Origin of the sequence: Yinghuangia sp. YIM S10712 (assembly GCF_051388935.1) — a bacterium.
GTDB lineage: Bacteria > Actinomycetota > Actinomycetes > Streptomycetales > Streptomycetaceae > Yinghuangia.
The window spans coordinates 419964-467753 of sequence record NZ_JBPKBI010000001.1 but is presented as its reverse complement, the minus strand read 5'-3'; the positions used below and the strand labels follow the sequence as shown (position 1 = coordinate 467753).

Here is a 47790-nt window from a genome sequence, read left to right as displayed (position 1 = left end):
CCCTCGGCTTGGCACAAGGCTCGCGTCAGCCCCGAGGGGCCGACGCGGGACCGCTGGTCCTGGCGGGATCAGAAGTCCATGCCGCCCATGTCCGGCGCGCCGCCGGCCGGAGCGGCGTTCTTCTCCGGCTTGTCGGCGATGACAGCCTCGGTGGTGAGGAAGAGCGCGGCGATGGAGGCCGCGTTCTGCAGCGCGGAGCGCGTGACCTTGGCCGGGTCGATGATGCCCTCGGCGACCAGGTCGACGTAGTCGCCGGTCGCGGCGTTGAGGCCGTGGCCCGGGGTGAGGTTGCGCACCTTCTCGACCACGACGCCGCCCTCAAGGCCGGCGTTGACCGCGATCTGCTTCAGCGGGGCCTCGACGGCCAGCTTGACGATCGCGGCACCGGTGGCCTCGTCGCCCTCCAGGTCGAACTTCTCGAACGCGGCCTGGGACGCCTGGAGCAGGGCCACGCCACCACCGGCGACGATGCCCTCCTCGACGGCGGCCTTGGCGTTGCGCACCGCGTCCTCGATGCGGTGCTTGCGCTCCTTGAGCTCGACCTCGGTGGCCGCGCCCGCCTTGATGACGGCGACGCCGCCGGCGAGCTTGGCGAGGCGCTCCTGGAGCTTCTCGCGGTCGTAGTCGGAGTCCGACTGCTCGATCTCGGCGCGGATCTGGTTCACGCGGCCCGCGACCTGGTCCGAGTCACCGGCACCGTCGACGATGGTGGTCTCGTCCTTGGTGACGACGACCTTGCGCGCGCGGCCCAGCAGCTCCAGCCCGGCGTTCTCCAGCTTGAGGCCGACCTCCTCGCTGATGACCTGGCCACCGGTGAGGATGGCGATGTCGCCCAGCATGGCCTTGCGGCGGTCGCCGAAGCCGGGGGCCTTGACCGCGACGGACTTGAAGGTGCCGCGGATCTTGTTGACGACGAGGGTGGCCAGGGCCTCGCCCTCGACGTCCTCGGCGATGATCGCGAGCGGCTTGCCGCCCTGCATGACCTTCTCCAGCAGCGGGAGCAGGTCCTTCACCGACGAGATCTTGCTGTTGACGATCAGGATGTACGGGTCGTCGAGGACGGCCTCCATACGCTCCGGGTCGGTGGAGAAGTAGGGCGAGATGTAACCCTTGTCGAAGCGCATGCCCTCGGTGAGCTCCAGCTCCAGACCGAAGGTGTTGCTCTCCTCGACGGTGATGACGCCTTCCTTGCCGACCTTGTCCATCGCCTCGGCGATCATCTCGCCGATCTGCGGGTCGGCGGCGGAGATGGAGGCCGTCGAAGCGATCTGCTCCTTGGTCTCGACGTCCTTCGCAAGGTTGAGAAGCTGCTCCGAGACGGCCTCGACGGCCTTCTCGATGCCGCGCTTGAGGGCCATCGGGTTGGCGCCGGCGGCGACGTTCCGAAGACCCTCGCGTACGAGCGCCTGGGCGAGGACGGTCGCGGTCGTCGTACCGTCACCGGCGACGTCGTCCGTCTTCTTCGCGACCTCCTTGACCAGCTCGGCGCCGATCTTCTCGTACGGGTCCTCCAGCTCGATCTCCTTGGCGATGCTCACACCATCGTTGGTGATGGTGGGCGCACCCCACTTCTTCTCGAGCACGACGTTGCGGCCCTTGGGGCCCAGCGTGACCTTGACGGCGTCGGCGAGCTGGTTCATCCCGCGCTCGAGGCCGCGACGCGCTTCCTCGTCGAACGCGATGATCTTGGCCATGTGGTGAGGTCCTCCCAGAACGGGGTGGATGCTGAAGAACCCGAGCCGACGCCCGCGACGGCCGATCCGGCTCCGCGGGGATCCTTCCCCCACGGCCTCCGGACCTCATCTGCCCGGTCCTTTGTCACTCTCACATCCAGAGTGCTAACGCCAATGATTAGCACTCGGGTAGGTCGAGTGCAAGCGGCCACCCGCGCCACCCCCTCCGACCTGCGGTCGGACACGCCGAGGCCCGGCCTCCCCAACCGGGAGACCGGGCCTCGGCGCACACGCGCAAGAAGAAGAGCAGTCCCAGAAGAGCGGTGAACAGGCTCAGCCGGTCAGAACGCGTCTGAGGCTCAGCCGGTCACTCGGACCATGTCCGCCTGCGGGCCCTTCTGCCCCTGCGAGATCTCGAACTCGACCCGCTGTCCTTCCTCAAGCGTCCGGTACCCGTCCATCTGGATCGCGCTGTAGTGGACGAAAACGTCCGCACCACCGTCGACCGCGATGAAGCCGTACCCCTTCTCCGCGTTGAACCACTTGACGGTGCCCTGAGCCATTCCTAACTCCCCTGTTACTGGCCCTTTCACGGAAACTGCGCGCCGCAGCTCCGGGTCGTTCGCTTACTTCTTGACCCACTGAGTGAAGTCAGCACAGGGCAAGCAGGTTCGCGAGTTGTTGCCGCGCACCAGAGCAGTACGTGGAACCGTCCGACCGCGGCTGAATGTATCCGCATGGGCGGTCGACGCAACAGGTCAAACGGACGAGAAATCCCACGAGAATAAAAGAGACATATAGTCCTATCACGTGAGTAATGGCGCATTACACCACTGGAGGAAAGCAATAAAAGGTACATATCGGATGTGATCTCGACCACGGGATTGTGCGGCTCTTGCCGCGACATCTCCGGTAAATGCGGTTGTAGAGGCCACGCTTCATCCCGCTTCCACGGAATCGGTCCTTCCGATTCATCGCTTCCCGCCCGCGTTCCCGGCCCCCGACTATCGATCATGAAAAAAGTCCGCCGCGCGACTTCGCGCGGCGGACTTCTGCGTTTTCCGGCGACGGACAGCTCTCAACAACCGCCCGCGACGGCCGGGATCACCGAGACGTTCGCGCCGTCCGGGGTGGCCGTCTGGAGGCCGTCCGCGAAACGCACGTCGTCGTCGTTCACATACACGTTCACGAACCGCCGCAGCTTGCCCTGGTCGTCAAGCACACGCGCGGCGATGCCCGGGTAGGACTTCTCCAGCGACTCGATGACCTCGGCGAGCGTGGCGCCGTCGGCCGTCACCTCGGCCTCGCCGCCGGTGTACGTGCGCAGAATCGTCGGGATTCGGACGGAAACACTCATGGTTTGACCCAACCTTTCGGGTGATCCCCCGGCGATCAGCGGCCGGCCGCCGGGTCGGCGGTTCTTGTGGAGACGGCGGGGTTGCGTGGAGCGGATGTACGCCGGTTCAGGCCAGCCCGGCTTCGCGGAACGCGTCGAGACTCGGACGGATGGTCGCGGACACGCCCGTGGTCGACTCGATGGCGTCCAGCGTCTTGAGGCCGTCACCGGTGTTGAGGACGACCGTGGTGGCCTCCGGGTCGAGCTGCCCGGTCTCGACCAGCTTCTGCAGGCAGCCGACCGTCACGCCGCCCGCGGTCTCGCCGAAGATGCCCTCGGTCCGCGCGAGCAGCTTGATCGCCTCGACCACGCGCCCGTCGTCCACGTCCTCGACCGCGCCGCCGGTGCGCTTGCACACGTCCAGCACGTACGGGCCGTCCGCCGGGTTGCCGATCGCCAGCGACTTGGCGATCGTGTTCGGCTTGACGGGGCGGATCACATCGTGCCCGGCCTTCCACGCCGCCGACACCGGCGAGCAGCCCTCGGCCTGCGCGCCGAACACCTTGTACGGGGTGTCCTCGACCAACCCGAGCTTGATCAGCTCACGGAAGCCCTTGTCGATCTTGGTGAGCTGCGATCCCGACGCGATCGGCACGACGATCTGCTCGGGCAGGCGCCACCCCAGCTGCTCGGCGATCTCGAACGCCAGCGTCTTGGAGCCCTCGCCGTAGTACGGCCGCAGGTTCACGTTGACGAAGCCCCAGCCCTCGCCGGCGGTGTCGCCGATGAGCTCCGAGCAGAAGCGGTTGACGTCGTCGTAGGTGCCCTCGATCGCGACCAGGTTGCCGCCGTACGCCGCGGCCGTCAGGACCTTCCCGGCCTCCAGGTCGGCCGGGATGAACACGCACGAGCGCAGCCCCGCCCGCGCGGAAGCCGCGGCCACCGCGCCGGCCAGGTTGCCGGTCGACGAGCACGAGAGGGTCGTGAAGCCGAAGTTGCGGGCCGCCTCGACGGCGATCGCCACGACACGGTCCTTGAAGGAGTGCGTCGGGTTGCCGGAGTCGTCCTTGACGTACAGGTCCTTGATGCCCAGCTCGCGGCCCAGGTTGCGGGCTTCCACGAGCTTGGTGAAGCCGGGGTTCAGGTTGGGCTTGGCCGCGACGTCGGCCGGTACCGGAAGCAGCGGCGCGTACCGCCAGATGTTGTTCGGACCGGCCGCGATCTGCTCGCGCGTGACGCCGCCGGAGAAGTCGTACGCGACCTCCAGCGGCCCGAAACAGACCTCACACGCGAACTTCGGGCCCAGGTCGTACCGCTCGCCGCATTCGCGGCAGGACAAAGCGACAGCGGGGCCGAAGGCGCCGGGCGCGAGGGTCAGGGTTTGTGCGATCACAGCCATGTGAGCGAGGCCTCTCTCCTCATCTTCCCCACGGGGGTCCCCGCAGGCCGGACTTGGCACCAGTCCGTCGGGGGCCCCGCGTGCGACGCACATGGGTGTCCGAAATCGGATGGTTGCCGGGGCTTCAACGGGCCGTTCCCTCTGCCCCTCTGGATGAGCTCTATGGCGGCAGAGCGCCACCGGCCCCCCGAAGGGCAACCCGGCAGCCGCGCCGCGTTTGTCCGAGCCGACATGCGATCGTCGTATCTCGTGACCAAGACTGTAACCGAACCGGTAGCCGGTCGATCATCGGCGTCCGACCCGCGAGACGATGTCCCGCAGAGTCCCGCAGACGCGCACGTCAGAGGCCACGGCACCGCACGTGCACGAAAACACGTACGAAACGTACACATGACACAGTGCACGGCAACTGAACGAGACGACAGGGGAACCCGAAAGTGCTGCCCGAGGTGAGCCGCTGGCTGGACCGCCGGTCCTCGACCGCCGCCGACTGGCCGGTGCCGATGCTGTGGGAGGCCAAACGCGCCGCCCCGGCAAGCCGCGTCAGCGTGGTCCTCCCCGCCCTCGACGAGGAGCGGACCGTGGGCGCCATCGTGCACGCCATCCGCTCCGAGCTCATGGACCGGTACCCCCTGGTCGACGAGCTCGTGGTGGTCGACTCGGGCTCCACCGACCGCACCGCCGAGGCCGCCGCCCGGGCCGGCGCGCGCGTCGTACACCGCGACGACATCCTCCCGCGCGTGCCCGCGCTGCGCGGCAAAGGCGAGGTGCTGTGGCGGTCGCTCCTGGTCACGAGCGGCGACATCGTCTGCTTCATCGACGCCGACCTGCGCGACTTCTCCGCCGCCTTCGTGTCCGGCATCCTCGGCCCGATGCTGACCGACCCGTCCGTGCAGCTCGTCAAGGCCATGTACGACCGGCCGCTGGAGATCGGCGACACCGTCGTCCCGGCCGGCGGCGGCCGGGTGACCGAACTGGTCGCGCGGCCCCTGCTGAACATGTACTGGCCCGAACTCGCCGGCTTCGTCCAGCCCCTCGGCGGCGAATACGCCGCCCGCCGCAGCCTCCTCGAACGCCTGCCGTTCCCGTGCGGCTACGGCGTCGAGACCGCCATGCTCATCGACGCGCTGCATCTGGTCGGCCTCGACGCCATGGCCCAGGTCGACGTAGGGGTGCGCCGCCACAACCACCAGGACGACGCGGGCCTCGGGCGCATGGCCGGCGAGATATGGCAGGCCGTCCTCGAACGCCTGCACCGCGACGGCCGCATCCCCAAGAGCGCCGGCGGGCTCAACACCGTCTTCGCGCAATTCGAACGCGACGCCGCGGGCTTCCAGGTGCGCAGCCACGACGTCGCCGCACACGAGCGCCCGCCGATGATCGGCATCCCCGAGTACCGCACACGCGACGCCCTGGCCGGCTGATCCGCGCCGGGCCGACGGGCGGGCCTTCCGAAAACCGCCCCCTTGCGGAGTCGGTGGCCGCCAGGACATGCGGGGCGCAAAACCGCTCTTCACAGCGCCGCGGTGTTTGTCCCACCGGACCGATGGCTACGGTTGGAACCATGAGCCCCACAGCCGCAGCCGCCCGGGTCCTCGTCGCCTCCAACCGCGGTCCGGTGTCGTTCCGCACCGAAGACGACGGTTCACTCTCCGTCCACCGCGGCGGCGGCGGACTCGTCTCCGGGCTCTCCGCGGCGGGCCAGGGCACCGGCGCCGTATGGGTGTGCGCGGCACTCTCCGAGGCCGACCGCACAGCAGCCCGCGACTCCCCTTCGGGCCGCATCGACCTGGCCGGCCACGACACCGGCGACCTGGCCGTACGCATGCTCGACATCGACCCGGGCACCTTCGCCCGCGCCTACAACGCCATAGCGAACTCGACGCTGTGGTTCATCCACCACCTGCTCTACGACACCCCCGGCAAGCCGGTGTTCGACGGCCGCTTCCGCAAGGAATGGGCGTCGTACGAGGCCTACAACTCGGCGTTCGCCCACGCCCTCGCCGAGGAAGCCGCCGAAGGCGCCCAGGTCGTCGTGCAGGACTACCACCTGACGCTGACCCCCGTACTCCTGCGGCGGCTGCGGCCCGACCTGCGCATCGGCCACTTCTCGCACACTCCGTGGGCGCCGCCGGACTACTTCCGGCTGCTGCCCGACGACATCGCGGCGGCCGTGCTCGAAGGCATCCTCGGCGCCGACCGCGCGGGTTTCCTGACCCGGCGCTGGGCCGGAGCCTTCCTCGACTGCTGCGAGCAGGTGCTCGGCGCCGCCGTCGACCGCACCGCGATGACCGTGACCCACCAGGGCCACACGACGGCGATCGGCGTTCACGGGCTGGGCGCCGACGCCGACTTCCTGCGCGAACGCGCGTCGCGGCCCGACGTCGACGCGCGGCTCGCCGCTCTGCGGGAAGCCGTCGGCGACCGCAAGGTGATCGTGCGCGTGGACCGCACGGAGCTGTCGAAGAACATCGTGCGCGGCCTGCTCGCCTACCGCGACCTGCTGCGCGGACGACCCGAGTGGCACGGCAAGGTCGTGCACATCGCGTTCGCCTACCCGTCGCGGCACGACCTGCCCGAGTACCGCGAATACACCGCGGCCGTGCAGCGCATCGCCAAGGAGATCGACGACGAGTTCGGCACCGACACCTGGCAGCCGCTGATCCTGCACGTCAACGACGACTTCCCACGCTCACTCGCGGCGTACCGGCTCGCCGACGTCGCCCTGGTCAACCCGATCCGCGACGGCATGAACCTGGTCGCCAAGGAGATCCCGGTCGTCTCCGAACGCGGCTGCGCGCTCGTCCTGTCCCGCGAGGCGGGCGCGTACGAGGAGTTGGGCGCGGACGCGATCGTGGTCAACCCGTTCGACGTCAGCGCCACCACCGAGGCCCTGCACGAAGCGCTGTCGATGGACGAGTCCGAACGCGTCGAGCGCACCAAGCGCCTGGCCGCCGCGGCGACCGCGCTGAGCCCGCAGCAGTGGTTCCTCGACCAACTCGACGGCCTGCGCTGACCTTTCGGGACGCCTGCCGGGTGTTCAGCCGCCCAGCGCGTCGGCCAACGCGGCCAGCAGCGCGGCGACTCCGGGCGGCCCCGGCACCACCACGTCGGCCCGCTCGGCGAGTTCGTCCACCTCGGCGGACGCGCTGCACACCGTGAGCCCGGCGACGTCCTCGCCGCGCAGACGCTCGACCGCGTCGAACGCCGCGAGATCGCCCAGGTCGTCGCCGGCGAACAAGACAGAACCGGCGTCGACTTCCGCGACGAAAGTGGTCAGCGCACGACCCTTGTCCATGCCGGGCGGACGCAACTCCAAGACATAGCGCCCCGGTTCGACGACCAGGCCGTGCTCGGCCGCGAGCGCACCCAGCGGCTCGCGCAGCGCGTCGAACGCGCCTTGCGGATCGGGCGCGCGCCTTGTGTGCACGCCGACCGCGCGGCCCTTGTCCTCGACCCAGGCGTCCTCACGCAGCCCGAGCTCGGCAAGCACTCCGGGCAGGGCCCGCCGCACGGCCTCGACCCCCGCGGGCACCTCCGGCGCGCTCACCCGGCCGGTTGCCGCGTCCCAGCGCTCCAAGCCGTACTGGCCGAGCACCACGAGGCGTTCGAGGCCCGGCACGCCACTGAAGCCTCCGTACTCGACGGCGACGGCGGCGGGACGCCCTGTCACGATCGCCACCGCGCCCAAGTGCGGCGCGAGGCGGGCCAGCGCCTCGACGGCGGCGGGTTCGGCGCGGGCCTGCTCGGGGTCGTCGACGATCGGCGCGAGGGTGCCGTCGAAGTCGAGCGCCACCAAGGCACGGCCCGGCTCCCCGAGAAGCGCTGAGAGCCCGGCTTTCCCGGAAGGCGTTGTCGGCTGCGGGATGTCCATACGACCAACCTAGTGCGGTGGCGGGGGAGGTTCCCGGTTTCGGTGACGCCGGGCCCGCACGGGTCGGAGAGCCGGCCCCATCCGGGGCCGCGCGCCCGCGTGGGGGGAACGAGGCATGACCGGGCGGTGAGGCCGGAAACGCGGCCGGTCTCCGCACTAGCGCGGAGGCAGCGGCAGGCCCGGCCCGTCGACGACGATGACCACCAGACGCGCCTGCGTGATACCGGGGAACGACCGCTTCACGCGGCGGATTTCGGGGAACGCCTCGGCGAGTTTGCGGGCCTCGGCCTCGCGTCCCGCCGGGTAATAGACGGTGGTCGCGGGAACCCGGCCGCGCCACACGGCGTTTCCCGTGACCCGCCAACCGCCCGCGGTGAGCTTGTCGGCCAGAGCACGGGCAGCAACGGGAGCGCGGCCCTGATCGAGCACCACGACGTCACCGCGCGACGGTTTCGGCGGCGGCGCGGGGGGTTGCACGGTCACAGGGGCTGCCGGGGGGAGCGGGACCGGCGGGGCCTCGGCTGCCTGCGGAACCGCGGCGGCGACGGGTTCGGTCACGGCCGGGCGCGGATCGCGCGCGCTCGCCGACTCGTCGGCCGAACGGCCGAACCCGGCCACCAGCCCGCCGACGAGCGCGGCCACCAGCGCGACCGCGGTCACCGAGGCACCCACAGGGCCGAGGCGTTCGAGCGGCCCGAGCGGCGCCTCCGCGTCCGGGGCGTCGAGGTGGTCGGGGCGCTTCCACACCGCCTTCGCGCGGCCGACGCCGCCGATGACTTCGAAACCGCCGAAGGTGGCGCCGCCTTCGACGAAGTCCGCGGAGTAACGGCGGCGCGAGCGGTGGCGGCGGTTCGGCATGGACGTACTCCCGGCAGGCGTGGCGTGCGACGGCGGTCGGTCGACCCGGCGTGTCCCCGAAGGCGTGCGTCCGGGCTCGGCCGTCCCGCACCGCCTGTACACAGGTCCGCGGCCCACGCAAACGTGGGAAGGGCGACGCGCGTCATGCCGGCCGGGTGATCGTGGGCGCGGATGCCGGCGGCGGGCATCATGCGGTGCGGAAAGTCACGCGGAACGCGCTGTCGTCCTCGTCCACCGCCCCGCACCACGCGAGTGACGTGCGCGGGAGCCTCGAATTCGGATGACGCAGCGCAGGATCCATCCGGCGGCACCGCGCACCGCCCACTGCCGAATGCGACGACGAGCGCCGAATGCCGACGTGGGACCGGCAGTTGGCCCTGTCACCGAGCACCCGCCGCGCGCAGTCGCGACCTGGCGCCCGCACGCGGATCCGCGCATCGGCCCCGCATCCGTCTGCGGCGGCGCGCCCGCGTCAGCCGCCCGGCCGCCGGACCGCCGAGCGCGCCTGTTGCCGCGCGTCCCGCAGACGGCGCAGGCGTGCGACGAGCACCGGGTCGTGGGCAAGGGCCTCGGGGCGGTCGAGCAACGAATTGAGCGCCTGGTAGTAGCGCGTGGGCGAGCAGCCGAAACGGTCGCGCACCGCCCGCTCCTTGGCGCCCGCGTGCTTCCACCACAGGCGCTCGAAGTCGAGGATGCCGAGGTCGCGTTCGCTCAATCCGTCGGCGGGCCGCGTCGACTCGGCGCCGTCCGCCTCCTGGGATGCCGCGGCGGCGTCGGGCCCGGGTACGCGTGCCACGTCGTCGTTCTCGCCCATGGTCCGCCCTTCCCTCGTCGCACCCGCCCGCCGTCCCGGTCGGCGGCGCCGCAGACCATTGTGCCGGGGCCCGCCGACAACCGGCGTCCGCCTCACAGCTCCAGGATCGCCCGCAGCGCCATCTCGACGCGCTCCATCGTGTCGGCGTCCACGCGTCCGAGCAGCTTGCCGTGGTCGAAGCGGGTCTGGCGGAAACCCGCGACGTCGGGGACCCCGACGACGCCCTGCACCGGCTCGGTGAGCGGCACGGTGACCAGGGATTCGGGGAAGGTCCCCGGTTCGTGGACGACCACGCACAGGGCCTGCCCGTACATCGCCGTCACCTCGTCGGCACCCACCACCAGCACGGTGCGCTCGCGGCCGACCGTCGGAATGCGCCAGACCTGGCCGCGCCTCATCGCAGGTCCGTCTCGGCCGCGTGCAGGACGTCGTCCGGCGGCGGGTCCGGGGGTCCGGCGTCGGCGACTTCGCGCATCGCGTCCATGAGAAGGGCCGAGCGCAGAGCCTTGGCCGCGTACGCCGAGATGTCGCCCCCCGCGGCCTCGTGCACCGCGGCCACCAAATCGTCGGGCAGCGACAGCGTGACCTCGACCAGCGCCATGGGTGCCCCCCTTCCCCGAAGTTCCCCGAATCAGGGGACAAACGTAGCGGGTATCCGCTTGGGACCGAGATGATCCAATGACGGATGATCGTCCCCCACTCGGGTAACAGTCGGGCCATGTTGGGACTGCCGGACTCCATCCACGCCTTTTTGTTCGACCTCGACGGGGTGCTGACCCAGACCGCGAAAGTGCACGCGGCAGCGTGGAAGGACATGTTCGACTCCTTCCTGCGTGCCGAAGCCCAGCGCGAGGGAACACCGTTCGTGCCATTCGACGCCGGCCGCGACTACGACCGGTACGTCGACGGCAGACCCCGCCTCGACGGCACCCGGGCTTTCCTCGCGTCGCGCGGCATCACGCTGCCCGAGGGCGGCCCCGACGACCCGCCGGGGACCCGAAGCGTGTACGGGCTCGGCAACCTCAAAAACCGGACCGTGCTACGCATGATCAAGGAGCAGGGGGTCGAGGCGTACGAGGGGTCGCTCGACTACGTGCGCCGGCTCGCGGAGCACGACGTGCCGCGCGCGGTGGTCTCGTCGAGCGCCAACTGCCGCGACGTCCTGCGGGCGGCCGGCTACGAGGGATTGTTCGAGGTCATCGTCGACGGCCTCGTCGCGATCGAGGAACACCTGCCGGGCAAGCCCGCGCCGGACACCTTCGTGGCCGCCGCGCGCAAGCTGGGGTACGCGCCCGAGCAGGCGGTCGTGTTCGAGGACGCGCTCGCCGGCGTGGCGGCCGGGCACGCGGGCGGCTTCGGACGCGTTGTCGGGGTGGACCGGGTCGGACAGGCGGAAGCGCTGCGGCAGCACGGCGCCGACGTGGTCGTCGAGGACCTGGCGGAACTCCTGACGGAAAAGCACGAGGAGCGTGGCACGGCATGACAGCGCACGAGGCCTACACGATCGATCCCTGGGGGCTGACCGAGCAGTCGCTGGACCTGGACGTGCTGGCCCGCGCGGAATCCGTGTTCGCGCTGTCCAACGGCCACGTGGGTCTGCGCGCCAACCTCGACGAAGGGGAACCGCACGGGCTCCCGGGCACCTATCTCAACGGCGTGTTCGAGCTTCGGCCGCTGCCGTACGCCGAAGCGGCCTACGGGCAGCCGGAGTCGGGGCAGAGCGTCATCAACGTGACGAACGGCAAGATCATCCGGCTCCTGGTCGACGACGAGCCCTTCGACCTGCGCTACGGCGACCTCGTCGAGCACCAACGCCGCCTGGACTTCCGCGACGGCCTGCTGCGGCGCCGCGCGGTGTGGACCTCGCCGGCGGGCCGCACGATCCGGGTCACCTCGACGCGCCTGGTCTCGCTCACCCAGCGCGCGGTCGCGGCGATCGAGTACGAAGTCGAACCGGTCGACGGCGCGGCACGCATCGTCCTGCAGTCCGAACTCGTCGCCAACGAGCAACTGCCGTCCGCCGACGGCGATCCGCGCGCGGCGGCGGTGCTGGAGGCTCCGCTGGTCGCCGAACACCACTCGTGCACCGACGCCAAGGCCGTGCTGGTGCACCAAACGCGGTTCAGCGGCCTGCGCGTCGCGGCCATGATGGACCACGAGATCGACTACACCGGGCACTTCGAGGCCGCCACGGAGACCGAGGAGGACCAGGCGCGCTTCAGCGTCACCACGGTCCTGAAAAAGGGCGAGAAGCTGCGGCTGGTGAAGTACCTCGCGTACGGCTGGTCCGCGGCCCGCTCACTGCCCGCGGTGCGCGACCAGGTGGCCGCCGCGCTCACTGCCGCGCGGTTCACCGGATGGGACGGGCTGGTCGCCGAACAGCGTTCGTACCTCGACGCGTTCTGGAGCCACTCGGACATCGAGGTCGACGGCGACGTGGAGCTCCAGCAGGCGATCCGCTTCGCGGTGTTCCACGTGCTGCAAGCAGGGGCGCGCACGGAGGAGCGGGCCATCCCCGCGAAGGGCCTGACCGGGCCGGGCTACGACGGGCACTGCTTCTGGGACACCGAGACGTTCGTGCTGCCGGTGCTGACGTACTCCCTGCCCGACGCCGTCGCGCAGGCGCTGCGCTGGCGGTACTCCACGCTGCCGCTGGCCCGCGAGCGAGCCGCGCAACTCGGCCTGGCGGGCGCGGTGTTCCCGTGGCGGACGATCCGCGGCGAGGAGTGCTCCGGCTACTGGCCGGCCGGTACCGCCGCGTTCCACATCGGGGCGGACATCGCGCGCGCGGTCGAACGCTACGTGCGCGCCACCGGCGACATCGACTTCGAACGCGACTACGGCATGGAGATCCTGGTCGAGACCGCGCGCATGTGGCGCTCGCTCGGCCACCACGACGCCGAGGGCCGCTTCCGCATCGACGGCGTCACCGGGCCCGACGAGTACAGCTCGATCGCGGACAACAACGTCTACACCAACCTCATGGCGCAGGCGAACCTCCGCGCGGCGGCCGACGCGGCCGGGCGCCACCTGCACGAAGCCGCGGCGCTGGGCGTGAACACCGAGGAAATGGCCGGGTGGCGGGACGCCGCCGCGGTGATGTACATCCCGTACGACGAGAAGCTGGGCGTACACCCGCAGGCGGAGGGCTTCACCAACCACGAGATGTGGGACTTCGACAACACGCCGCAGGACAAGTACCCCCTGCTCCTGCACTTCCCGTACTACGACCTGTATCGCAAGCAAGTGGTCAAGCAGGCCGACCTCGTGCTCGCGATGCAGGTGCGCGGGGACGCCTTCTCCGCGGAGCAGAAGGCCCGCAACTTCTCCTACTACGAGCGCCTGACCGTGCGCGACTCGTCGCTGTCGGCGTGCACCCAGGCGGTGATCGCCGCCGAGGTCGGGCATCTGGACCTCGCGTACGACTACCTCGCCGAGGCCGCTCTCATGGACCTGCACGACCTCGGCGGCAACACCCGCGACGGCCTGCACATGGCCTCGCTCGCGGGTGCCTGCATCGCCCTCGTCGCGGGCTTCGGCGGGCTGCGCGACCACAACGAGCGGCTGATGTTCCGGCCGAGGCTGCCGTCGGGCCTCTCACGGGTCGCGTTCTCGATGCGGCTGCGGAAGAACATCGTGCTGCACATCGAGATCACGAACGCCGAGGCGACGTACTCGCTGCGGGAGGGCGACAGGCTGAGGCTCGTGCACGACGAACAGGAAGTGCTGGTCACCTCCCAGAAGCCGGTGAGCCTTCCGATCCCCCGGCCCGTCCCGCTCGAACGCCTGACGCAGCCCGCCGGCCGGGAACCCGCACGCCGGCAGGCCCAGTCCGGGCCGACGATCGCCTCGGGCGACGCGCTGGGAGTGGGGCAGGACGAATAGGTCCGCCTCCGGGCCGAAAGGGCCTCACCCCACCGGCGCCTACCGCGGTGGCGGACCGCCGCGGCAGGCGCCACCAAAGCTGAGGGAAGCCCCGCAAAGTGCCGGAGCCGACCGGGCGCCCCCTCCGCCAGGCCGCGGCGGCCACTACGCTGACGCTCGATCTCCGTCGGCCGCTTCTCGGCGGAGGGTGTCGTCGACGCGGGGAACAAGGTGGCAATGGAAGCGCTTCGTCCGGGTGATCCGCCGCGGCTCGGACCCTACCGGCTGCGCGGACGACTCGGCGAAGGCGGCATGGGCGAGGTCTTCCTCGGTGTGTCCCCGTCGGGGCTGCGTGCGGCGGTGAAGACCGTGCGGCCCGAGTACGCACACGACCCTGGCTTCCGCGAGCGCTTCCGCCACGAGGTGGCCGCCGCGCGCCGGGTGGACAGCGCGTGGACCGCACCGATCGCCGAAGCGGACCCCGACTCCGACCCGCCGTGGCTCGCGACCGAGTACCTGACCGGCATCTCGTTGCAGGACGCGGTCGCGACGTACGGGCCGCTGCCGGAGCGGGCCGTACGCGTGCTCGCCGCGCAGTTGGTGGAAGCACTCATGGCGATCCACCGGGCCGGACTCGTCCACCGCGACCTGAAGCCGTCCAACGTCATCCTCGGCCGGGACCGGCCGCGCGTGATCGACTTCGGCATATCCCGGGCGATGGACTTCGCGACCCGCACGCTGACCACGCCCGGCAGCGCGATCGGCTCGCCGGGCTACATGGCGCCCGAGCAGGCGACCAGCGGCGACGTGGACCAGCGCACGGACATCTTCGCTCTGGGCGGCGTGCTCGTGTACGCGGCGACCGGGCACACGCCGTTCGGCGCGACACCGCAGAACGCGATGCAACTGCTGTACCAGATCATCCAGGGCGAACCCCGGCTCGACGACGTCCCCGCCGGGCTGCGAGACCTGCTCGCGCAGTGCCTCGCGAAGAAACCCGAGGAGCGGCCGGCGCTCGCCGACATCCTCCACAGCACGATCGGCGACGCGGACGCCGCCGACGCGGCGGGCGGCACGTGGCTGCCGGCCCCGCTGGCCGAGGAACTGACACGGCGTCACAATGCGGACCCCGTGGGGGCGTTGCCACCGCCTTCCGGCGAACACGCACACGCCATACCGCCTCCTCCCGGGGCTGGAGCCCCCGGCCCGGCCGGGACTTCGGCCGACGCACCGCGCGGAGGCCCGGAAGGGGTCACCGAAGTCCTCGCCGCCGACCGGGACGGGGTGACGACGCCGCTGCCCGGCCCCCGTTCGGCGCCGATGCCGCGGACGCAAGTCCTGCACGACGGCGGGGAACCGACGTCCGACGGCGCCGCCGCGTCGCCCGCGGGCACACACGTTCTCGACGCCGAGGGCGACGACGCCGCGACCACGCCGGAACCCACCGGCCGGCGCGGCCTCAGTCGGCGCGGCTTCCTGATCGGCGGCGCGGTCGCGGGCGTCGGGGCGATCGGCGGGGCCGCCGGATGGCTGCTGACGCGCCGCGACGACGCCGCACCGACGCCGCCCGGCACGTGGACGCTCTCCGTGGGCCAGGTCACCACGACGAATGCCCTGGTCGTCGGCAAGACCCTCATCGTCGTCGGCGAGAACGACACCGGCGATGACGACGAGTCGCCTGTCATGGGAACGGTCACCGCGATGGACGCGGTGACCGGGCGCTTCCTGTGGCAGGGCAGGACCGCGGCCCCACACGTCTCGAAGCCGATCGCCAACGACACCACTGTCTTCGTCCTCACCTGGACCGACGCGGACGGATCGAAGTACGACAGCCGGGAATGCGCGGTGCACGCGTTCGACGCCGCGAGCGGACGGGAGCTGTGGAAGCACGAGTTCCCGTCGACCCAGGCCTACCTGCCGCAACAGGTCGCCGACGTCCTGGTGACGGCCATCGGCCCCAAGAGCGAGTCGTCAGCGGACCTGGACACCGCCAGAGTCGTCGCGTTCGACGCCGCCACGGGTGTCGCGCGATGGGAGTACGCGCTGCCGTCGACGGCGCCCTACCCCACATCCGCCTCGCTGTACAACCAACGCGTCCTGATCTCGTGTCAGCCGCCGCCGTCCAGCCAGGACTTGGCGGTCGTACGTGGGTTCGACCTCTACGGCGACGGGCGGGAACAGTGGTCGTGGACGGCACCCGCGGAACGGTGGTGCTGGCCCGCCGTGTCCGCTCTGGACACCGTGATCGTCCGATCCGGCTCGTCGTCCGTGGGCGAGTCGTACGACAAATACCGCACGCTGGTGGCCTTGTCCGCCACCGCACCCGGCCCGACCGTGCCGCTGCTGTGGCGCACGGACGCCCTGCCTCCCGGCTGGGGGCCCGATCCCGTCGTGGATCCCGCGACGAAGACGGTCGTCGTCCTGACCGAAGGAGACGACGGCGGCTTTGATCCGACAGGCCCGTGGATCCAGGCATTCGACGCGACAACCGGCCTCCCGCGCTGGGAGAAGCAGCCCAAGGAGTTCAAGCTCTCCGCTCCCACGATCCACGAGTCCACGCTCTATGTCGCCTGTCGGCCCTCGGACAAGCAGTCCGCCGCGGCCCGCGCGACGGCGACCCCCAGCCCCACGGCCACACCGTCCCCGCCTCCCGGAGGATTCCTCGGCAGCGGGACGATCTACGCCTACGACACCGCCGACGGCACCCTGCGGTGGGAGTACAGCGTCCCGCGCCCCGGCTACATCACGCAGCCGCTGGTGGTGGGCGACGTCGTGTGCGTCGGCGTCTCCGGACTCGACGGACAAAAGGCCGTCGCCATCGGCATCGACGCGGTCTCGGGCGAACACCGCTGGTCGGCGGAAGGCGTGTCGCAGCACGCGTCCGGCCCCGCGCTCCTCGGCGACCTCTTCCACATGGTGACGTCACCCGACCCGGATTCGGCCACCACGGGGGCCATGGCGGCGGCGTTCCGCACCAAGGCACGGACGGAACCGGTCATCTGACGACCCGGAACGTAACGGCCCGTCAAGTGCGGCTTGTGGCAGGGGACTACCCGCGGACGAGCGCTGTGGTTCGGCCGCCACGAGCCCCGTGCGCGACACCGTGAGCCGCACCCCGAGCGGACCGGCGCCGAGGAAAACCGGCGTCACCGCAAGCCATCGCCCTGCCCGGCGGCGAACAACCCGTACCGTGGCGCCCATGAGCGCGCCCATTTCGTTTCTGACCGACTACGGGACCTCGGACGGCTTCGTCGCCGCGTGCCACGGAGTCATCGCGCGAATCGCGCCGGACGCACGGATTTTCGACATCACGCACGAGGTCCCGCCCGGGGACGTGCGCCGGGGCGCGCTCGTGCTGGCCCAGACCGTGCCGTACCTGCCGGCGGGCGTGCACATCGCGGTGGTCGACCCGGGAGTGGGGACCGCACGGCGCGGGGTGGTCGTACAGGCCGGTGGGCAACTGCTCGTGGGGCCCGACAACGGGGTGCTGATGTGGGCGGCGGACGCGTTGGGAGGGGCGGTGGGGGCGCGGGAATTGACCAATCGTGATCTGATGCTCCCCCTTGTGTCCTCAACGTTTCACGGGAGGGATGTGTTCGCGCCGGTCGCCGCGTACTTGGCGGCTCGGTCGGCACAGCTCGCAGAGGGCGCGGCTGCATCGGCGACCGGGTCACCGGATCCGGCGGGGGAAGCGGACGCCGGGTCCGCCATCGACGCCGTCGGCCCCGCCGTCGACCCCGCGACCCTCGTACGACTCCCGGAGCCCGTCGCCTACATCAGCGACGGCACCGCGCACGGCGAAGTCCTCACCATCGACCGCTTCGGCAACGTCCAGACCTCGCTGACCCGCGAGCAGCTCGCCGAACTCCCCGCGACGCTCGGCGACATCCTCACCGTCCGGACCGCCGACGTCGCGTGGGACGCCGTCCTCGCCCGCACGTTCGGCGACGTCACCCCGAGCACACTCGTCGCCTACGTCGACTCCGCCGGCCACCTCGCGCTCGCGGTGCACGGCGGCGACGCGGCGGCACTGACACACGTACGGTCCGGCGAACTCATGACCGTCACGCGACGAGCAAGAACCTGACCGGAAACCGTCCTCGGTCACCGAACCGCGCCGGCCGGCCCCGAGACGTCAGTTCTGTTTCTCGGCGACCCACATCTTGTCGACGGTCACATTGCAGGTGTCGCCCGCCTGACAAGCGAGCGAGACCGTGTTCTCGCCCTTCTTCAACTCGACCGTGCGGTAGGTGGTCCACCACTTGTCCACGCCACCGGTCCCGTACATGTTGAGCTGGCCGTACTTCGCCTCACCGTTGGCCAGGACCGTCATCATCTGCTTGGGCCGGTCCTTCGCGTCCGAACTCGGCTCGGGGTTGGCGTACCGGACGTACAGCGAGTACGTCCCCTTCTCCGGCGCGTCGAACGTCACCGTGATCGCCGCCCCCGGGCTGTTCAACCCGCCGACGTAACCGGCACCGCTGAAGTTCCCCGCGGTGGCCTCCATGCGCGCGCCGCCCTGCAACTGCGCTTCCTCCGCCTCCGTTTCGCCGAACGTCGTCGGCTTCGCCGACGACGGCGGAGCGGAACTCGGCGGAGCGGAACTCGGCGGGGCCGAACTGGCCGGTGCCGTCGGCGTCGGCGACTCCGCCGTGTCCTTCTTGTCGTCGCCGCTGCCGTTCATCGCGACCACCGCCGCGATCACACCGATCACCACCACCAGCGCGACGACCGCGCCGACGACCGGCCCCCGGCTGCCGCGCGACCCCCCGCGCGAACCGCCTCCCCCGCGGCGCGGCGGCGGCACGTCACCAGGCGGCGGACCGCCCGGGACGGGTCCCGGTATGGCCTGGGTCTGCGCGTCCGAACCCGGCGGCGGCGCATACTGCGGCGGTGGCGGGCCGTAACGCGTCTGGCCCACCTGGACGTACGGCGACGTACCGAATCCCGCGGGCGCGGCCTGGCCACTGCCCTGCGCCTCACCCGGGCCGGGGCGGTAGAGGTAGCCGTACGGGTCCTCCGGCTCTCCCTCGGTACCCACCGTCATCGGGTTCGCCCTTCCTGTGAGTCCCTGCGCGTCCTTGTGCGCGGCTGCTCGGCCGACGCCCGCCGCCGAGGCGACACCGCGGGCACACAGTGCACACAGCATCGATTCGAGTCGACAGACTGGTGCATCACACTAACGGGCTATCGGCTCCGGGATGGCCACAGTCCATCGCCCGGACGGCAAATCGCCGCCGGAGGAACCCGGCACGCCACGCCAAATCACCGCCGGCAACCGCCCGTTCGGGGCCCCGGGACGGACCGCTTCAGCCCGCGCGGCGCTGGGCGCGCTCTCGTCCGCGCTTCTGCCGATACATGCGCTCGTCGGCGATACGCAGCAGGTCTTCCGGTTTTTCCGCCGAATCGGCCCACGCGATACCGAAACTCGCGCCGTCCAGCGGGACCGACTCGCCCTCCGCGCGAATGGGCACGGACAGCGCCCGGCGCAGGCGTACCGCGAGATCGTGGGCTTCGTCACGTCCGATGCCGTCGGCCAGCACGACGAACTCGTCGCCGCCGAGCCGCGCGACCGTATCGCCCTCGCGGACCGCGGCGGTCAGGCGGCGGGCGACCTCGACCAGGACCGCGTCGCCGACATGGTGGCCATAGTCGTCGTTGATGCGCTTGAAGCCGTCCAGGTCGCAGAACAGCAGCGCCAGCCCCCGGCCGTCGCCCGCGGCCGCGCCCACGTGCGGCAGCTCCGGCGCGACCCCCGCCAGACGCGGCACGCGCGTGAACGTCGCGTCCAACCGCGCCCGCAACTCGCGACCGTTGGGCAGCCCGGTCAGCGGATCGTGGCTGGCCTGGTGGACGAGCGCCTGCTCACGGAGCCGGCGGTCCTCGACGTCCTCGACGTGGGTGAGCAGAAACCGCGCGCCGCCGTCGCCGTCGCCCACGTGCGACGTCCGCAGCGAGACCCAGCGGTACGTCCCGTCGCTGCGGGCGAGCCGCAGCTCGGTACACCCCTCCACCGGCGCGCTGCCACCCAAGTGGCCGGCCAGCAGCTCGCGGTCCTCCTCGTGCACGACCGCGGCCAGCCCCAGCCTGCGCAACACCGGCGCGGGATAGCCGAGCATGCGGCACAGCGCGTCGTTCGCCCGCAACAGGCGCCCTCGCTCGGGACCGCGCACACCCGTCATCACCATGCCGCTCGGGGCGTACTCGAAGGCGTGCCGGAAGCTCTCCTCGCTCGCCCGCAGCGCGTGCTGTTCGTCCTGAAGGCGCGCGACCGCGCGCAGCATCTCGAAACGCAACCGCGCGTTGTCGACGGCGATCGCGGCCTGCGCGGCGAACATGCCCAGCACCTCGCAGCGCCACGGGCCCGGCAGGCGGCCGTCGACCGGCAGGTCCACCGACAAGACCCCGACGAGCTCCCCCTCGGGCGTGGTCAGCGGTGCGAGCAGCGCGTCGTGCGGATGCCACGCGTCGGGATGGTCGCTCACCGGGATGTCCGGCACCCAGCTGGGTACGCGGCCCGGGTCGGCAGGGCCCTGACGGTGACTCAGGAAGCGCAGAGGGCCCCAGTGTTCGGCGGACTCCAGCAGGCGGTCCCAGTCGGTGCGCGGGCCGACCTGGCCGGCCATCGCCGCCGCCAACTCCTCACTGCCGGCGACGGCGGCGACTTCGAGGTCGCCGTCGTCGCGGACGAGGTTGACCGCGGCCGCGCCGAAGCCGAGCCCGGCCACGACGCCGTCCGCCACGGCCTGCAACGTGTCGTGCAGGTCGCGGGTCGCGTTGAGGTCCGCGACGACCCGGTACAGAAGGCGCAGGGTCGCCAACCGGACGTGGGTTTCCGTCTCGGCGGTCATCGGTCTCCCCGAGCGTCGGCGACAGTGCTTCTGGGGTGGTTCTCGTTCGTCCGTGGCTCGTTCGCGAGCGTCTTCTGAACAGATATCGTCCGATTGCCAGGGAAACTGAATCACAGCGGGCTCAGAAACGGCGACGTTCCGTCATCGATTGAGCCCGTTCTGTGAGCTACCTCACGCACGACACCGGATAGCCCTCACAAACCGTTCCGATGGGCGGAGCGATGGCCGACCTGCGGCCTGACTACCCGTCAGGGAGCGGTGATGCCCAAGCCCTTGCACACAAAGCGCACCAAGTGATCGGTCTCTTCACGACTTGGTGCGGTACGCGAACGCAAGTGATCGCTCACGCACGCGAGCGTGAGCCTGGAGAGCGTCAGGGCATCGGCGGAAACATCGCGCGGGACGCCGTCCGAATCACTCTCCGGAAGGTCGGCGTACGCCGCACGGAGCACCTCCTCCAGCGGGGCCATCAGCGCCTCGCCCGAACTGCGGTGCTCGGCCGGGAACAACTCGGCCAGGCGGTCCTGGTGGGCCAGGAAGGGCCGGGTGCGCGCGGCGATCGCCGGATCGGCCGCCTGCACGAGCACACCCTCGACCCACGCGCGGATCTTGCCGGGAACATCCGGGGCCGCAGCGATGCGCCGCTCCAGGTAGTGCCCCATGCGGCGGCGGCCGTCGTCCAGCAGCGCCACCAGCAGTTCGTCCTTGGACCGGAAGTGCCGGTAGAACGCCTGATTGGACAGGCCCGACTCGCGCAGAATCTCCCGGACGGTCGGGTCGAAAGTGCCGGTGCGCTCGACGACGCGGTACGTCGCGTCGACAAGGCGGTTCACCTCGTCCGCATACACGGCCCACCGGGCGGCCAACGGACGGCGAACAGCCTCGCGCACCAGCCCCCTGGCCCGGCCGGCCGCCTCCGCCCCGGCAACCTCGTCGACACCGGGGAAGGCCTCCGGATCGGTGCCCGTGCCGGCGTCCGCACCGGACGGCACGGCGGCCGGGCGCCCGTTGCCGCGGGCGTCGGCGGCGTCCCGGCCGGCGTCGTTGCCCGCGCCCGACCGCAGTTCGTCCGCGCCGACCGGCGTCTGCTCGCTCATGTGCCCCCGCTCCCTGTTCCGGCTTCCACTCCGCACCGACCGGCCCGCCGCCGGGCCCGGCGCACCGCCCCGGAGCCCCGCACTGCCGCGGGCTCGGGTTCTGCCGCCCGAAGTTGTGCGGGCCGACCCCCGCGACCGGCCGCCCGAGCCACGGTTCCATGACCCGGAACAAGGAACGCTATCGTCCGGAACAGTGTTCTCATAGTTATTGTCGATGTTCTCGCGCTTTCCCCGCGGAGAGCGCTACTCGGACAGGAAGCCACCGAAGGCCTGCTCGACCAAGGCGACCAGTTCCGCGCGCGGCACGGTGGTGAGCTCGGGGAAGAAGCCGGTCGAGCGAGTCACGGCGACACCGATGAGCGAGGCCACGGCGATCTCGACACGGCGCCGGGCGTCGTCCGGGTCGCCGCCGATGCGTTCGACCATGGGGTCGACCATCGCGCGCCGCACCGCGGCGGCACCTTCGGCGCGTGCCGTGTCGTCGCCTTCCTCGCCGAGCGCGAGACGGAAGATCGCCCCTGGACCGCCCAAGTCGTCGATGCGGGCCACGAGGAAATCGGCCAGCGCACCGATGCGGGCCAGATCGCGGCGGGCGGCGACGGCGTCGGCGCCGTCCTCCTCGATCGCGGCCAGATAGAGCCCGGCCTTGTTGCCGTAGTAGCGCGCGACCAGCGCGGCGTCGACGCCCGCCCGCTCACCGATGTCGCGCAGCGTCGTACGGTCGTAGCCGCGCTCGCCGAACAGCGCGCGGGCGGCGTCGAGCAGCGCCTTGCGGCTCGCGGCGGCGTCGCGTCTGCGCGGGCGTTGGGCCATCGCGTGTTCGGTGGCCGAGCTGTCCACGGTGAATCCTTCGCCTGGATCATTGAGGGCTCACGAAGTTACCGGGTCGACGTTTCGCGCGGGAACGGAATCGACCGATTGTTTTCAGCCACCGTTCCCCGAGGCCCGCCCTGGGATCCGAGCCGGGTCCACGGCTGACCACCAGCACGTGGACCGCTCAAGCCCACCCGGCGACGCCACCACCATCCCAGGCCGAAAACCGCGCACGCACGGCGACCCCTCGACGCCCGGGCGCATCCGCGGCAGCCGAACGCTCCAGCGCGGCCATGCGGCTTCGCCGGACGGGGCCGCACGTCCGCCGCAGCCGTGCCGGACGGGAGGCGGCCAGGCAGGCGCCGCCACAAGCCCTCCCACCCCACGTGACCGTCCCGGCCGGCAACGAAGACGGAAACGACAAGCGGACCGCCCGGCAGGCGACCATCGCGTTTCCCGGACGCGTCGTCCGCGACGGCGAGCCGGCACACGAGTTCGGGAAGGCGTCGACGCCCTGCCACAGCGGCACGATCCCGAAAAGGCACGCCGTCGCGTCCCCGACACATCGCCTATGACAGCCGGCCGGCACACGACCCCAAGAGGCGTCGACGCCCCGCCACAGCGGCACGGTGCCGAAAAGGAGCAGGCCTCGGTGTCGCCGGCCGAAGGTCTTCAGCGTTCGGGGAGCGGTCGTCGCCTTGGCACAGATCGGGAGGCCGAGGGCCTGCACGTATGCCTGGGTGGCGGACTGGCGGACTCCCCACGACGCGCTCAGGACGCGTGTCCCGCCCCGGCTCTTAGGCTGGAGCCCGTGGAAACACCCGAGCCCGCCGCGCGACCCGTCCGACCGAACACCGCACCCCCTGACCCGGAGGCCGAAGCCGCCGACGCGTCCGAACCACCGCCGACCGCGGATCCGGCCGTTCCCGGTGCGCTCGTCGGCGACGGGGGACCGGCGACCGCGCCCGTCCTCGGCCACGTCGACCCGGACGCCTTCAAGGCCGCGCTGTCCCGGTTCACCGCGGGAGTCGTCGTCGTCACGGCGCGCGAGACCGACGAAAGCAGCGACACCGCGAGCGGCGACGACGTCGGCATGACCGCCACCGCGTTCCTGTCGGTCTCCCTCGAACCGCCCCTCGTCCTGGTGAGCATTCGCCACCAGGCCCGCATGCGCGAAGTCCTCGACAACCAACCGCTGTGGGCGGTCTCGCTGCTGTCGCAGAGCCAGCGGCACATCGCCGGCCGCTTCGCGATCCCCGGCCGCGTCAGCGACCGCCTGATGTTCGCCGACATCCCCCACCGGGCCGGGCCGCTGACCGGCGCCCCCCTCGTCGGGGGCGCCCTGGCGACCCTGGAATGCCGTACGCACCAAATCGTCGAGGCAGGCGACCACTGCCTCGTCATCGGCGAAGTCCTCGCCGCGAACCTGCCGAGCCCCGACGGGCTCCCGCTGCTGCACTTCCGCGGCCGGTACCGCTCGCTTGCCTGAATGCAGCCCGCCGCACGACACAAAGAAGTGAGGGACGGAACCCTCAGGCTCCGCCCCTCACTTGCCGCCGCGCCCGGCTAAACGCGCGCGTTCCCCCGTTTCCCCATGAACGCCGCCACCAACGACACCAGTGCCGCCGCGATCGCGATACTGATGATCCAGCGGATCCAGTCCACACCGGCGGTCTCCTTGACCCCGATCGCCGCCGCGATGCCGTATCCCGCCAGCGTGCCCACGATGCCGACGCCGATGGTCGCAAGCATGCCGATCGACTGCTTGCCGGGCAGGAACAGCCGGGCCAAGGCACCGATGATGATCCCCGCGAAGATGAGACCGATGACGTCCCAGAACCCCATGTGTCGCCTCCAGACCGGCGCGCCGGTCGTGCCAAAGCGGACTTTTTGCTACAAATTGAGCTTCCCACGTTTGGAGTACACCCGCCACACCGCCGCGCCGCCGGGACAATCCCTTGGCCTCGACCGACCGGTGCCTTGTAGCGTGTCGGCCAACGTGCACAATGGATTCGCCGCACCGGCAGCGCCCCGATAGCTCAGATGGCCAGAGCGTCGCTCTTGTAAAGCGAAAGTCGTCGGTTCGAACCCGACTCGGGGCTCCGCAAAACCCCAGGCAGACACGGTCTGACCTGGGGTTTTCCCGTGAAACGACTGATTTGCACGCCGGTGGTGGCAGCCGCGGCCGCGAAGTGCCCGCGCAGCGTGTGGGTAACTTTCGGATCCGGGCCGGCCGCTCGCCGTCCTTCGCGGTGTGGACGGCCGACTCCGCCCGCGAAGACGGAATGTCGACCTCCGCGGTCGGCATCCGGGTCTTGGTAGAGTCGCCGCGCTTCGGCACAGCCGCGATTCGGGGAGAACCGTGAGTACTCAGAACCAGCCGCGATGGGCCTGGTGGGTCGTCGGGATCCTGATTCCGCTCCTCGGCATCGGCGTCTCGATCTGGGTCGCCGGCAAGTCGGATTCCGACGACAAGGCGGATGTGTCGGCCACCGCGCCCGCCGACACGACGGGGGGAGCCGGCGGGAGCGCAGGCGCCCCGACCTCCGCGCCCCCGGCGGCCCAGAACAACGCGCCCGCGAAAGTCTTGTACGGCCCGGGTGAGCTGACCGTGGACCCGGACAGCCAATACGTGGTCCTGGACGCCGAGGCTCCGATCGCGCAGTCCGGCGAGCAAGGCGCGGAACTGAACGTCCTGTTCAACGTCCCGCCCGTCAGCATGATCACGACGGACCACGCCGAGACGATCGCGGCACTGCCCGCCGGAGGTGCGGACCCCACCGCGGCCGAGTGCGCGGAGGCCGTGTCCAAGCGGGGCAGCGACAGCGGTGAACTGGCTCCGGGCAACCGCTACTGCGTCAAGACCACCGGCGGCCGCACCGCATATGTGGAGCCGACCCGCGTCAGCTTCAAGGCGGTCACGTTCCGGATCATCATCTGGGGATGACAGCGGCGTCCACCGCTGCCGACCGGTCGAGCCGCGATCGCGGCGACGTCGGACCGCGGACCACGGGACCCGCCCGTCGGATCCGGCGCGGACCGTCGCTCCGCGCCCGGCCGTCGGCTCTGCCGATCCCCAGGTCGGCTCCCCGCCTGACCTGGGGATCTTCTCCGTCCTCGGGGCCGGGCCTTCAGGCCTTCTGCTCCTGAGAGATTTTGACCATGTTGCCCGACGGGTCCCGGAAGCCGCAGTCACGCGGGCCCCAGGGCTGGTCGATCGGCTCCTGGAGCACCTCGGCGCCGGAGGCGCGCACCTTCTCGAAGGTGGCGTCGAGGTCGTCGGTGCGGAAGACGATCATCGGCAGGACGCCCTTGGTCAGGAGCTCCTGAAGGGCGTCGCCGTCGGCCTGGGAACGGCCGGCGTGCGGTTCGGACAGCACGATCTCCAGGCCCGGCTGCGTCGCGCTGCCGAGCGTGACCCAGCGGAATTCGCCGGAGGCGACGTCGTTGCGTACCTCCAGGCCTAGGGCGTCCCGGTAGAAGCCGAGCGCCTCGTCCACGTCGTTGACGGTGATGTGGCAGTACTGAAGTGCGATGGTCATGCCGTCAACGCTAGGAGGCCACCCGGCCGGCCGCTTCTCGAAGCCTGCTCGGCGTCTCCCGGCTGGGCCGGGTGCGCAGTTTGGCCACGCACGGGGGCATCGCCGCCAGCGCCTCGTGCTCCCGGGCGCGGTAGGCGCTCGGCGTCTCGCCGACCAGCTCGGTGAAGCGCGAGCTGAACGAGCCGAGCGAGGTACAGCCGACGGCCATGCACGCGTCCGTCACACTGACGCCTGCGCGCAGCAGCGCCATCGCCCGCTCGATGCGGCGGGTCATGAGGTAGCTGTACGGCGTCTCGCCGTACGCCGCGCGGAACTGCCGGGAGAAATGCGCCGGCGACATGAGCGCGCGGGCGGCCATCGTCGGAACGTCGAGCGGACGTGCGTACTCGCGGTCGATCAAATCCCGCGCCCGCCGCAGGTGCGCGAGGTTGGCGAGGTCTTGCGGGGTCATGAGGGCAGGTTATAGGGGCGCGGTGACACGCGCCGCCGGGCCGGTCGCACCGACCAAACACATGGCTGATCTCCGCCCCTGGGGCCGACCGCTCGCGGGATGCGTCCAAAGCGTGCCCGATCGCGCCGACCCGGTAGTGCTTTTGGGGTGTGACCTGGGACGATCTGCGGGTGTCTGAATCACTGTTGAGTGCCGACCAGGAGATGCGGCTGCGGCGCGCCATCGCCCTCGCGCACCTGTGTCCGCCTTCGAGCACAGCGTTTTCGGTCGGAGCCACCATCGTCGCCGCCGATGGGACTCTGCTCGCGGAGGGCTTCTCCCGCGAGGAGCATCCGCAGGAGCACGCCGAGGAAGCGGCATTGCGCAAGGTCGACCCCCACGATCCGCGGCTGGCGACGGCCGTGCTGTACAGCTCGCTCGAACCGTGCTCGAAACGGGCGTCGCGGCCGGTGAGTTGTACGGAGTGGATCCTGCGCGCCGGAATCGGCACCGTGGTGTTCGCATGGCGCGAGCCCACGTTGTTCGTGGACTGCGAGGGCGCCGAGCTGCTGCGCGCGGCGGGGGTGCAGGTCATCGAGGCGCCGCAATACGCGGATCTGGCCAAACGCACCAACGCGCACCTCCTGGGAGGCGGTTGAGCGCCGGAAGCGGCATGCGGAATCCGCTTTGTTGGGGCCCGGAATCTCGCGTCGTGTGCAACCCTTTCGCCGTTCTGCCGGTCCAACCAAGACCACACGCGACCTTTGGGAGCTCCTGTGCGACGCGTTTATCTCGGCACGACAGCGGCGGTCGCCGCCGTACTCCTCACCGCGGCCTGCGGCAGCGAAAGCGCGGAATCCGATCCGGCTGCGGGCGGATCCGCATCCGCTCCGCAGTATCAGGTGATCAACGAGGAAAGCTATCTCGGCGGCGGCAGCGTGGACCTGCTCATTGCCAATGCCACCACCGAACAGGCACGCCTTGCCATAAGCAATTACGCCGAGACTCTGAAGGCCGAAGTGCGGGACTTCACAATCAGAGTCGTCCTCACCCCCGACGCCAAAACCTATGTGTGCACCGGGCATTGGCTGCGGGACGCGGACGCGGCGAAGCGGACCACAAGTGTCGTCAAGACGGACACGTGGCCGTATCTCGAAATGAACTGCCCCGAGGAAGAGTAAGGAAAATCCGAAAAGAAGGGCCCGACCGGATGCCGGTCGGGCCCTTCTCGTGCGGTCGGTCGGTCACAGGCGGCGGTCGGCCACCGTCGTCATCGGGCGGCTCGGCTGCGGCAGCCGTACCCGGACCGCGCGCTTCACGGGCGTCGTGAGGCGCCGTGCCTGCGCGCGGAGGGCGTCGGCCAGGTCGAGGTTGTCGCCGTGGTCGACGGCGTGCAACAACTCGGCGGTGACGACGATTTCGGCGATCCGGCCGTCCGGCGAGTCGAGCACCGGGAACTCCGCGCGGATGCGGGCGGCGACGTCGGGGGTGCGGAGGCTGTGGGCGTGCAGCGTGGCCGCGTCGTAGCCGAGCGGGGCCCGGCCCCAGCGCTCCCAGTCCATGAGGTACGGCGTCTCCCGGGTGATGTTGGCCCAGTGCAGGTCGCCGTGCGCGGGGACCATCGTGCGCAGGGTCGGTGCCGGAACTCCGAGATGTTCGGGGACGATCCGGTCGACGACGTCCTGGCGGACGGCGAAGCGCTGGGTGCGCGCCTCGGCCACCGTGTCGAGGCCCGCGTGCAGGCCGTCCCACCACGCGTCGGGCAGGTCGAGAGGCTCATGGAGGACAGGAGTGGGCGAGCAGACCAGGTCGCCCACGTATTCGGTGAGTTCGGCACGGTAGGCGACCGCGTCGGGTTCGTCGGCGGTCGGCGGCTCAGGGTCGGTCCAGTCCAAAAGCCCCAGCAGCCGCGGCCGGTGGCCGCGAAGCGCGCCGAACGCGAACTCGGCGGTCTTGTTGCCCTGCCACTGCTCGCCGCCCGCCTCCGCGACCGGACTGGCCTGGAGGCGCAGCCACGCGCGGCCCCCGTCGGCGCGGTCGGTCAGGCGCCCGACCGTGCGATCGCCGGCGCCCCAGGCGACCGGGCCCGCCGCTGCCGCGTTCATGCGCTCGGTGGCAAGTTCGAGGGCGGCCAGCATGCGCGCCCGGCGCGGGTTCTCCGGCGCTCGGGTAGGGGCGCCGCGCGGGGCGCCGTCGGATTTGCCCGCGCCCGCCGCACGGTCGCGTCTGCGCGCCGAAGCCGCCCGGGACTGCCCGGTCTTCGCCGCACTCATCGTCCGGCCCGCCGAAAGCCGAGCGGCACGGGGCTCTTTCCGCCGCCTTCGTCGAGGGATCGCACGCCCGGTCGGGCCGGCGACGGGGTGGCGAGCGTCGCGTGGCTGAGGGTTGTGCCGTGCATGCCGAGAACCTCCGGTTCCGGTACGTGATGTCGACTCCGCCGGTCGGTTCGGCGAAGAGTTCGGCGATGAGGACGCCGACGTGTGCCGTGGTTCCGGGCGGACGGCCCCGGTCTGCGGAGCCGTCCACCCTGCGCGCCTGCCCCGATGAATCCAGGTGAGGGGACCGAAACCGGGCGCCGGGCGGACAACGCGCCGCCCGGCGCTCGGGGCGCCGCGGCGGTGGCCGATGCGACGGGCGATACGAAGCGGCGCGCAGGGTCACTGANAATCCGGTTGAGGGGACCGGACCCGGGCGCCGGGCGGACAACGCGCCGCCCGGCGCTCGGGGCGCCGCGGCGGTGGCCGATGCGACGGGCGATACGAAGCGGCGCGCAGGGTCACTGAGTTGCGGGGACGGACGCGGCGTCGTTGGCGCGTCCGTCCGGTCGCTCGCGTACCACTGCTCGGCACCACACGTGCGGCGACCGGGGTACCGGCCGCTCCTCGCCGTCACGGTTGCCACCTCCTGGGCACCGCCTTCGGTGCCTGGTTCCGAGCGTCCGTCGAGGGCGGCACGCCTGGATAGCGTCGTCGCCACGTCATCCTTCCGTCATGGCACCGACGCCGGCGTCATCCGGACTTTCCGGTAGCCGTTTTCCGCGCATCGCGGACTGTCGCCGACAGGTTTCACGACTACTGTCGGGAAGGAACGAGCTGCACCGCCCATGCGGGGGTTCGATGACTGCGATGACAGACGCGACAGAGACCACGGCGACGACCGAGCCGACGGCACCCACCTTGCTCCGCGTCCTGGTGGCCCGGCGGCACTGGCAGGTGTACGAGACCTTCCGGCACCACTATGAGCGCGCCGCGGCAACGCTCGCCGAGCGCGAACGCGACCAGCGGATCAGCAAACTCACCGTCTCCAAACGGCAGTTCGAGCGCTGGTACGGCGGCGAGCTGAAAACCCGCCCGTATCCCGACCAATGCCGGGTCCTGGAAACGATGTTCGGCATACCCGTCGACGAACTCCTCGGCCCCGCACCGCTGTCCGTGGAGGAGCCCCGGTCGTCGGTGTTCACCGGCGTCGACGGGCCGTGGGCCGACCTCGGCGTGGGTGAACGCGAGCGGCAGGTGGCGATGGCCGCACGCCGGGCGTTCCGCTTCAGCAGCAGCATCGAGGGCAGTTCGGTCGGCGCCGAGACCCTCGACCAACTCGGCGACGAGGTACGCCGGATCGCGGCCGTCTACCCGCAGCTCCCGCTGCCCACCCTGCTCGGCGACCTGGTCGAACTCCAGGACACGTCCTTCCGGTTCCTCGAACAAGGCCGGATACGACCCATACAGGCACGCGAGTTGTACATGCTGGCGGGCATGGCGTCGGGCATGCTGGCCAAGGCCAGCCACGACCTGGGCGACCCGAGGTCCGCGATGACACAGGCACGCACCGCGTACGTCTGTGCGGAGAACGCGGACCACCCGGCACTCCGGGCATGGGCGCGCGGCCTCCAGTCGCTCATCACCTACTGGTCCGGCCAACCCCACGAAGCCGCCCGCTACGCGGCGCTCGGCACCGCGACGGCGCAAGGGCTGCGCGGCACCACGACCGTGTGGCTCGCCTGCCTCGCGGCACGCGCACACGCCATCCTCGGCGACGTGGAAGCCGCGAAGGCCGCCGCCGCGCGGGCCGAGGACGCCCGATCGGCACTGCGGCTCGACGACCTGGACGCGTACGGCGGCATCATGACCTTCCCCACGCCCCGCCAGCTCTACTACACCGCCGAGGCATCCGTGCACCTCGGCGACGACCACCGGGCCGCCGAGACGCAGGCGCTCGCCGCCGTGCGGGCGTACCGCGAAGCGCAGCCGGAGGAATGGGCGTTCAGCGACGAGGCGGGCGCGCACACCAACCTCGCGCTGGCCCGGGTCGCGAGCGACGAGGTCGACGGTGCCGCGGACGCGGTCCGGCCCGTACTCGATCTGCCCGTCGAGCAGCGGAACTTCGGGATCGTCACCAGCGCCCGGCGGGTACACGACGCGCTGTGCGCGCCACGGTTCCGCGGCGCGCGTGCGGCGCTCGAAGTGCGTTCGGAGATCCAGGAGTTCTCCGCGTTCTCGACGGCCGCCGTGCTGCGCTGAACCGCCGCCCGGGGAAGGCTTTCCAGGCCCCGGCGGCCAGATCGACCAGAACCGTGCGCCGGACCGAGCCCGCCCACGCCTCGTCCGCGCGGTGATGGGCGATCCCAGACACGCCCAAATCTGCACCATGCGTGGTCGTGTGCGCCGTCGTGTGCATGATCGTGCGGCATCGCGCCGAACCCCCGCCTGCCTTCGTCGCCTGCGCTGACGGCACGACATTGGCGCCACCTCGGCGCGCCCGTTTTCCGGCCGGCGGCACCCCCGGCCGGCGATCCCGGCACCGGCAAAGCACTATCCCGAGGGGATCGGTTCCGACCGGGGCGGAGCGGATTCACCCGCGGTCGGTGGCGGCACGACACCGGGCGCCACGGCTCGCGCGTCGTCCCCCGACGCCGCCTTCGCCGGTCCCGTCGAGCCGCGCACCACCAGCTCCGGGCGGTAGACGAGTTCGGTGCGCGGCGCCCGCCCGCCGCCGATCTCGTCCAGCAACGCCCGCACCGCCGCGGCCCCCATCGGTGCGACCGCCTGACGCACCGTGGTCAGCGGCGGGTCCGTGAAGGCCACCAGCGGCGAGTCGTCGTACCCCACCACGGACACGTCCCCCGGCACCCCCAAACCGCGCTCGCGGACCGCGCGGATGACACCAAGCGCCATGAGGTCGCTCCCGCACACGATCGCGGTGGCACCGCGAGCCAGCAGCGTGCCCGCCGCGGCCTGGCCGCCTTCCACCGAGAACAGCGACCGTTCGATCCACGGCTCCGCGTCCTCGACGCCGAACGCCGCCGCGAGCCCCCGCCGGAAACCGGCGATCTTCCGCGCGGTCGGGACGTAACGCTCCGGTCCGACCGCGAGCCCGATGTGGCGATGCCGCAGCGACGCCAGGTGGCCTATCGCCAACTCCACCGCCACCGACTCGTCGCTGGAGATGAACGGTGCGTCGATGCCCTCGGCGTACCCGTTGACGAAGACGACCGGCAGGCCCCGCTCCACCAATCTCACGTAACGCGACATGTCGGCGCCCGAGTCGGAGTGCAGCCCCGAGACGAAGATGATCCCCGACACCCCCCGCTCCAGGAGCAGTTCGGTGTAGTCGTCCTCGGTCGCCCCGCCCGGCGTCCCCGTACACAGCACGGGGGTGTAGCCGTGGTGTGCCAGCGCCCGCTCGATGACCTGGGCGAACGCCGGGAAAATCGGATTGTCGAGCTCCGGCAGCATGAGCCCGACCAGCCCCGCGCTGCGCCGCCGCAACCGGGCGGGGCGCTCGTAGCCGAGAACGTCCAGCGCGGTGAGCACCGCGCGCCGGGTGTCCTCGGCGACTCCGGGGCGACTGTTGAGCACGCGACTGACGGTCGCCTCGCTGACTCCCGCCTGGGCGGCGATGTCCGCCAACCTCGTCTTCATGGCCGACCAGCGTAGTTGACGCTTTCTGAAGGATTCGGTACGGGCTTGCACCGGATGCAAAGTCTTGCACCGGACCGACCATATTCACGGTCCGCGCGGGACCGCCGAGCGGGACTCTGGGCAAGACCCGTCACCGCCGGATAGCGTGCCGCCCAGTCCCCGAAGGAAATCCGGGGACCGCGCACCCTCCACTCGGATCGTCCGGCACGTTCCTGCCGGTGAAGGGGAGTACCGACCATGGCTTCGGTCACGTACCACCAGGCGACCTGCACCTACAAAGGCGCCTCCCGTCCCAGCGTCGACGCCCTGGACCTGGAGATCGCCGACGGCGAATTCCTCGTCCTCGTGGGCCCGTCCGGCTGCGGCAAAACCACCTCGCTGCGCATGGTCGCCGGCCTCGAAGAGGTCACCGGCGGCTCGATCAGCATCGGCGACCGCGACGTGACGTTCCTCGAACCCAAGGAACGCGACATCGCGATGGTCTTCCAGAACTACGGGCTCTACCCGAACATGACCGTCGCCGAGAACATGGGCTTCGCGCTCAAGATCGCCGGCGTCGACAAGGCCACCATCCGCGCGAAGGTCGAGGAGACGGCGAAAATGCTCGACCTCGACGCCTACCTCGACCGCAAGCCGAAGGCGCTGTCCGGCGGCCAGCGCCAGCGCGTCGCGATGGGCCGCGCGATCGTCCGCGAACCGAGGGTCTTCCTCATGGACGAGCCGCTGTCCAACCTCGACGCGAAACTGCGGGTGCAGACGCGCACCCAGATCGCGTCGCTCCAGCGCCGTCTCGGCATCACCACGGTGTACGTCACCCACGACCAGGTCGAGGCCATGACCATGGGCGACCGCGTCGCCGTTCTGCGGGACGGCGTCCTCCAGCAGGTCGACACTCCGCGCACCATGTACGACCGGCCGGCCAACGTCTTCGTCGCGGGTTTCATCGGCTCGCCCGCGATGAACCTCGTCGACACCGAACTCACCGCGGACGGCGTGCGGTTCGGCGACACCGTCCTGCCCGTCCCGCGCGAGGCCCGGGAACGCGCGTCCGCCGAAGGCGCGGCCAAGGTGACGCTCGGGGTGCGCCCGGAGCACCTGGAGGTCCGGGCGCCCGACGCGCTCGCGAAGACGGAGAGCGGACTGCCGATCGTGGTGGACGTCGTCGAGGAACTCGGCGCGGACGCTTACGTCTACGGCACCGCGCAGGTCGACCACGAACCGACGCCGATCGTGGTGCGCGTCCCCGGCCGCAAGGTGCCGGGCAAAGGCGAGACCGTCCACGTCGTCGCACGGACCGACGAGACGCACCTGTTCTCGACGCGAACCGGCGAGCGCCTGACCGACTGACCCGGCCGACCGAACCGGCAAGATACCGAGTCGGCGTCAAAAACACCGCGGCGTACGGCTCCACCGGACATCCGCCGATGGAGCCGTACGCACGCGACCGATCCGAACCTGTATTCCGCGGCCTGCCCCTTCCGGGCTCCGGCCGCTTCTCAGCCACCCTGTCCGCCTCCGATCACCCCCCCAACAGCCCACCGAGCGGTGTGCCGGCGGATCGGGTCGGTGCCGAGTCATTCGTCTTCGGCGACGAAGCGGCCTCGGTCTTGGCCGCCTTCGTCGCCGTCGCCTCCGCGGACGGCTTGTCGTCGTTCCCCGCGTTCGCCGGCTTGCGGGTCGAGGCCGTCGTCTTCGAAGAACTCTTCGACGTGGAATCCGACTTCGGCGTCGACGAGGCGGAGTCGCCGTTCCCGGCCCGCGTCGAGCTCGGCTCCGCCGCGCCGGTGTCCGACGCGCTCGGCCCCGCGGACGCGGGCGCCCCCGCCGGGGGAGGGGCCGCAGGGGCGTCGGCCGCCGGTGGGCCGCTCACCGCGCTCTCCGGCGCCTCGACCTTCGGCTCCGGCGCGTCCGGCGACGCCGGGTTACCGAACAGCGCGCCCGCCAGCAGTGTCAGACCGACGGCCGAGCCCGCGATGATGGAGCCGTACCCGAGCTTGCGCCGCCGCGCCCGCACCGGAATCGTCAGCGGGCCACGCCAGTTGCGCATCGACAGCCAGCAGTCCACCGAATACATCGGGGCACCCGCGAGCGCGAGCGGGCTCCACGCAGCCAGGAACACGACGTACGCCGCGTGGTACGGCGACGAACTGCTCCCGACCGCCATCAGCACGCCCAGCGACAGGAGCATGCCGACCATGCCCATCGCCCGCGTCCACAGCCCGAGCAGCGCGCCGACGCCGACGACCACCTGCCCCAACGCGAACAACAGCCCGGTGGTGATCGCGAACTGCGCCGCGAGGTCCAGCACCGAGGGCGCGAAGCTGTTCGCCTGCAACACGTCGATGCGGTGGGCGAAGGAACCCGGCGAGTCGGCGTCGAGGAACGCCGGGTCGTAGAGCTTGCGCAGGCCCTCCAGCAGGAACGCCACGCCGAGGAACAACCGCAGCGGCAGCAGGATCACCCCGGACTGGACCACCCCGCCCCGGCGGGTCGACCCCGACTCCGTGCGCGCCGCAGCCGCGGTCGAGCCCGGCGAAGCAGTCGGCCCCGCACCGGTCTTGCCACGGACGACGGGCCGGGCCGCCGTCCGCCGCACCGGACGCGTGGCGGAACCGGAGTGCGCCGCGGACTCCGGAACGCGCGGCATCACCCGCGTCGGCGGATCCGCGGCCGCGACGCGCGGAAGCTCCGTGGTCTCGTCGGTCGGCCCGGCCCGCTCCCCTCCCCGCGGCGCCCGCTGGCCGGGCACCTGCGCATCCCGGGGCTTGCCGGGCGGGCCGATCACCACACGGAGGCTGCGCGTGGGTGCCGCCACCGCGGCCGGGTCCACGGGGTCCCACAGCAGCGTCGGAACCGCCCCGGAACCCCCCGGGTCCCCTCCGGTCGGCCGGTCCTGATCACGCGGGCCACCGAAGTAGCCGTCAGATCTGGTCTCCACGCATGACTAACCGCGGATACCCCCGGAAGGATGCGGCCAAATGGTCAAATATATTCGCGCGCCCCGATTATCCGACTTCGGCGGACGAAGAAAGCGCCTTGCCGAGCGCCCGAGAACGGCCTTCGCCAGTCGCGACGAGCAGCACGAAGCGGCCCGCGGAAACGAAGCGGACCAACCGGGGCGGGCGGCCGTCGCACCGACGCCACACGGGCCGCGACGCGATGAACGGCCGAACTCCCGCCATTCACCGGGGCATTCGCCAAAGGCATCACCGCGCGACGGGAGGAGGCTATCCCCGATCGGCGCGTGCGGTACCGCAAAGCCCCGAAAATCCCGGGCTGTTGCGCCGTGCGGCATTCCCGGTGCGGCAGGCCGCGCCCGTCCGCGCGTCGGCCCCCGGCAGGCAAAAGAAACGAAAATCGGAAGTGCGCCCATGGGTGCCCCGGTGCGAGGAGCTGCGCCTTTCGCACCACCGCACACCGCGCCGGGGCAGGCGCCTGCGCCCGCCCCGGATCACGGACGACGACGCGCCGCGACCTCGTACAAGACAATCCCGGCGGCCACCCCGGCGTTCAGCGACTCGTTCCCGACGGCCATCGGAATGGCCACCGTCTGGTCGCACGTCTCCGTCACCAGACGCGACAGGCCCTTGCCCTCCGACCCGAGCACGATCACCAAAGGCTCGTCCGCCGTGGCGAGTTCACCGAGCTCCACATCGCCGTCGGCGGCGAGCCCGACCACGAACAGCCCCTGCTTCCGGTACGCCTCCAGCACCTGGCGCAAGTTGGACGCACGTGCCACCGGCACCCGTGCCGCCGCTCCCGCCGACGTCTTCCACGCCCCCGCCGTCATGCCCGCCGCCCGCCGCTCCGGCACCACGACACCGTGCGCGCCGAACGCCGCCGCCGAGCGGATGACCGCGCCGAGATTGCGCGGATCGGTGATGCCGTCCAGCACGACGATCAACGGCACCTCGCCGTCCTCGTTCGCGGCCACCACCAGGTCGTCGGGGTGGGCGTACTCGTACGGCGGGATCTGGAGCGCGAGCCCTTGGTGGTGGCCGCCTTCCGCGAGCCGGTCCAATTCGGGGCGCGGCGCCTCCAGCAGCGGGATGGCCATGTCGTTCGCGAGCTTGAGCGCCTCACGCACGCGGTCGTCGGCGTCGATGAACTGCGCGACGTACATCGCACTCGCCGGGATGCCCGCGCGCAGCGCCTCGACCACCGAGTTGCGGCCGTACACCAGCTCGGCGGTGCCCTTTCCGCCGCGCCCGCGCGCGACTCCCGGGCGCCCGCCGGCGCGCGCCGCGCGTTTCGCGGCGGCGTTCGCGGCCCGCTGCTTCGGGTGCCCCTTGCGCATCTCCGCCGGCGGCGTCGGGCCCTTGCCGCGCAGCGCACGGCGGCTGTGCCCGCCCGTGCCGACCTGGGGCCCCTTCTTGCTCCCCGGGTTGCGCTTGTTGCGGCGCTGGCTGTTGCCGGCCATGACGGTGTCCCTTCGGTGTTCTCGTCCGGCACGTACAACCGTACGGCCGGGCGCTCGGCCCGGCCGCATGCGACGGTCGTACGCGAACCGCCCTCGGGCGGCGACTTGTCGGTGCTCTCTGACTCGGATTACTGGTCGGCGTGCCGCTCCAGGGTCCACCGCGGCCCCTGCGGCGTGTCCTCCACGACGACGCCCGCGGCGGTGAGCTGGTCCCGGACCGCGTCGGCCGCCGGGTAGTCCTTGCGGGCCCGGGCGGCCTGGCGTTGTTCGAGGGCCAGGTGGACGAGCGAGTCGACCACGTGCCGCAGGTCCCCCGACCGGTCCGACGCGCCCCCGGACGCCCACGGCTCCGCGGTCGGGTCGAGCCCCAGCACGCCGAGCATCGCACGCAGCGCGCCGAGGTGCGCCGCCACCCCGTCCTTGTCGCCCGCGGCCAGCGCGGTGTTGCCCTCGCGCACGGTGTTGTGCACGACCGCCATGGCCTGCGGCACGCCCAAGTCGTCGTCCATCGCCTCGGCGAACGCGGCGGGCACCGCGGCGTCCGGCTCGACCGGCCCCGTCAGTTCGAGGGCGCGTTCGATGAAGCCCTCGATGCGGCCGAACGAGACTGCGGCCTCCTGGAGCGCGGCCTCGCTGTACTCGATCATCGACCGGTAGTGCGGCGAGGCCAGGTAGTAGCGCAGCACGATCGGCGGCCACCGCTTGACCATCTCGGACACGAGCACCGAGTTGCCGAGCGACTTGCTCATCTTCTCGCCGCTCATGGTGACCCACGCGTTGTGCATCCAGTAGTTGGCGAAACCGTCTCCGGCCGCCTTGGACTGCGCGATCTCGTTCTCGTGGTGCGGGAAGACCAGGTCGAGTCCGCCGCCGTGGATGTCGAAGCGCTCGCCGAGATAGCGGTGGGCCATCGCCGAGCACTCCAGGTGCCAGCCCGGCCGCCCGCGGCCCCACGGCGTCTCCCACGACGGCTCGCCGGGCTTGGCCGCCTTCCACAGCGCGAAGTCCCGGACGTCGCGCTTGGCGCCGCGCCCCGCGTCACCCTGGTCGCGCATGGAGTCGAGCCGCTGGCCGCTGAGCGCGCCGTACTCCGGATACGAGTGCACGTCGAAGTAGACGTCGCCGTCAGACGGGTACGCGTGGCCCGTGGTGATCAGCCGCTGCATCAGCTCGATCATCTCCGGCACATGCCCGGTCGCCCTCGGCTCCACGGTCGGGGGAAGGCAGCCGAGCGCGTCGTACGCCGCGTTGAAGGCCCGCTCGTTGGGATAGCCGATGCGCCACCACGGCACACCGGCCTTCGTCGCCTTGTCGATGATCTTGTCGTCGATGTCGGTGACGTTGCGGCAGAAGACGACGTCGTTGCCCCGGTACGCGAGCCAGCGCCGCAGCACGTCGAAGTTCAACCCGGACCGGATGTGGCCGATGTGCGGCGGCGCCTGGACCGTGGCACCACACAGGTAGATCGACACAGTGCCCTCGACGAGCGGCACGAAGTCGCGGACCGTGCGGGTGCTGGTGTCGTATAGGCGCATGCTCACTCTGCGAGTTTAGGGGTTCTCACGCCGGGGAAGCCCGCGGATTCGCCCGGGGCGCCCGATCCGGACGCGCCTACCGCGCCTCGGCACGGACGACGAGGGCCGTCGCGATCGCCGCGAGACCCTCCGCGCGCCCGGTGAGACCGAGGCCGTCGGTCGTCGTCGCCGAGACCGACACCGGCGCGCCCGCGGCCTCGGACAACACCTTCTCGGCTTCGGCGCGGCGCGGGCCGACCTTCGGACGGACGCCGACCACCTGCACCGCGACGTTGCCGATCGCGAAACCCGCCTCGCGCACCAGCCGGGCGGCCTCGCCGAGCAGCGCCGTCCCGGACGCCCCGGCCCACTCCGGGCGGGACGTGCCGAAGTGCGCGCCCAAGTCACCGATTCCGGCCGCCGAGAACAGCGCGTCGCAGGCCGCGTGCGCCGCCACGTCGCCGTCGGAGTGGCCGGCGAGCCCCGTCTCCCCCGGCCACAGCAGTCCGGCGACCCACAGCTCCCGCCCGTCCTCGAACGGATGTACGTCGATCCCGATCCCGGTACGCGGCAGGGGAATTGACAACGACTCAGACACCAGACAGCTCCATCGGCGACAACGGCGCACAGACACGGAACAAACAGCGCGGCAGGCGGCTCACCCCGGCTCCTCCGCCGAACCCGCCTCGGCGCGGCGGCGGTTCAGCAGCGCCTCGGCGAGCAGCAGGTCGAACGGCCGGGTCACCTTGAAGGCGTCCTCGGAACCGGGCACGACGGCAACGGTCACGCCCATGCGTTCCACCATCCCGGCGTCGTCGGTGGTGTCGCCGCCCGGGGACGCGGCGTGCGCGGCGGCCAGCACCTCGCGGCGAAAGCCCTGCGGCGTCTGGACCGCACGCAGGGACGCGCGGTCGACCGTGCGCACGACGCGTTCCTTCGTCCCGTCGGGCGCGCCTTCCGCCGTGACCTCTTTGACGGTGTCGACCACCGGCAGCGCCGGGACGACCGCGTCGGCACCGGCCTCGACCGCCGCCACGACCGACTCCACCACGTCGACGGGCACGAACGGCCGGGCGGCGTCGTGCACCAGGACCACCGGGAACGGTGCCCCCAGGCCGTCCAAGGCGCACCGCACCGACTCCTGCCGCGTCGCGCCGCCCGGCACCACCGTGACGGGTGCCTCCGGCCCCAACTCGCGGGCCAGAAGAGCGCGTACGTCCTCGACCCCATCGGCGGGCGCCGCCACCACCGCGGCCGTCACACTCGGCGCCGCGAGCACCGAGCGCAGCGCGTGCACCAGCATGGGCACGTCGCCCAGCTCCCGCAGCGCTTTGGGCAGGCCGCCGCCCAGCCGAACCCCGAGGCCGGCCGCGGGCACCAGAACAGCAGCTCTCACCGAACTCCCCACCACGTCGCGCACGAATACCAGGACGTGTCTGCAAACCCCCGGCGACGCCTCGGCGGGTCTCCGGGCGCCGACGAACGCGGCACTCGCCCAGGACGAACCCGCACGCGCGAACGCCGGGACGAGCCCGAGCTCGGCCTGATCCGATGAGGTTTTCGGACACGCTCCGACGAAGGTACCGGGGCCGGGTGTACGCGTGGGACTGCTGGGGAAGGCCCTCAGCGAGCCGAGAACGTCACCCTTCCGTGGACGCGGGCAACGCCATATAGCCCGTCGGGTGCCGATCCGTCTGATGTCGGCGGGCATGCCTCGGCTCGGCGTGCGCGGAGCGGGGCCGCCGCGCGGGTGGGGCATCCGAGCCCGAGCCGCGTGCAACCGTCACCGCGCACGCCGGGCAAAGCCCGGCGCACGCCGACGGACCGGGTCGCGTGAACCCGGAAGCAGCCGCAGGGAAACCTGTCGGCGTGCCGACGGGATGCGCCGGAACGCACCGACAGGTCCTACGAACGCCAAACGCCGGTACAGACGGGGTGGCGGATCACCCGGGCGCGTGCGATGCCGCACATTCCACGGGAAACGCCGCCGGACACCCCGTTCCGCCCGGCATCACGCGGTCAGGAGGCGAGAACCTCGTCGAGGATCGCCTCTGCCTTGTCTTCATTGGTGTTCTCCGCGAGCGCCAGCTCACTCACCAGGATCTGCCGCGCCTTCGCGAGCATCCGCTTCTCGCCGGCCGACAGGCCGCGGTCACGCTCCCGGCGCCACAGGTCGCGCACGACCTCGGCAACCTTGATAACGTCACCGGAAGCGAGCTTCTCCAGGTTCGCCTTGTAGCGTCGCGACCAGTTTGTCGGCTCCTCGGTGTGCGGAGCCCGCAGCACCTCGAAGACGCGATCGAGGCCGTCCTGACCCACCACGTCGCGCACACCGACGAACTCCGCGTTGTCAGCGGGGACTCGTACCGTGAGGTCGCCCTGGGCTACCTTCAGCACCAGGTAGATCTTGTCCTCGCCCTTGATGGTGCGAGTCTCGATCGCCTCGATGAGCGCGGCCCCGTGATGGGGGTAGACCACCGTGTCGCCAACCTTGAACGTCATGTGACAGGTACCCCTTCCGTGGCTTTCTAGGGTAACACGGCTCACGTCTCGCCTGAATGGCGTTTCCGCAGGTCAGAGCCTTAGTCAGGGCTTGACAAGGGCTATCCGGGCATGCATGTCCCCCGGTTGCGACATGCCTGGAGTGATCCATAAACCGGGCAAAACGGCCAAGTTGTCCCGCAGTTGCATCGAACGCCGTTGCGACTATTGGCGTTCGCGGACACACCGCCCGCAGCCATCTGTTTTTGGACAGCAGCGCGAATCGGCCGAATCAGCCCCGCATACGGCTTGCCGCGGCCGGAATCCCGCGCGTGTCGCCTGGGCCGTCCGACCCGCTCGTGTGTACGGGTTCCTCCCGCGTTTCGCTTACGCGCGGCACGCGGATTCCGCTCGTTTTCGCCCGGACTTCGCTCGTCCTGATGGCGATGCCCAAGCCGCGTACAAGCCGCGGAACACGCCTGGATAGGCTGTCGCCGGTCCCCACGACCGGGAACCGCCGAGACCTGTCAAGGACCCAAGGAGAATCGCCCGCCGTGAGCCGCAGCATCAGCAGCGTTCGACGGGGAGCCGTCGCCGCAACCCTCGTCCTCGCGCTGGCCCCTCTTGCCGCCGCCTGCTCCAGCGGCACGGACGCCGCGACCGGCCAACTGAAGCCCGACACCCCGCACACGCAGCTCGGCGCCGTGCAGGTGCAGAACCTGACGCTGGTGACCGGCGACGACGGTACCGACCTGGTCGCCCTCGGCGGCGCCTTCGTCAACGAGGGCGACAAGCCCGAGACGCTGACCAAGGTGACACTCGAAGGCGTTTCGGCGCCGGCCGAGCTGCACAGTGCCGCCGGCGGCGACGGCCCGATCACCATCCCGGCGGGCGGCGCGGTCTACCTCACCGGCGGCGTCGACAAGGCGGTGTTCGAGGACGCCGATGTGGAGCATGGCGCGTACGTGAAGGTCACCCTCACGTTCAGCTCGGTCGGCGAGACCACGATCGGCGTTCCGGTCCACGAGCCCGAGGACTACTACGCGCCGCTCAAGCCGACCCCCGAGGCGACTGCGGCACCGGCCCCGGCGGCTCTCGCGGCCACGACGCCGGCCGCGAGCCCGAGCGCGCCGCCCGCCACCGCCACGCCGCCCGCCCCGGGGCAGACGGCCTCCGGGCAGCCGAGCGGGCAGCCTTCCTCGACACCCGCCTCGGGCAACGCGACCGCCACCGCCACGGCAACCGGGGAGGCTTCGGGCGCGCCCGCATCGGGCACCCCCGAAGCGAGCTGACCGCCCGCATACGCGAAACGGTCGTCCGCGAACTCTCGGTTCACGGACGACCGTTCGACGTGCGGGGCGCGGCGCGGCAGCCGCGCGGGCCGGTCAGGGCTCGAACTTGTAGCCGAGGCCGCGCACGGTCACCAGGTAGCGGGGCGCACCCGGGTCCGGCTCGATCTTCGCGCGCAGGCGCTTGACGTGGACGTCGAGCGTCTTGGTGTCGCCGACGTACCCGGCGCCCCAGACGCGGTCTATCAGCTGCATCCGTGTGAGTACCCGGCCCGCGTTGCGCAGCAGGAGCTCCAGCAGGTCGAACTCCTTCAGCGGCAGCTCGACCTTGACGCCGTCGACGGTCACGCGGTGCCGGTCGACGTCCATGCGCACAGGGCCCGCCTCCAACGCGGTCGGCTCGACCTCGGTCGGCTCGGACTGGCGGCGCAGGACCGCGCGGATGCGGGCGACGAGCTCGCGCGACGAGAACGGCTTGGTGACGTAGTCGTCGGCGCCGATCTCCAGGCCCACGACCTTGTCGACCTCGCTGTCCTTCGCGGTCACCATGATGACGGGCACGTTCGACTTCGCCCGCAGACGACGGCACACCTCGGTGCCGGGCAGGCCCGGCAGCATGAGGTCGAGCAGCACGAGGTCGGCGCCGCCCTGGTCGAACTGGTCCAGCGCGTCGGGTCCGTTGACCGCGACGGCGACCTCGAACCCCTCCTTGCGCAGCAGAAACGCCAGTGGGTCGCTGAAGGACTCCTCGTCCTCGACGACGAGCACTCGGGTCATCGGGAACCCTCCCGGGAGTTGTACGACGGGGCCAAATCACTCGATCCGCTCGGCGCGGACGATGCACCGGGCCGCATGGACGCCGCGTCGGGAGCGTCGCCCCGTTCGTCGGCGGGCTGAAGAGGCAGCACGAGGGTGAACGTGGTGCCGGCGCCCTCCATACTGCGCACGGTGACCTCGCCCCCGTGACCGGCCACGATGTGCTTCACGATCGACAATCCGAGCCCGGTCCCGCCGGTGGCCCGGGAACGCGCCGGGTCCACCCGGTAGAAGCGTTCGAAGATGCGGTCGAGTTCGCGACTGGGGATGCCGATGCCCTGGTCGGAGACGGCGATCACGGCCTTGCGCCCGGTAGCGCGCACGTCGATGTCGACGCGGGTGCGCTCGGGGCTGTAGTTGACGGCGTTCTCGACCAGGTTGCCGATCGCCATGACCAGCTGATTGTGGTCGCCGGGGATCACCAGCCCGGGGTCGCCGCCGACCGCGAGGGCGATCTGCTTGTTCTGGGCCAGCTGGCGGCACCGGTCGACCGCCTCGGCGACGAGCTCGTCCACCGGAACGGGGGACATGTCCTGGAGCGGGTGGTCGTTCTGCACCCTCGACAGGTCGATGAGCTCTTGGACGAGGCTGGTCAGACGCGCGGACTCGACCTGCATGCGGCCGGAGAAGCGGCGTACCGCCTCCGGGTCGTCGCTCGCGTCGAGGACGGCTTCGGCCAGCAGCGAGAGGGCGCCGACGGGGGTCTTGAGCTCGTGGCTGACGTTGGCGACGAAGTCGCGGCGCACGGCGTCGACTCGGCGGGCCTCGGTGCGGTCCTCGACGAGGAGCAGGACCAGGCGGGAGCCGAGGGGGGCGACGCGGGCGGAAACCTCCAGCTCCTGCCCGTCGCGGCGGGTCAGGAGCAGGTCGCGCTGGCGTATCTCCCCGTCGCGGCGCGTCTCGCGGGCCATCCGGAGCAGTTGGTCGGGGACGAGTTGGTCGCCCCTCACCAGGCCGAATGTGTACGCGGCGGAGCTGGCCTTGACGACCGCGTCGCGCTCGTCGAGCACGACGGCGGAGGAGCGCAGCACCGACAGGACAATGGCCACGCCGGGCGGCAACTGCACCGCGCCTTCGGACGCAGCCTGGGCCGTACCGGCCGCCTGGGCTCGCTCGCTCCAACGGAACGCCAGGACCCCGGTAACGCCGACAGCCAACCCGGAGAGGGCGGCTACGGCCGCCGCGGCCACGTTCACGTCCACAGGACCCAGGGTAAAGCTGCCCCGAACGAGTGAACCCCTCGCGGGTGCCGGCAAGCGCATGACTTCATCGACTGTTCACCGTTCGACCATGTGCGGTTCAGACCGCACGGGTGTTCCGGGTCGCGGGTGTTTGCAGTGATTCGCGCATGGGCGGGACTTGCGGTTTCCACAGCCTTAACAGGCTTTGCAGGGTTTGCCGGATCCGCCCGTTGACGCGTGGATGCGTTATGGGTTGACTCGTATGCGGACAGTGCGCACTCAGCGCTGCCGGGCACGGCTTGAGCACGGTTGAACACCAAGTGCACGCAGGTGAACGGAGGTCGCCCATGAACGATCCGCACACCCTCACCCCGACCGGCCGACGCACGATGATCGAGATCACCCCGGTTCGCGCCGCCGACAGTCGGCGGCCCTCCCCCGCTCCCCTTCCCGGGTGCAGTTGCCCGTCGAGTTGCGGCTGCGGCTGCAAGTCCGGGTCGTCGTGCAGTTGCGGGGGCAACTGCCGCGGCTGATCGCCGCAAGTCCGGAAACGCGCGGGGGCGCCCATCCTGTGGTGATGGGCGCCCTCTTCGGCGGTGGTCCGGCTACGTGCGAGTGCCATGCGCAGGATCCGGCCACCGGACGGGCGGCTCGGACAGCCGGCCCGGGGACCGGACCGGTGGCCGGGTCTTTGGTTCGGCTACTTGCGGCCCTGGTTCTTGACCGCCTCGATCGCCGCGGCGGCGGCTTCGGGGTCGAGGTAGCGGCCGCCGGGGGTCACCGGCCGCAGGTCGGCGTCGAGTTCGTACAGCAGCGGGATGCCGGTGGGGATGTTCAGGCCGGCGATGTCGTCGTCCGAGATGCCGTCGAGGTGCTTGACCAGGGCGCGCAGCGAGTTCCCGTGCGCGGCGATGAGCGTGGTGCGCCCGGCCTCCAGGTCCGGCACGATCGCGTCATACCAGTAGGGGAGCATGCGGGCGACGACGTCTTTGAGGCATTCGGTGCGCGGCCGGATCTCGTCCGGCAGACCGGCGTAGCGCGCATCGTTGACCTGCGAGAACTCGTCGTCGTCGGCGAGCGGCGGGGGCGGGGTGTCGTACGACCGGCGCCACAGCATGAACTGCTCCTCGCCGAACTCGGCGAGCGTGGCGGCCTTGTCCTTGCCCTGGAGCGCACCGTAGTGCCGCTCGTTGAGCCGCCACGTGCGGCGGACCGGGATCCAGTGCCGGTCGGCGGCGTCGAGGGCGAGCTGCGCGGTGCGGATCGCGCGGCGCTGGAGCGAGGTGTGCAGGACGTCGGGCAGCACGCCGGCGTCGGTCAGCAGCCGGCCGCCGCGCGCGGCCTCCTCCTCGCCGGTCGGGGTGAGGTCGACGTCCACCCAACCGGTGAAGAGACCTTTGAGGTTCCAATCGCTCTCGCCGTGGCGGAGCAGCACAAGCTTGTACGGGGTGTCGGCCATGGGCCCGAGCGTAGTGGAGGTGTCAGGGCCCTTCGGGCGCACCCTTGCCGGTGCCGTCGTCCTCGATCAGGTGTTTGAACGCGGCGAGGTTGCGGGTGGATTCGCCGCGCTCGGTACGCCACCGCCACTCCCGCCGGATCGACGAGGCGAACCCCAGTTCGAGCAGCGTGTTGAAACTCTCGTCGGCGGCTTCGAGCACGACGCCGAGGATCCGGTCGACCTCGTCGGCGGTGACCGCCCGCAGCGGCAGGCGTCCGGTGAGGTAGACGTCGCCGAGTTTGTCGAGCGAGAACGCGACGCCGTACATGCGCACGTTGCGGGTGAGCAGCCAGCGGTAGAACGCCTCGTGGTTCTCGTCGGGCCGCCGCACGACGAACGCGGTGACGGTGAGCGAGTGGCGGCCGAGCCCCAGCGCGCAGGTGGTCTTGAGTTTGCGCACGCCAGGCAGGGTGACGACGAACGTCGCGTCGTCCGGGCGCTCCCAGGTCACCTCGGCGTCGTCGAGGGCACGCCGTATGGTCTCGGCGACCTCGGCCCGGGTCTGCTCCACGGTTCACCTCGGCATCGGCGGTCGGGGGGTGCGGGTCGGGGACAACGTTAGAGCCTCGCGTTCGGGAGGCCGGGACTGGCGCAGGACGGGTGCTCGGCGTGCGAGGCCGGCCCGGCCGGGCGCGGCGATGACGCGCCCCGGCGGGCACGAACATCCTGCGCGCACGGCCTCCGCGCGCCCGCGCGGCGGTGGGCCGCAGGGCTCAGGGGCCCGTTCCCGTCCCCACGCGGGCCGCGGCCAGGGTCGGGACCCGCGCGGCGGTGTCGGCGAGGGTCTGGGCGTAGACGTCGGCCATGCCCGCGGCGGCGGCGGCCCAGCCGAAGTTGGCGGCGTGCCGTACGGCCCCGCCCGCGTAGCGCTCGCGCAGGCCCGGCGAGCGGACCAGGCGGCCGATGGCGTCGGCGTAGTCGAGCGGGTCGTGGCCGTCGACCAGGATTCCGGACACGCCGTCGCGCACCGCCGTGGGCAGCCCGCCCACCGCCGCGGCCACGACGGGTGTGCCGCACGCCTGGGCTTCGATGGCGACCAGCCCGAAGGACTCGTTGTGGGACGGCACAACGGCGACGGTCGCCGCGCGGTACCAGTCGGCGAGCACGTCCTGGGGAACGGGGCGGCGGAAGCGCACGACGTCCTGCACGCCCAGTGCAGAGGCCAGCTTGTGCAGGTGCTCGGGCGCCGCGAGACCGGTGCCGCTGGGCCCGCCCACGACCGCTACGACCAGCTTCTCGCGCAGTGAGGGATGGCCGCGCAGCAGGTGGGCGGTGGCGTGCAGCAGCACGTCGGGCGCCTTCAGCGGCTGGATGCGGCCGGCGAAGAGGACGACGGTCGCGTCCTCGGGCAGGCCCACGCGGCGGCGTGCCTCGGCGGCGTCGCCGGGCCGGAAGGTGTCCAGGTCCACTCCGGGGTTGACGACCGCGACCTGGTCGGGGGCCGCGTCGTAGAGGGCGACGAGTTGTTCGGCCTCCTCGGCGGTGTTGGCGACGAGGCGGTCGGCGGCCTCGACGACCTGGCTCTCACCGATCACGCGTGCGGACGGCTCGGGGCTGTCGCCGCCGGCGAGTGAGGCGTTCTTGACCTTGGCCATGGTGTGCATGGTGTGGATCAGCGGGACGCCCCAGCGCTCCTTGGCCAGCCATCCGACCTGGCCGGAGAGCCAGTAGTGGGAGTGGACGAGGTCGTAATAGCCGGGCTCGCGCATGGCCTCTGTGCGCAGGACGCCCGAGGTGAACGCGCACAACTGGGCGGGGAGGTCTTCCTTGGACAGGCCCTCGAAGGGGCCCGCGGTCACGTGTCGGACGAGGACACCGGGAGCCATCTCGACCACGGGCGGCAGATCGCGCCCGGTGGCCCTGGTGAATATCTCCACCTCGACGCCGAGCGCGGCGAGCCGCTTGGACATCTCGACGATGTACACGTTCATCCCGCCCGCATCGCCCGTCCCGGGCTGGTGCAGGGGGGATGTGTGGACGCTGAGCGTCGCGATACGGCGTGGTGCCCCCCGGCGGCCTGCCAGGGTGTGCTTGCGCACGGCGGGCACGGCCGTTCGCGACACGTGATGGCTCACGCGAAGACCTCCTCAGCCCGTTTCCGCCGCACGCCCAAGGCGTGCGG

General features: G+C 71.3%; 42 protein-coding genes, 1 tRNA gene and 1 riboswitch. Of the genes, 14 read left to right on the top strand and 29 right to left on the bottom strand.

Annotated elements, in window-relative coordinates; genetic code table 11:
• Positions 1–68: 68 nt before the first annotated feature.
• From groL to thrC, 4 genes are all read right to left on the bottom strand, one after another.
• Positions 69–1694 (bottom strand): chaperonin GroEL, encoded by a 1626-nt coding sequence (gene groL, locus ACRX5W_RS02225; protein WP_436786160.1) that lies wholly within the window; start codon positions 1692–1694, stop codon positions 69–71.
• 338 nt (positions 1695–2032) lie between these two features.
• Entirely contained in the window at positions 2033–2236 is a 204-nt protein-coding gene (locus ACRX5W_RS02220) for a cold-shock protein (protein WP_018386095.1), read from the bottom strand.
• Between the two features lie 515 nt (positions 2237–2751).
• Positions 2752–3030: a ubiquitin-like small modifier protein 1 gene (locus tag ACRX5W_RS02215; RefSeq protein WP_436786159.1), complete on the bottom strand. Its 279-nt coding sequence runs from the start codon at positions 3028–3030 to the stop codon at positions 2752–2754.
• 106 nt (positions 3031–3136) lie between these two features.
• Positions 3137–4408, bottom strand: a complete 1272-nt coding sequence (gene thrC / locus ACRX5W_RS02210) for a threonine synthase (RefSeq protein WP_436786158.1) — start codon at positions 4406–4408, stop codon at positions 3137–3139.
• A gap of 16 nt (positions 4409–4424) precedes the next feature.
• Positions 4425–4568, bottom strand: a riboswitch (SAM riboswitch).
• Positions 4569–4845: 277 nt separating this feature from the next.
• Here thrC and ACRX5W_RS02205 point away from each other — a divergent pair.
• Positions 4846–5832, top strand: coding sequence for a glucosyl-3-phosphoglycerate synthase (locus ACRX5W_RS02205; RefSeq protein ID WP_436786157.1), 987 nt, complete (start codon positions 4846–4848; stop codon positions 5830–5832).
• A 140-nt stretch (positions 5833–5972) separates the two neighbouring features.
• Entirely contained in the window at positions 5973–7424 is a 1452-nt protein-coding gene (locus tag ACRX5W_RS02200) for an alpha,alpha-trehalose-phosphate synthase (UDP-forming) (protein ID WP_436786156.1), read from the top strand.
• Between the two features lie 24 nt (positions 7425–7448).
• Here ACRX5W_RS02200 and otsB read toward each other — a convergent pair whose 3' ends face one another.
• The 5 genes from otsB to ACRX5W_RS02175 all read right to left on the bottom strand — a co-directional run bounded on the left by otsB (position 7449) and on the right by ACRX5W_RS02175 (position 10555).
• The gene (otsB, locus tag ACRX5W_RS02195; RefSeq protein ID WP_436786155.1) at positions 7449–8282 is read right to left on the bottom strand and encodes a trehalose-phosphatase; all 834 of its coding nucleotides are present in this window, start codon (positions 8280–8282) and stop codon (positions 7449–7451) included.
• Positions 8283–8438: 156 nt separating this feature from the next.
• Positions 8439–9140 (bottom strand): LytR C-terminal domain-containing protein, encoded by a 702-nt coding sequence (locus tag ACRX5W_RS02190; protein WP_436786154.1) that lies wholly within the window; start codon positions 9138–9140, stop codon positions 8439–8441.
• Between the two features lie 472 nt (positions 9141–9612).
• Positions 9613–9954, bottom strand: a complete 342-nt coding sequence (locus ACRX5W_RS02185; RefSeq protein WP_436786153.1) for a DUF3263 domain-containing protein — start codon at positions 9952–9954, stop codon at positions 9613–9615.
• A 92-nt stretch (positions 9955–10046) separates the two neighbouring features.
• The gene (locus ACRX5W_RS02180; protein WP_436786152.1) at positions 10047–10352 is read right to left on the bottom strand and encodes a hypothetical protein; all 306 of its coding nucleotides are present in this window, start codon (positions 10350–10352) and stop codon (positions 10047–10049) included.
• Entirely contained in the window at positions 10349–10555 is a 207-nt protein-coding gene (locus ACRX5W_RS02175; protein WP_436786151.1) for a hypothetical protein, read from the bottom strand. Before ACRX5W_RS02175 ends, ACRX5W_RS02180 begins: the two co-directional genes overlap by 4 nt.
• 117 nt (positions 10556–10672) lie before the next feature.
• On the opposite strand from ACRX5W_RS02175, the gene ACRX5W_RS02170 reads away from it, so the two are divergent.
• The 4 genes from ACRX5W_RS02170 to ACRX5W_RS02155 all read left to right on the top strand — a co-directional run bounded on the left by ACRX5W_RS02170 (position 10673) and on the right by ACRX5W_RS02155 (position 17905).
• Entirely contained in the window at positions 10673–11437 is a 765-nt protein-coding gene (locus tag ACRX5W_RS02170) for an HAD family hydrolase (protein WP_436786150.1), read from the top strand.
• Entirely contained in the window at positions 11434–13839 is a 2406-nt protein-coding gene (locus ACRX5W_RS02165; RefSeq protein WP_436786149.1) for a glycoside hydrolase family 65 protein, read from the top strand. The genes ACRX5W_RS02170 and ACRX5W_RS02165 overlap by 4 nt, the downstream gene beginning before the upstream one ends.
• A gap of 216 nt (positions 13840–14055) precedes the next feature.
• Positions 14056–16821: a protein kinase domain-containing protein gene (locus tag ACRX5W_RS02160; RefSeq protein ID WP_436786148.1), complete on the top strand. Its 2766-nt coding sequence runs from the start codon at positions 14056–14058 to the stop codon at positions 16819–16821.
• 196 nt (positions 16822–17017) lie between these two features.
• Positions 17018–17905: an SAM hydrolase/SAM-dependent halogenase family protein gene (locus ACRX5W_RS02155; RefSeq protein ID WP_436786147.1), complete on the top strand. Its 888-nt coding sequence runs from the start codon at positions 17018–17020 to the stop codon at positions 17903–17905.
• A gap of 48 nt (positions 17906–17953) precedes the next feature.
• Here ACRX5W_RS02155 and ACRX5W_RS02150 read toward each other — a convergent pair whose 3' ends face one another.
• The 4 genes from ACRX5W_RS02150 to ACRX5W_RS02135 all read right to left on the bottom strand — a co-directional run bounded on the left by ACRX5W_RS02150 (position 17954) and on the right by ACRX5W_RS02135 (position 22606).
• Positions 17954–18865, bottom strand: coding sequence for a CBM35 domain-containing protein (locus ACRX5W_RS02150; RefSeq protein ID WP_436786146.1), 912 nt, complete (start codon positions 18863–18865; stop codon positions 17954–17956).
• A gap of 262 nt (positions 18866–19127) precedes the next feature.
• Positions 19128–20669: a diguanylate cyclase domain-containing protein gene (locus ACRX5W_RS02145; RefSeq protein WP_436786145.1), complete on the bottom strand. Its 1542-nt coding sequence runs from the start codon at positions 20667–20669 to the stop codon at positions 19128–19130.
• 248 nt (positions 20670–20917) lie between these two features.
• Positions 20918–21766, bottom strand: coding sequence for a TetR/AcrR family transcriptional regulator (locus ACRX5W_RS02140; RefSeq protein WP_436786144.1), 849 nt, complete (start codon positions 21764–21766; stop codon positions 20918–20920).
• A gap of 243 nt (positions 21767–22009) precedes the next feature.
• Positions 22010–22606, bottom strand: a complete 597-nt coding sequence (locus tag ACRX5W_RS02135) for a TetR/AcrR family transcriptional regulator (RefSeq protein WP_436786143.1) — start codon at positions 22604–22606, stop codon at positions 22010–22012.
• A 979-nt stretch (positions 22607–23585) separates the two neighbouring features.
• Here ACRX5W_RS02135 and ACRX5W_RS02130 point away from each other — a divergent pair.
• On the top strand, positions 23586–24068 hold the full coding sequence (locus tag ACRX5W_RS02130; protein ID WP_436786759.1) for a flavin reductase family protein: 483 nt from the start codon (positions 23586–23588) through the stop codon (positions 24066–24068).
• Positions 24069–24145: 77 nt separating this feature from the next.
• On the opposite strand, the gene ACRX5W_RS02125 is transcribed toward ACRX5W_RS02130, so the two are convergent.
• Positions 24146–24424 carry a GlsB/YeaQ/YmgE family stress response membrane protein gene (locus ACRX5W_RS02125; RefSeq protein WP_436786142.1) on the bottom strand — a complete coding sequence of 93 codons (279 nt, stop codon included), beginning with the start codon at positions 24422–24424 and terminating at the stop codon, positions 24146–24148.
• A gap of 183 nt (positions 24425–24607) precedes the next feature.
• On the opposite strand from ACRX5W_RS02125, the gene ACRX5W_RS02120 reads away from it, so the two are divergent.
• Together ACRX5W_RS02120 and ACRX5W_RS02115 are read left to right on the top strand one after the other, a co-directional pair.
• A tRNA-Thr gene (locus tag ACRX5W_RS02120) sits at positions 24608–24681 on the top strand.
• A gap of 260 nt (positions 24682–24941) precedes the next feature.
• A complete protein-coding gene (locus ACRX5W_RS02115; RefSeq protein ID WP_436786141.1) occupies positions 24942–25526 on the top strand; it encodes a hypothetical protein in 585 nt (194 codons plus the stop codon).
• Between the two features lie 184 nt (positions 25527–25710).
• Here ACRX5W_RS02115 and ACRX5W_RS02110 read toward each other — a convergent pair whose 3' ends face one another.
• Complete coding sequence (locus tag ACRX5W_RS02110; RefSeq protein WP_436786140.1) at positions 25711–26121, bottom strand: VOC family protein; 411 nt, start codon at positions 26119–26121, stop codon at positions 25711–25713.
• Between the two features lie 10 nt (positions 26122–26131).
• Positions 26132–26572, bottom strand: a complete 441-nt coding sequence (locus tag ACRX5W_RS02105; RefSeq protein WP_436786139.1) for a helix-turn-helix transcriptional regulator — start codon at positions 26570–26572, stop codon at positions 26132–26134.
• A 170-nt stretch (positions 26573–26742) separates the two neighbouring features.
• On the opposite strand from ACRX5W_RS02105, the gene ACRX5W_RS02100 reads away from it, so the two are divergent.
• Positions 26743–27210, top strand: coding sequence for a dCMP deaminase (locus ACRX5W_RS02100; protein WP_436786138.1), 468 nt, complete (start codon positions 26743–26745; stop codon positions 27208–27210).
• A gap of 117 nt (positions 27211–27327) precedes the next feature.
• Entirely contained in the window at positions 27328–27732 is a 405-nt protein-coding gene (locus ACRX5W_RS02095; protein WP_436786137.1) for a hypothetical protein, read from the top strand.
• Positions 27733–27795: 63 nt separating this feature from the next.
• On the opposite strand, the gene ACRX5W_RS02090 is transcribed toward ACRX5W_RS02095, so the two are convergent.
• On the bottom strand, positions 27796–28824 hold the full coding sequence (locus tag ACRX5W_RS02090) for a hypothetical protein (protein ID WP_436786136.1): 1029 nt from the start codon (positions 28822–28824) through the stop codon (positions 27796–27798).
• Between the two features lie 852 nt (positions 28825–29676).
• Here ACRX5W_RS02090 and ACRX5W_RS02085 point away from each other — a divergent pair.
• Positions 29677–31068, top strand: a complete 1392-nt coding sequence (locus ACRX5W_RS02085) for a hypothetical protein (RefSeq protein ID WP_436786135.1) — start codon at positions 29677–29679, stop codon at positions 31066–31068.
• A gap of 291 nt (positions 31069–31359) precedes the next feature.
• On the opposite strand, the gene ACRX5W_RS02080 is transcribed toward ACRX5W_RS02085, so the two are convergent.
• Complete coding sequence (locus tag ACRX5W_RS02080) at positions 31360–32469, bottom strand: LacI family DNA-binding transcriptional regulator (RefSeq protein ID WP_436786134.1); 1110 nt, start codon at positions 32467–32469, stop codon at positions 31360–31362.
• Positions 32470–32706: 237 nt separating this feature from the next.
• Between ACRX5W_RS02080 and ACRX5W_RS02075 the strand changes: the two genes are divergently transcribed.
• Positions 32707–33816, top strand: a complete 1110-nt coding sequence (locus tag ACRX5W_RS02075; protein ID WP_436786133.1) for an ABC transporter ATP-binding protein — start codon at positions 32707–32709, stop codon at positions 33814–33816.
• 172 nt (positions 33817–33988) lie between these two features.
• Here the strand turns inward: ACRX5W_RS02075 and ACRX5W_RS02070 are convergent, their stop codons facing one another.
• The 6 genes from ACRX5W_RS02070 to ACRX5W_RS02045 form a co-directional block, all read right to left on the bottom strand.
• Positions 33989–35407, bottom strand: coding sequence for a TQO small subunit DoxD (locus tag ACRX5W_RS02070; RefSeq protein ID WP_436786132.1), 1419 nt, complete (start codon positions 35405–35407; stop codon positions 33989–33991).
• Between the two features lie 513 nt (positions 35408–35920).
• A complete protein-coding gene (rlmB, locus tag ACRX5W_RS02065; protein ID WP_436786131.1) occupies positions 35921–36889 on the bottom strand; it encodes a 23S rRNA (guanosine(2251)-2'-O)-methyltransferase RlmB in 969 nt (322 codons plus the stop codon).
• A 128-nt stretch (positions 36890–37017) separates the two neighbouring features.
• Positions 37018–38430 carry a cysteine--tRNA ligase gene (cysS, locus tag ACRX5W_RS02060; protein ID WP_436786130.1) on the bottom strand — a complete coding sequence of 471 codons (1413 nt, stop codon included), beginning with the start codon at positions 38428–38430 and terminating at the stop codon, positions 37018–37020.
• 70 nt (positions 38431–38500) lie between these two features.
• Positions 38501–38989 (bottom strand): 2-C-methyl-D-erythritol 2,4-cyclodiphosphate synthase, encoded by a 489-nt coding sequence (gene ispF / locus ACRX5W_RS02055; protein WP_436786129.1) that lies wholly within the window; start codon positions 38987–38989, stop codon positions 38501–38503.
• 72 nt (positions 38990–39061) lie between these two features.
• Positions 39062–39799 carry a 2-C-methyl-D-erythritol 4-phosphate cytidylyltransferase gene (ispD, locus tag ACRX5W_RS02050; RefSeq protein ID WP_436786128.1) on the bottom strand — a complete coding sequence of 246 codons (738 nt, stop codon included), beginning with the start codon at positions 39797–39799 and terminating at the stop codon, positions 39062–39064.
• Between the two features lie 623 nt (positions 39800–40422).
• Positions 40423–40905 (bottom strand): CarD family transcriptional regulator, encoded by a 483-nt coding sequence (locus ACRX5W_RS02045; RefSeq protein ID WP_231779029.1) that lies wholly within the window; start codon positions 40903–40905, stop codon positions 40423–40425.
• A 533-nt stretch (positions 40906–41438) separates the two neighbouring features.
• Between ACRX5W_RS02045 and ACRX5W_RS02040 the strand changes: the two genes are divergently transcribed.
• A complete protein-coding gene (locus tag ACRX5W_RS02040; protein ID WP_436786127.1) occupies positions 41439–42176 on the top strand; it encodes a hypothetical protein in 738 nt (245 codons plus the stop codon).
• A gap of 93 nt (positions 42177–42269) precedes the next feature.
• Here the strand turns inward: ACRX5W_RS02040 and ACRX5W_RS02035 are convergent, their stop codons facing one another.
• The 5 genes from ACRX5W_RS02035 to mshA form a co-directional block, all read right to left on the bottom strand.
• On the bottom strand, positions 42270–42950 hold the full coding sequence (locus tag ACRX5W_RS02035; RefSeq protein ID WP_436786126.1) for a response regulator: 681 nt from the start codon (positions 42948–42950) through the stop codon (positions 42270–42272).
• On the bottom strand, positions 42947–44191 hold the full coding sequence (locus ACRX5W_RS02030; RefSeq protein ID WP_436786125.1) for a sensor histidine kinase: 1245 nt from the start codon (positions 44189–44191) through the stop codon (positions 42947–42949). Before ACRX5W_RS02030 ends, ACRX5W_RS02035 begins: the two co-directional genes overlap by 4 nt.
• Positions 44192–44870: 679 nt before the next feature.
• Positions 44871–45629, bottom strand: a complete 759-nt coding sequence (locus ACRX5W_RS02025) for a phosphoglyceromutase (RefSeq protein ID WP_436786124.1) — start codon at positions 45627–45629, stop codon at positions 44871–44873.
• A gap of 22 nt (positions 45630–45651) precedes the next feature.
• Positions 45652–46179, bottom strand: a complete 528-nt coding sequence (locus ACRX5W_RS02020; RefSeq protein ID WP_436786123.1) for a YbjN domain-containing protein — start codon at positions 46177–46179, stop codon at positions 45652–45654.
• A 202-nt stretch (positions 46180–46381) separates the two neighbouring features.
• A complete protein-coding gene (gene mshA / locus ACRX5W_RS02015; RefSeq protein WP_436786122.1) occupies positions 46382–47743 on the bottom strand; it encodes a D-inositol-3-phosphate glycosyltransferase in 1362 nt (453 codons plus the stop codon).
• Between the last annotated feature and the right edge of the window lie 47 nt (positions 47744–47790).

What these genes read in the sequence shown, in the direction of transcription:
- ACRX5W_RS02025 (WP_436786124.1), bottom strand. Translation starts at nt 45,629, where the DNA reads ATGGCCGACACCCCGTACAAGCTTGTGCTGCTCCGCCACGGCGAGAGC.
- ACRX5W_RS02140 (WP_436786144.1), bottom strand. Translation starts at nt 21,766, where the DNA reads ATGAGCGAGCAGACGCCGGTCGGCGCGGACGAACTGCGGTCGGGCGCG.
- ACRX5W_RS02185 (WP_436786153.1), bottom strand. Translation starts at nt 9,954, where the DNA reads ATGGGCGAGAACGACGACGTGGCACGCGTACCCGGGCCCGACGCCGCC.
- ACRX5W_RS02200 (WP_436786156.1), top strand. Translation starts at nt 5,973, where the DNA reads ATGAGCCCCACAGCCGCAGCCGCCCGGGTCCTCGTCGCCTCCAACCGC.
- ACRX5W_RS02085 (WP_436786135.1), top strand. Translation starts at nt 29,677, where the DNA reads ATGACAGACGCGACAGAGACCACGGCGACGACCGAGCCGACGGCACCC.
- ACRX5W_RS02180 (WP_436786152.1), bottom strand. Translation starts at nt 10,352, where the DNA reads ATGAGGCGCGGCCAGGTCTGGCGCATTCCGACGGTCGGCCGCGAGCGC.
- ACRX5W_RS02170 (WP_436786150.1), top strand. Translation starts at nt 10,673, where the DNA reads ATGTTGGGACTGCCGGACTCCATCCACGCCTTTTTGTTCGACCTCGAC.
- ACRX5W_RS02190 (WP_436786154.1), bottom strand. Translation starts at nt 9,140, where the DNA reads ATGCCGAACCGCCGCCACCGCTCGCGCCGCCGTTACTCCGCGGACTTC.
- ACRX5W_RS02045 (WP_231779029.1), bottom strand. Translation starts at nt 40,905, where the DNA reads ATGACGTTCAAGGTTGGCGACACGGTGGTCTACCCCCATCACGGGGCC.
- ACRX5W_RS02080 (WP_436786134.1), bottom strand. Translation starts at nt 32,469, where the DNA reads ATGAAGACGAGGTTGGCGGACATCGCCGCCCAGGCGGGAGTCAGCGAG.
- ACRX5W_RS02105 (WP_436786139.1), bottom strand. Translation starts at nt 26,572, where the DNA reads ATGACCCCGCAAGACCTCGCCAACCTCGCGCACCTGCGGCGGGCGCGG.
- ACRX5W_RS02145 (WP_436786145.1), bottom strand. Translation starts at nt 20,669, where the DNA reads ATGACCGCCGAGACGGAAACCCACGTCCGGTTGGCGACCCTGCGCCTT.
- ACRX5W_RS02150 (WP_436786146.1), bottom strand. Translation starts at nt 18,865, where the DNA reads ATGACGGTGGGTACCGAGGGAGAGCCGGAGGACCCGTACGGCTACCTC.
- ACRX5W_RS02220 (WP_018386095.1), bottom strand. Translation starts at nt 2,236, where the DNA reads ATGGCTCAGGGCACCGTCAAGTGGTTCAACGCGGAGAAGGGGTACGGC.
- ACRX5W_RS02035 (WP_436786126.1), bottom strand. Translation starts at nt 42,950, where the DNA reads ATGACCCGAGTGCTCGTCGTCGAGGACGAGGAGTCCTTCAGCGACCCA.
- ACRX5W_RS02075 (WP_436786133.1), top strand. Translation starts at nt 32,707, where the DNA reads ATGGCTTCGGTCACGTACCACCAGGCGACCTGCACCTACAAAGGCGCC.
- ACRX5W_RS02110 (WP_436786140.1), bottom strand. Translation starts at nt 26,121, where the DNA reads ATGACCATCGCACTTCAGTACTGCCACATCACCGTCAACGACGTGGAC.
- ACRX5W_RS02125 (WP_436786142.1), bottom strand. Translation starts at nt 24,424, where the DNA reads ATGGGGTTCTGGGACGTCATCGGTCTCATCTTCGCGGGGATCATCATC.
- ACRX5W_RS02175 (WP_436786151.1), bottom strand. Translation starts at nt 10,555, where the DNA reads ATGGCGCTGGTCGAGGTCACGCTGTCGCTGCCCGACGATTTGGTGGCC.
- ACRX5W_RS02155 (WP_436786147.1), top strand. Translation starts at nt 17,018, where the DNA reads ATGAGCGCGCCCATTTCGTTTCTGACCGACTACGGGACCTCGGACGGC.
- ACRX5W_RS02165 (WP_436786149.1), top strand. Translation starts at nt 11,434, where the DNA reads ATGACAGCGCACGAGGCCTACACGATCGATCCCTGGGGGCTGACCGAG.
- ACRX5W_RS02215 (WP_436786159.1), bottom strand. Translation starts at nt 3,030, where the DNA reads ATGAGTGTTTCCGTCCGAATCCCGACGATTCTGCGCACGTACACCGGC.
- ACRX5W_RS02160 (WP_436786148.1), top strand. Translation starts at nt 14,056, where the DNA reads ATGGAAGCGCTTCGTCCGGGTGATCCGCCGCGGCTCGGACCCTACCGG.
- rlmB (WP_436786131.1), bottom strand. Translation starts at nt 36,889, where the DNA reads ATGGCCGGCAACAGCCAGCGCCGCAACAAGCGCAACCCGGGGAGCAAG.
- thrC (WP_436786158.1), bottom strand. Translation starts at nt 4,408, where the DNA reads ATGGCTGTGATCGCACAAACCCTGACCCTCGCGCCCGGCGCCTTCGGC.
- groL (WP_436786160.1), bottom strand. Translation starts at nt 1,694, where the DNA reads ATGGCCAAGATCATCGCGTTCGACGAGGAAGCGCGTCGCGGCCTCGAG.
- otsB (WP_436786155.1), bottom strand. Translation starts at nt 8,282, where the DNA reads ATGGACATCCCGCAGCCGACAACGCCTTCCGGGAAAGCCGGGCTCTCA.
- ACRX5W_RS02090 (WP_436786136.1), bottom strand. Translation starts at nt 28,824, where the DNA reads ATGAGTGCGGCGAAGACCGGGCAGTCCCGGGCGGCTTCGGCGCGCAGA.